Source organism: Mesorhizobium sp. 01N446, assembly GCF_056399285.1.
Genome location: NZ_JBFTRA010000007.1, coordinates 111,663 through 166,178, shown reverse-complemented (window position 1 = coordinate 166,178; position 54,516 = coordinate 111,663). Strand labels below are relative to the sequence as shown.

59 protein-coding genes (2 of these 59 running past the window's edge) are annotated in these 54,516 nt (G+C 63.5%); 38 read left to right on the top strand and 21 right to left on the bottom strand.

Translation table 11 applies throughout. The features are described 5' to 3' along the window. Positions 1–24, top strand: the final stretch of a protein-coding gene (locus tag AC1DPX_RS24540) for a hypothetical protein (RefSeq protein ID WP_477239936.1). The gene continues 498 nt to the left of window position 1, outside the view; the window shows 24 of its 522 coding nt (coding positions 499–522); its start codon lies beyond the left edge, outside the window; its stop codon occupies positions 22–24. A 5-nt stretch (positions 25–29) separates the two neighbouring features. Here the strand turns inward: AC1DPX_RS24540 and AC1DPX_RS24535 are convergent, their stop codons facing one another. The 3 genes from AC1DPX_RS24535 to AC1DPX_RS24525 form a co-directional block, all read right to left on the bottom strand. After that, on the bottom strand, positions 30–653 hold the full coding sequence (locus tag AC1DPX_RS24535; protein WP_477239935.1) for a hypothetical protein: 624 nt from the start codon (positions 651–653) through the stop codon (positions 30–32). A 74-nt stretch (positions 654–727) separates the two neighbouring features. Beyond that, entirely contained in the window at positions 728–2,350 is a 1,623-nt protein-coding gene (locus tag AC1DPX_RS24530) for an FAD-binding oxidoreductase (RefSeq protein WP_477239934.1), read from the bottom strand. A 198-nt stretch (positions 2,351–2,548) separates the two neighbouring features. Beyond that, a complete protein-coding gene (locus tag AC1DPX_RS24525) occupies positions 2,549–2,791 on the bottom strand; it encodes a DUF1344 domain-containing protein (RefSeq protein WP_027055085.1) in 243 nt (80 codons plus the stop codon). Positions 2,792–3,232: 441 nt separating this feature from the next. Between AC1DPX_RS24525 and AC1DPX_RS24520 the strand changes: the two genes are divergently transcribed. Then, the gene (locus tag AC1DPX_RS24520) at positions 3,233–3,727 is read left to right on the top strand and encodes a YegJ family protein (RefSeq protein WP_202358264.1); all 495 of its coding nucleotides are present in this window, start codon (positions 3,233–3,235) and stop codon (positions 3,725–3,727) included. Positions 3,728–3,740: 13 nt separating this feature from the next. Here the strand turns inward: AC1DPX_RS24520 and AC1DPX_RS24515 are convergent, their stop codons facing one another. Then, positions 3,741–4,709, bottom strand: a complete 969-nt coding sequence (locus AC1DPX_RS24515) for a hypothetical protein (RefSeq protein ID WP_244730750.1) — start codon at positions 4,707–4,709, stop codon at positions 3,741–3,743. 318 nt (positions 4,710–5,027) lie between these two features. Further along, on the bottom strand, positions 5,028–6,053 hold the full coding sequence (locus AC1DPX_RS24510; RefSeq protein ID WP_477239933.1) for a CapA family protein: 1,026 nt from the start codon (positions 6,051–6,053) through the stop codon (positions 5,028–5,030). Between the two features lie 162 nt (positions 6,054–6,215). On the opposite strand from AC1DPX_RS24510, the gene AC1DPX_RS24505 reads away from it, so the two are divergent. Next, entirely contained in the window at positions 6,216–7,472 is a 1,257-nt protein-coding gene (locus tag AC1DPX_RS24505; protein WP_477239932.1) for a hypothetical protein, read from the top strand. A gap of 178 nt (positions 7,473–7,650) precedes the next feature. On the opposite strand, the gene AC1DPX_RS24500 is transcribed toward AC1DPX_RS24505, so the two are convergent. After that, complete coding sequence (locus AC1DPX_RS24500; protein ID WP_202358261.1) at positions 7,651–8,856, bottom strand: clavaminate synthase family protein; 1,206 nt, start codon at positions 8,854–8,856, stop codon at positions 7,651–7,653. A 100-nt stretch (positions 8,857–8,956) separates the two neighbouring features. Here AC1DPX_RS24500 and AC1DPX_RS24495 point away from each other — a divergent pair, with 100 nt between their 5' ends. Continuing rightward, a complete protein-coding gene (locus AC1DPX_RS24495) occupies positions 8,957–9,886 on the top strand; it encodes a LysR substrate-binding domain-containing protein (protein WP_477239931.1) in 930 nt (309 codons plus the stop codon). Positions 9,887–9,898: 12 nt separating this feature from the next. Here the strand turns inward: AC1DPX_RS24495 and AC1DPX_RS24490 are convergent, their stop codons facing one another. The 3 genes from AC1DPX_RS24490 to AC1DPX_RS24480 are packed head-to-tail and all read right to left on the bottom strand — an operon-like array spanning position 9,899 to position 14,436. After that, positions 9,899–10,834: a hypothetical protein gene (locus tag AC1DPX_RS24490; protein ID WP_477239930.1), complete on the bottom strand. Its 936-nt coding sequence runs from the start codon at positions 10,832–10,834 to the stop codon at positions 9,899–9,901. Then, entirely contained in the window at positions 10,834–13,542 is a 2,709-nt protein-coding gene (locus AC1DPX_RS24485; protein ID WP_477239929.1) for a hypothetical protein, read from the bottom strand. The genes AC1DPX_RS24490 and AC1DPX_RS24485 overlap by 1 nt, the downstream gene beginning before the upstream one ends. A gap of 24 nt (positions 13,543–13,566) precedes the next feature. Continuing rightward, positions 13,567–14,436, bottom strand: a complete 870-nt coding sequence (locus tag AC1DPX_RS24480; RefSeq protein ID WP_477239928.1) for a protein-L-isoaspartate O-methyltransferase family protein — start codon at positions 14,434–14,436, stop codon at positions 13,567–13,569. 519 nt (positions 14,437–14,955) lie between these two features. On the opposite strand from AC1DPX_RS24480, the gene AC1DPX_RS24475 reads away from it, so the two are divergent. The 6 genes from AC1DPX_RS24475 (at position 14,956) to AC1DPX_RS24450 (ending at position 23,575) form a co-directional block, all read left to right on the top strand. Next, positions 14,956–16,581 carry a DUF2778 domain-containing protein gene (locus AC1DPX_RS24475; RefSeq protein ID WP_477239927.1) on the top strand — a complete coding sequence of 542 codons (1,626 nt, stop codon included), beginning with the start codon at positions 14,956–14,958 and terminating at the stop codon, positions 16,579–16,581. A 125-nt stretch (positions 16,582–16,706) separates the two neighbouring features. Next, positions 16,707–19,877: an excinuclease ABC subunit UvrB gene (gene uvrB / locus AC1DPX_RS24470; RefSeq protein WP_477239926.1), complete on the top strand. Its 3,171-nt coding sequence runs from the start codon at positions 16,707–16,709 to the stop codon at positions 19,875–19,877. 266 nt (positions 19,878–20,143) lie between these two features. Continuing rightward, a complete protein-coding gene (locus AC1DPX_RS24465; RefSeq protein ID WP_477239925.1) occupies positions 20,144–21,049 on the top strand; it encodes a DMT family transporter in 906 nt (301 codons plus the stop codon). Positions 21,050–21,296: 247 nt separating this feature from the next. After that, positions 21,297–22,823 carry an ABC-F family ATP-binding cassette domain-containing protein gene (locus AC1DPX_RS24460; RefSeq protein WP_477239924.1) on the top strand — a complete coding sequence of 509 codons (1,527 nt, stop codon included), beginning with the start codon at positions 21,297–21,299 and terminating at the stop codon, positions 22,821–22,823. Between the two features lie 148 nt (positions 22,824–22,971). Continuing rightward, positions 22,972–23,202, top strand: coding sequence for a HigA family addiction module antitoxin (locus AC1DPX_RS24455; protein ID WP_477239923.1), 231 nt, complete (start codon positions 22,972–22,974; stop codon positions 23,200–23,202). A 199-nt stretch (positions 23,203–23,401) separates the two neighbouring features. Continuing rightward, the gene (locus AC1DPX_RS24450) at positions 23,402–23,575 is read left to right on the top strand and encodes a hypothetical protein (RefSeq protein WP_202358251.1); all 174 of its coding nucleotides are present in this window, start codon (positions 23,402–23,404) and stop codon (positions 23,573–23,575) included. 49 nt (positions 23,576–23,624) lie between these two features. On the opposite strand, the gene AC1DPX_RS24445 is transcribed toward AC1DPX_RS24450, so the two are convergent. Then, positions 23,625–24,239 (bottom strand): glutathione S-transferase family protein, encoded by a 615-nt coding sequence (locus tag AC1DPX_RS24445; RefSeq protein ID WP_202358250.1) that lies wholly within the window; start codon positions 24,237–24,239, stop codon positions 23,625–23,627. A 236-nt stretch (positions 24,240–24,475) separates the two neighbouring features. Here AC1DPX_RS24445 and AC1DPX_RS24440 point away from each other — a divergent pair, with 236 nt between their 5' ends. The 3 genes from AC1DPX_RS24440 (at position 24,476) to AC1DPX_RS24430 (ending at position 26,006) form a co-directional block, all read left to right on the top strand. Continuing rightward, positions 24,476–24,898 carry a VOC family protein gene (locus tag AC1DPX_RS24440; protein WP_477239922.1) on the top strand — a complete coding sequence of 141 codons (423 nt, stop codon included), beginning with the start codon at positions 24,476–24,478 and terminating at the stop codon, positions 24,896–24,898. A gap of 94 nt (positions 24,899–24,992) precedes the next feature. Next, positions 24,993–25,346 (top strand): DUF1428 domain-containing protein, encoded by a 354-nt coding sequence (locus tag AC1DPX_RS24435; RefSeq protein ID WP_202358248.1) that lies wholly within the window; start codon positions 24,993–24,995, stop codon positions 25,344–25,346. A gap of 90 nt (positions 25,347–25,436) precedes the next feature. After that, complete coding sequence (locus tag AC1DPX_RS24430) at positions 25,437–26,006, top strand: dihydrofolate reductase family protein (protein WP_202358247.1); 570 nt, start codon at positions 25,437–25,439, stop codon at positions 26,004–26,006. A gap of 80 nt (positions 26,007–26,086) precedes the next feature. On the opposite strand, the gene AC1DPX_RS24425 is transcribed toward AC1DPX_RS24430, so the two are convergent. Both AC1DPX_RS24425 and AC1DPX_RS24420 read right to left on the bottom strand, forming a co-directional pair. Further along, positions 26,087–27,721, bottom strand: coding sequence for a tetratricopeptide repeat-containing sulfotransferase family protein (locus AC1DPX_RS24425; protein ID WP_477239921.1), 1,635 nt, complete (start codon positions 27,719–27,721; stop codon positions 26,087–26,089). Between the two features lie 185 nt (positions 27,722–27,906). Beyond that, positions 27,907–28,131, bottom strand: a complete 225-nt coding sequence (locus AC1DPX_RS24420) for a hypothetical protein (RefSeq protein ID WP_202358245.1) — start codon at positions 28,129–28,131, stop codon at positions 27,907–27,909. Between the two features lie 328 nt (positions 28,132–28,459). On the opposite strand from AC1DPX_RS24420, the gene AC1DPX_RS24415 reads away from it, so the two are divergent. The 5 genes from AC1DPX_RS24415 (at position 28,460) to AC1DPX_RS24395 (ending at position 29,856) form a co-directional block, all read left to right on the top strand. After that, a complete protein-coding gene (locus AC1DPX_RS24415; protein WP_202358244.1) occupies positions 28,460–28,666 on the top strand; it encodes a cold-shock protein in 207 nt (68 codons plus the stop codon). 168 nt (positions 28,667–28,834) lie between these two features. Next, positions 28,835–29,104, top strand: coding sequence for a hypothetical protein (locus AC1DPX_RS24410; RefSeq protein WP_477239920.1), 270 nt, complete (start codon positions 28,835–28,837; stop codon positions 29,102–29,104). Further along, positions 29,101–29,364 carry a hypothetical protein gene (locus AC1DPX_RS24405; protein WP_202358242.1) on the top strand — a complete coding sequence of 88 codons (264 nt, stop codon included), beginning with the start codon at positions 29,101–29,103 and terminating at the stop codon, positions 29,362–29,364. Before AC1DPX_RS24410 ends, AC1DPX_RS24405 begins: the two co-directional genes overlap by 4 nt. A gap of 43 nt (positions 29,365–29,407) precedes the next feature. Further along, entirely contained in the window at positions 29,408–29,545 is a 138-nt protein-coding gene (locus AC1DPX_RS24400; RefSeq protein ID WP_477239919.1) for a hypothetical protein, read from the top strand. A 92-nt stretch (positions 29,546–29,637) separates the two neighbouring features. Next, the gene (locus tag AC1DPX_RS24395; RefSeq protein WP_202358241.1) at positions 29,638–29,856 is read left to right on the top strand and encodes a hypothetical protein; all 219 of its coding nucleotides are present in this window, start codon (positions 29,638–29,640) and stop codon (positions 29,854–29,856) included. A 43-nt stretch (positions 29,857–29,899) separates the two neighbouring features. Here AC1DPX_RS24395 and AC1DPX_RS24390 read toward each other — a convergent pair whose 3' ends face one another. After that, complete coding sequence (locus AC1DPX_RS24390; protein ID WP_202358240.1) at positions 29,900–30,328, bottom strand: Kazal-type serine protease inhibitor family protein; 429 nt, start codon at positions 30,326–30,328, stop codon at positions 29,900–29,902. A gap of 502 nt (positions 30,329–30,830) precedes the next feature. On the opposite strand from AC1DPX_RS24390, the gene AC1DPX_RS24385 reads away from it, so the two are divergent. From AC1DPX_RS24385 to AC1DPX_RS24375, 3 genes are all read left to right on the top strand, one after another. After that, positions 30,831–31,043 carry a cold-shock protein gene (locus AC1DPX_RS24385; RefSeq protein WP_006202520.1) on the top strand — a complete coding sequence of 71 codons (213 nt, stop codon included), beginning with the start codon at positions 30,831–30,833 and terminating at the stop codon, positions 31,041–31,043. Positions 31,044–31,359: 316 nt separating this feature from the next. Continuing rightward, the gene (locus AC1DPX_RS24380) at positions 31,360–31,572 is read left to right on the top strand and encodes a cold-shock protein (RefSeq protein ID WP_008877668.1); all 213 of its coding nucleotides are present in this window, start codon (positions 31,360–31,362) and stop codon (positions 31,570–31,572) included. Between the two features lie 187 nt (positions 31,573–31,759). Next, positions 31,760–32,203: a BA14K family protein gene (locus AC1DPX_RS24375; RefSeq protein ID WP_202358239.1), complete on the top strand. Its 444-nt coding sequence runs from the start codon at positions 31,760–31,762 to the stop codon at positions 32,201–32,203. A 433-nt stretch (positions 32,204–32,636) separates the two neighbouring features. Here the strand turns inward: AC1DPX_RS24375 and AC1DPX_RS24370 are convergent, their stop codons facing one another. The 3 genes from AC1DPX_RS24370 to AC1DPX_RS24360 form a co-directional block, all read right to left on the bottom strand. Then, the gene (locus AC1DPX_RS24370; protein WP_202358238.1) at positions 32,637–33,275 is read right to left on the bottom strand and encodes an MBL fold metallo-hydrolase; all 639 of its coding nucleotides are present in this window, start codon (positions 33,273–33,275) and stop codon (positions 32,637–32,639) included. Positions 33,276–33,416: 141 nt separating this feature from the next. Continuing rightward, on the bottom strand, positions 33,417–33,734 hold the full coding sequence (locus AC1DPX_RS24365) for a hypothetical protein (protein WP_477240097.1): 318 nt from the start codon (positions 33,732–33,734) through the stop codon (positions 33,417–33,419). A 145-nt stretch (positions 33,735–33,879) separates the two neighbouring features. Next, positions 33,880–34,773, bottom strand: coding sequence for a branched-chain amino acid aminotransferase (locus AC1DPX_RS24360; RefSeq protein WP_477239918.1), 894 nt, complete (start codon positions 34,771–34,773; stop codon positions 33,880–33,882). 254 nt (positions 34,774–35,027) lie between these two features. Between AC1DPX_RS24360 and AC1DPX_RS24355 the strand changes: the two genes are divergently transcribed. The 4 genes from AC1DPX_RS24355 to AC1DPX_RS24340 all read left to right on the top strand — a co-directional run bounded on the left by AC1DPX_RS24355 (position 35,028) and on the right by AC1DPX_RS24340 (position 39,019). Next, the gene (locus AC1DPX_RS24355; protein WP_202358236.1) at positions 35,028–35,561 is read left to right on the top strand and encodes a MarR family winged helix-turn-helix transcriptional regulator; all 534 of its coding nucleotides are present in this window, start codon (positions 35,028–35,030) and stop codon (positions 35,559–35,561) included. Next, positions 35,548–36,267, top strand: coding sequence for a response regulator (locus AC1DPX_RS24350; RefSeq protein WP_115142172.1), 720 nt, complete (start codon positions 35,548–35,550; stop codon positions 36,265–36,267). Before AC1DPX_RS24355 ends, AC1DPX_RS24350 begins: the two co-directional genes overlap by 14 nt. A gap of 105 nt (positions 36,268–36,372) precedes the next feature. Then, on the top strand, positions 36,373–37,788 hold the full coding sequence (locus AC1DPX_RS24345; RefSeq protein ID WP_477239917.1) for an ATP-binding protein: 1,416 nt from the start codon (positions 36,373–36,375) through the stop codon (positions 37,786–37,788). Positions 37,789–37,996: 208 nt separating this feature from the next. Then, positions 37,997–39,019, top strand: coding sequence for a glycosyltransferase family 4 protein (locus tag AC1DPX_RS24340; RefSeq protein WP_477239916.1), 1,023 nt, complete (start codon positions 37,997–37,999; stop codon positions 39,017–39,019). On the opposite strand, the gene AC1DPX_RS24335 is transcribed toward AC1DPX_RS24340, so the two are convergent. From AC1DPX_RS24335 to AC1DPX_RS24325, 3 genes are all read right to left on the bottom strand, one after another. Next, positions 39,016–39,375, bottom strand: coding sequence for a tRNA-binding protein (locus AC1DPX_RS24335; RefSeq protein ID WP_202358233.1), 360 nt, complete (start codon positions 39,373–39,375; stop codon positions 39,016–39,018). The two genes, AC1DPX_RS24340 and AC1DPX_RS24335, sit on opposite strands and share 4 nt — an antisense overlap. A gap of 18 nt (positions 39,376–39,393) precedes the next feature. After that, positions 39,394–39,894, bottom strand: coding sequence for a type III secretion system chaperone family protein (locus AC1DPX_RS24330; protein WP_013893499.1), 501 nt, complete (start codon positions 39,892–39,894; stop codon positions 39,394–39,396). A gap of 339 nt (positions 39,895–40,233) precedes the next feature. Beyond that, positions 40,234–40,536, bottom strand: coding sequence for an accessory factor UbiK family protein (locus AC1DPX_RS24325; protein WP_027055368.1), 303 nt, complete (start codon positions 40,534–40,536; stop codon positions 40,234–40,236). A 215-nt stretch (positions 40,537–40,751) separates the two neighbouring features. Here AC1DPX_RS24325 and AC1DPX_RS24320 point away from each other — a divergent pair, with 215 nt between their 5' ends. The 8 genes from AC1DPX_RS24320 to AC1DPX_RS24285 all read left to right on the top strand — a co-directional run bounded on the left by AC1DPX_RS24320 (position 40,752) and on the right by AC1DPX_RS24285 (position 47,977). Next, positions 40,752–40,985 (top strand): BrnA antitoxin family protein, encoded by a 234-nt coding sequence (locus AC1DPX_RS24320; protein ID WP_477239915.1) that lies wholly within the window; start codon positions 40,752–40,754, stop codon positions 40,983–40,985. A 132-nt stretch (positions 40,986–41,117) separates the two neighbouring features. Further along, entirely contained in the window at positions 41,118–41,978 is an 861-nt protein-coding gene (lgt, locus tag AC1DPX_RS24315) for a prolipoprotein diacylglyceryl transferase (RefSeq protein WP_477239914.1), read from the top strand. Next, the gene (locus AC1DPX_RS24310; protein ID WP_477239913.1) at positions 41,975–43,063 is read left to right on the top strand and encodes a class I SAM-dependent methyltransferase; all 1,089 of its coding nucleotides are present in this window, start codon (positions 41,975–41,977) and stop codon (positions 43,061–43,063) included. Before lgt ends, AC1DPX_RS24310 begins: the two co-directional genes overlap by 4 nt. A 116-nt stretch (positions 43,064–43,179) precedes the next feature. Further along, entirely contained in the window at positions 43,180–43,974 is a 795-nt protein-coding gene (pgeF, locus tag AC1DPX_RS24305; RefSeq protein ID WP_477239912.1) for a peptidoglycan editing factor PgeF, read from the top strand. Then, entirely contained in the window at positions 43,974–45,125 is a 1,152-nt protein-coding gene (locus tag AC1DPX_RS24300) for a M24 family metallopeptidase (protein WP_477239911.1), read from the top strand. Before pgeF ends, AC1DPX_RS24300 begins: the two co-directional genes overlap by 1 nt. A gap of 43 nt (positions 45,126–45,168) precedes the next feature. Then, a complete protein-coding gene (locus AC1DPX_RS24295; RefSeq protein WP_477239910.1) occupies positions 45,169–45,786 on the top strand; it encodes a hypothetical protein in 618 nt (205 codons plus the stop codon). Positions 45,787–45,954: 168 nt separating this feature from the next. Beyond that, on the top strand, positions 45,955–46,890 hold the full coding sequence (locus AC1DPX_RS24290; protein WP_019860650.1) for a ribose-phosphate pyrophosphokinase: 936 nt from the start codon (positions 45,955–45,957) through the stop codon (positions 46,888–46,890). A 94-nt stretch (positions 46,891–46,984) separates the two neighbouring features. Continuing rightward, on the top strand, positions 46,985–47,977 hold the full coding sequence (locus AC1DPX_RS24285) for a Bug family tripartite tricarboxylate transporter substrate binding protein (protein ID WP_477239909.1): 993 nt from the start codon (positions 46,985–46,987) through the stop codon (positions 47,975–47,977). A gap of 28 nt (positions 47,978–48,005) precedes the next feature. Here the strand turns inward: AC1DPX_RS24285 and AC1DPX_RS24280 are convergent, their stop codons facing one another. Beyond that, on the bottom strand, positions 48,006–48,884 hold the full coding sequence (locus AC1DPX_RS24280) for an AraC family transcriptional regulator (protein WP_477239908.1): 879 nt from the start codon (positions 48,882–48,884) through the stop codon (positions 48,006–48,008). 151 nt (positions 48,885–49,035) lie between these two features. Here AC1DPX_RS24280 and AC1DPX_RS24275 point away from each other — a divergent pair, with 151 nt between their 5' ends. Continuing rightward, a complete protein-coding gene (locus AC1DPX_RS24275) occupies positions 49,036–50,277 on the top strand; it encodes an MFS transporter (protein WP_202358223.1) in 1,242 nt (413 codons plus the stop codon). Positions 50,278–50,349: 72 nt separating this feature from the next. Here the strand turns inward: AC1DPX_RS24275 and AC1DPX_RS24270 are convergent, their stop codons facing one another. After that, the gene (locus AC1DPX_RS24270; RefSeq protein ID WP_477239907.1) at positions 50,350–51,207 is read right to left on the bottom strand and encodes an alpha/beta fold hydrolase; all 858 of its coding nucleotides are present in this window, start codon (positions 51,205–51,207) and stop codon (positions 50,350–50,352) included. A gap of 148 nt (positions 51,208–51,355) precedes the next feature. Between AC1DPX_RS24270 and AC1DPX_RS24265 the strand changes: the two genes are divergently transcribed. The 4 genes from AC1DPX_RS24265 to pth form a co-directional block, all read left to right on the top strand. Beyond that, a complete protein-coding gene (locus AC1DPX_RS24265) occupies positions 51,356–51,784 on the top strand; it encodes a MarR family winged helix-turn-helix transcriptional regulator (protein ID WP_477239906.1) in 429 nt (142 codons plus the stop codon). Between the two features lie 177 nt (positions 51,785–51,961). After that, complete coding sequence (locus AC1DPX_RS24260) at positions 51,962–52,912, top strand: hypothetical protein (RefSeq protein ID WP_477239905.1); 951 nt, start codon at positions 51,962–51,964, stop codon at positions 52,910–52,912. Positions 52,913–53,172: 260 nt separating this feature from the next. Then, the gene (locus AC1DPX_RS24255) at positions 53,173–53,814 is read left to right on the top strand and encodes a 50S ribosomal protein L25/general stress protein Ctc (protein ID WP_477239904.1); all 642 of its coding nucleotides are present in this window, start codon (positions 53,173–53,175) and stop codon (positions 53,812–53,814) included. Between the two features lie 23 nt (positions 53,815–53,837). After that, positions 53,838–54,516 carry the 5' portion of an aminoacyl-tRNA hydrolase gene (pth, locus tag AC1DPX_RS24250; protein ID WP_202358220.1) on the top strand. It continues 44 nt past the right edge of the window, so the window shows 679 of its 723 coding nt (coding positions 1–679); it begins with the start codon at positions 53,838–53,840; the stop codon falls past the right edge of the window.

Here is a 54,516-nt window from a genome sequence, read left to right as displayed (position 1 = left end):
GGCCTGATGCCGACGGGGCTGTAGTCCCCTTACATCTTGAGCTTCAGGCTCTCCCAGAACTTGTCGATCAGCGGCTGCTCGGTGGCCACGTCCCCGCTGCCGACGCGCGTGACGAACAACAGCCCCTGATCGGCGAGGCCATAGCCGACGATCTCGAAATACGCGGTCTCGGTGCGCGTCTTCACCTCGGCGCGAATGCCGGTCAGTTCCTTGCCGTCGGCGAGCTTGCGCGTCGTCGGCTGCTGCGTCAGTTCCGCGCCGGCCTGCACCGATTCCCTGGTCATCTCCTGCAGCATCAGCTGGTTGAGCGACACCGGGTTCATCTTGCCATATTCCTGCACGACGACGATCGTGCCGAGCGCCGAAGCCATCAGATATTGCCTGATGCTCTCGCCGAGATCGGTCTTGGTCACCGAAATGCCGCTCGGATGGACGAAGGAGAAGCTGTCGCCGGAGAAGGTGGCGAAGTCGTTGCGCTCGAGCGTGACCTTGCTCTGCTTGCCGCCGGGCAGCGTAATGGTCGTGCTATCACCGGGATCGATATCGACCGCCACGCCGTCGATGGTCAATTTGAACGCCTTGAGGTCCTCGGCCGCAGCCGGTCCAGCGCACAGCGCAATGAGTGTGAGGGTCGCCGCCGATACCATCCGCATCGATTTGTTCTCCTGCTCTATTCCTGAGCAGTTCCGGACGGAAAACCGCTTCACACTTTTCCTGGAACTACTTCCTACGCAACCCCGCTCAGCGCCTTGATGGCACGGTAGAAGGTCGAGGAAAACAGTTCCGTCGGGTCATAGTGCCGTTTCGCCGCCAGGAAGGCCGGCAGCTCAGGATAGGAGGCCAGCAACTCCTTGGCCGTATAATGCAGCTGGTAGGGCAGGAAGAAACGCCCGCCATGCTTGATCGTCACGTCGATCAGCGCCCGTGTCAGCGCCCGCATCCTCGCATTGCCGTCGGCATCGATCGGCTGGTTGATGTAGAGCACGAGCGAATAGGCCGGCTCCGGCGCGTAGGTCAGCGCCACATCCTCCTTGTGGACGATGCGCACCGAGGCATTGAGCACCGGCAGCGACTGGTTGCGCAGGATCTCGCGAGCCTCCGTGATGAATGGATTATACGCACCGCGTGGAATAAAATATTCGTGCAGTATGTCGGTCTCGTCCATGAGGTCGTTGAACAGATACGGCACCGAATCGTGCATCGGGTTGTTGCGGGTGACGAGGCAGGCCTCGCCTTGCGCCATCGCCGTCGTGCGCGCCACCGTGCAGCTCTCGAATTTCGGCTCCAGCGTCTTTTCGGTGAACCACTTCAGCTCCTGGAACAGGCTGCCCCATTTCGCCAGGTTGATGATCACCCGCTTCAGCCCGACCGAGCCCGGCTCGCCGATATCAGGCTGGTCGGCCGGCGGCTGTTCGGCCACCTTGTCGTAGCGGTAGACGATCATGTCCTCGAGGAAATTGCCCGGCGCCGTCGACAGATGGCCGTAGAACAGGCCGATATCCTTGTTCGGCTCCAGCACCTCGGCGAAGAATTTTGGGAAATCGTCCGATTTGATGATCTCGCGCGAGGTGCGGTAAACGGCGTTGTCGACGATGTCGAGCGTTGCCTCCAGCACCACGCCGAACAGGCCGTAACCGCCGACGACGTGGCGGAACAGCGCGCTGTTCTCCGTGCCCGAGCAGGTCGTCACCGACCCGTCGGCCAGCATCACCCGCATCGAGCGGATCGAGCCGGCAACCGAACCCGCCTGGTGGTCCATGCCATGCGCGTTGACCGACAGCGAGCCGCCTACGGAGAAGATGTCGGTCGACTGCATCGCTTTCACCGCAAAGCGCGGATGCAACATGTTCTGGATGTCATGCCAGCGCGCGCCGGGCTGCAGCGTCATGGTCCTGGCCGTAGCGTCGACGCTGACCTTGTTGAATTTCCTGAGGTCGAGCACCAGCGCATTGTCGTCGAAGGCATGGCCGCCCATCGAATGGCGGATGGCGGCCAGCGACACTTTCAACCCGTTGGCGCGGGCGAAGGCCAACGCCCTGGCGATATGGTCCTCCTCGCTGACCTCGACCACGCCATAGACCGGCGTCCGCGACAAGCCGCTGGCATCGTTGATGTCGCCGCCTTTGGCCGACCAGGGCAGCGAAGGGTCAAAGGCCGGCGGAGTGGCAATCGGCTTCAGCGGCAGGGCAATGCCATCGATGTCGGCGATGCGTCCGGCATTCTTCGGCCCTGAAGGCCCGCGCGCCAGCCGCGCCATTGTGGTGCTGCCCCACAACACCGCGCCGCCGACCACGGCCGCGCCGAGCACCAGCCGGCGCGACAGGCGAAACCCCTTCCGTTCGTCAGCCATGCAGATCCCCCGTTGGCCAAGGGATAGCGCGGCTCTTTGGCAAAAACCATAGGGGCGCCGTCGGCGCTACGTTCCACCGCCTCAGGGTGACTGCTGAGCGGGAGCAGGAAAATGGCCGATCCCCGAGGGGACCGGCCAGGATTGGAACAGGGTCTTGAAAATCAGGTCAGCATATCTGCCGACGCATGATGCTCGTGTCTACGAAGCCTTCTTGATCGACGTCACCATGCCGGTCTTGTCATCGACGGTTACCGCCACCTTGGCGCCGACCTTCAGTTTGCCGATCTTCGCGTCCGGCGACAGCTGGTAGATCTTGCCGTCGTCGAGCGTAATCGACTTGGTCGTCGGATCGACCGCCTGGATGGTGCCCTGAACGGACGCGGCATAGGCAGTACCGAGGAAGGCGAGCAAAGCGGCGGTGGTTGCGAGGGTCTTCTTCATCGATAGCACTCCGTGCTGTTTCACTTTTCCGGGCCGCCGCGTTGAGCAGCGACAGCACCGAACGAGCCGACACTGGGCCTGAAGCCTGCTGGCCGCAAATCACGTTGAGTGACTTTTCGCAAAGGAAATCATAGGCTTAATTCTGACACATTGCTTGCGGCTGACGCGATTTCCAGTCATATCGTTTGTCTCGACGCGCGCCGTTCACCCACGAAAAGAATCGTTTAGCCGAATGCGGCGGGCGCTTCGCGGCCATCACGCAGCCGCCACAATCCACCCCGGATCGCATCACGCAACAGCCTGCCGATCTTCCGTTGATACAAGTTTTGTTTCATGGATCAGCTCAACCGCCATGACAAAAAGGCAAGAAAACTCGCGCTGTGGTTGCAAAATCGAAATGGATGCAGGATCATTCCAACCGCTGCGACGAGGGGGACCATCATGAAACTGGCAGTCCGAACCATCATATCCCTGATGCTGGCGCTTGCACCGGGATGGGCCGGCGCGCAAGGCGCTGATCCCAGCGATGACAAGACGGTTACCTTTGCTCCGGGCGATCCTGAAATGACGGCAGCGACCACGCAGGCGCTGACCGGCCTGGATGAATTCCTGGCCCTGGCCGAAGCGCCTCCCGCCGGCACCGAACGGTTCAAGCTGAAGGTCAAGGTGCGCGACGGCAACGTCACCGAGCACTTCTGGGTCATCCCGTTCCGCCGCACCGAGACCGGCTTTGTCGGCATATTGGCGAACCAGCCGGAGGAAGTTCGCAATGTCGTCCTCGGCCAGAATATCGAATTCACCAGGAACGATGTCTCCGATTGGGGCTACACCCGAGACGGGCGGCAGGTCGGCAGCTTCACCGTCTGCGTCATGTTCAAGAGAATGCCGAAGGAAGAAGCCGACTATATGCGCGGCAAATACGGTTTTGATTGCTGATCGTGGCGGTCGCCTAACCGGCTTCGTCCTTCGCGCCGATCTTGCGCACCAGTGCGGCTGTCGCCAGCATGGCGCCCATGTCTGATATCATCGGCGCGACATGCCTGGTGTAATCGAGCGGCACCGATATCTCCGGCAGCTCGAAGAAATTCTTCGCCTGCGGCAGCATCAGGAAACCGTCGCCGCCATTAAGCGCGACGCGAGCCGGATCGTCCGGCCAGGTTTCGCCCAGCCATTTCAGCGCCTGCGCCAGCCTGCCGGTCACCAGCGGCCGCGCCGCCTCGACATTGTCGGTGCGAAATTCATAGGCCGCATCGAGGAATGGCTCACCCGACGACAACTCCTGCAGCTTGGACCCGAACAGACTGCGGAAGAATCCGACGACCGCATTGGTCCGCCGCGTCGCCACCAGGATTCCCGGAAAAGGTTCGACGGCCTCGAAGGCGACGATGACGCCCTTGAAGGCCGTGGATGAGCCCTTGCCGGTGCCTTCGCGCAGTTCGGCTTCGTAGAGCTCGAACGGAAACCCTTCGTAGCTTCCGGAAACGACATCGTCGAAGGCTTGCCGGTTGAAGGGCCCGACCGCCTCGCGCGGCAGCCGGTCGAACGAGTTCGGCCTGCCGCCATGCTGGTAGCGCACATCCCTGATGAAGCCGAAGATGATCGGCAGCAGCGTGTCGCGGAACGATTGCTGCAGCCGCGTCGCCGGCTTCATGGCCTGGAAATAGAGCAGGACCGAAGCGGCAAAGCCGATGAAATAGAGGAACACATGCGGCGTCGAGAACCATTGCTCATGGGGATCGGCGACCTTGTTGAACAGCCAGGCGATCACCACCACGGCCACCAGCACCAGGCCGACGAACAGCGGTACCCGCCAGCGCACCTGCCGCACCGCCGAAGCCCGCGCGGCCTCATAGGCCTCGATGTTTTTCCGGATGCCGGCGATGACCGCCTCGCTGGGCATGAAATCCGCTGTTTCCATCGCCACCCCCCTGCCAATATTGTCGCATGATAGCTGCATTTCTTGGATGTATCGACTGCAAGACAGCGAGACCGTGCCTCTCAGAAGAACGCCGGCGCCGCCCCTCATCCGCCTGCCGGCACCTTCTCCCCGTATAGTGACGGGGAGAAGGGAGTATAGCCGTGCCGGCGGCGCTCCATTTGCAACGCTGGCAATTGGCGAAACCATCGATGACCGCGTCCTTCTCCCCGTCACTATACGGGGAGAAGTGCCCGGCAGGGCGATGAGGGGCAGCGCCATACCTGTCGGATAGTCGTGCACTTGCTTTCATGTGCGGCGCTACCGAAAGATCGCACCCAGCCGTCCCTCGACCTTCTCGCGTATTCGGCCCTCCAACCCCTCCACCGACACCAGCCGCTCATGATCCCTGCCCCGCAGCCGCACAAACGGATGCATCCGGTAAGCCGCAATCACACCATGCGTCCCCTCATCCACACTGACATCCACAACGAAAACCCCGCCGATGCGCCCCGGCCATGGCTGGCGGGCGAGCGCAGTGCCGAGGAAATCGCCGAGCCCATAGGCGACGACAGTCTCGCCGATCCGCTCCACCGGTTGCACGACATGGGCGTGATGGCCGGCGATCAGCCCGACGCCCTGCCCGGCCAGGCGCCTCGCCAATGCCCGTGTAATGGCGCGCGGAAAATGGCGAAACTCCCAATCCCAATGCGGTACCGCACAGAGAAGATCGAAGCCGCGGGGCCAGCGCTCTGCATCACTGCCCATCGACACACGCCCGGCAAACAGGCTCTCATCAGCATTGCGCCACAGCGTGAAGGCCGCAAACCCGACATCCAGCAGCCCGACCTTGACCGGCTGCACCGGGCCATCGGCGGCAAGGCCGATGCTGCGGATGCCGAGCCGCTTCAGCGCCGCCACCGTCTCGTCGAAACCGGCGACGCCCTGGTCGAGCACGTGATTGTTGGCCAGCGACAGCACGAGTTTTTCACGCTCGATACCGACCGCCGCCAGCGCCTCGGCCAGAAACCGCTCGCTCATCGCATGATGCGTGCCGAGCTTCGTGCCGAGCACCGCGCTCGGCCTGTCCACGACAGGGCTTTCGCAATTGCCGATCACCAGATCGGCAGAGCCAAGCATCGCCTTGATCGCCGGATCACAGTCCGGCGCACGGCGGTTGGCCACCGCCGAGATGTCACCGATGAAGGCAAGCCGCACCGTTCGCATCGGCGGCGTCGCCATCAGCATCCCCGCCATCGGCGCAAAACCGTTGCCGTCACCGCCAAGCGACGGCTTCAGGAAACGCGGCAGCCAGGACAGTTTGTAGGAAAGCGGATAGTTCGACACGCAATGCCCAATCGTTTGCCTTGTTTAGACTGTCTGGTGGGCTGGTTGAAGCCGTCGGCAATCAACGATGTGGACAGCGCGTCGCCGCTGACAGGCGCGATGCCTCAAATAGTCCCAAATCTGTGTATGATTGTCGGCGACAAATGCTTGGGAGGGGAAAAGATGACACGAATAGCAGGCCTGCTGGCATCCGCTTTCATTGTGCTTCTGCCCTGGTCTTCGGCCAGTGCAGCCATGCCAGAAGCGGCAACCGCGCTTTTCGAGGCCAAGACCGTGACCGCGCGCGACAGCGCGCTGTCGACGCTCGAGGCCGCCGCGCCGAAAAATCCGGCATCGGCCTATGCCGCCGGCGCCGGCGAGTTCTTCACCGCACTTGAGCTGCTGGCCAGCGGCCTGCATCGCCACGGTTTCGAAAGCCCGCAATCCTTCATGCTGCCGCTGATGCAGCTGCCGGTGCCGTCCAATCCCAACCCCGAGCCGCTGACCTACGAAGAGTTCCGCGCCATCTTGGTCGCCTTCCGCGACAGGTTGGCGAAATCCGCCGCGACGCTGGGCTCGGTGCCGGCCGATGCCGATATCGGCATGGTCATCGACCTCACCCATGTCGGCATAGACCTCAACGAGGACGGCGCCATCGCGCCGGACGAAAGCATGGCGGCCATCATGGCCGCGCTGTCGCGCGGCAGCATCTCACAGGGCGATACCGCACCCGCGCTCACCTTCCGCTTCGACCGCGCCGACGGCTACTGGCTGCAGGGCTATGCCGAATTCCTGATGGCGCAGGCCGATTTCTGGCTGGCGCATGATTTCAGAAGTACCTTCGACGGCTCGTTCCACATGCTGTTCCCGCGCGCGAAGCTGCCGCTGCAGGACATTCTCGTGCCGCCGCCCAGCGAGATGGGCTCGAGCATCTTCTCCTCGGAATGGCGCATCGCCGATTTCATCTCGATGGTGCACATGATCAACTGGCCGGTGGTCGAACCGGAGCGCCGCAAGGCGGCGCGCCAGGAATTGCTCGAAATGATCCGGCTGTCGCGCGAGGACTGGAAGGCGATCCGCGCCGAGACCGACAATGACCGCGAATGGCTGCCCGGCCCGCAGCAGAAGGGCGAGAACCCGCTGACCGGCCTCGAAGTCGGCGAGGAGCAGGTGCAGGCCTGGCTCGCCACCTTGAGCATGGCCGAGGATCTGCTCGAAGGCCGCGCGCTGCTGCCGCATTTCCGCATCACCGGCAAAGGCATCAACATGAAGCGCTTCTTCGACGAGCCGAAGACTTTCGACCTCGTGCTGTCGATCACCGGCCCTGGAATCGCGCCCTATCTCGAAAGCGGCAGGATCCTGACCAGCGAGGATTTCGACCAGATCCAGCGTGAGTTCGGCGGTGGCGGGTTTTTGACATTTGCGCTGTGGTTTAACTGAGAGAGAGGCATCTCAAGTCGAGGGGCGTGCGCTGCAAGGCGTGTTGAGATTCAGGTCAGGCCGAGCCGAAAACGGTGGCTTCCGAGAACCGGAGCGGAGCGTACTTTTGGGTACGTGAGCACCGGAAGCGCAGGAAGCCGCCGTTTGCAGGCCGGCATCACCTGAATATCAATACACCTTAGAAAATCGCACCCTGGTACAGCACCTGCTCCGCCTCATCAGGCGCAAACCGCCGCGCCAGCGTCCGAAACGCGCTGTGCACGCCGTCGCGGTCGATGTTGCAGCTTCTGAGATGGCGCACGGCGAGCGTCGGGTCGAAGGCGCTGCGGCCGTGCAGGACGCGCTGGTTGTCGAAGACCAGCACTTCGCCCGGCTGCAACTGGTGCTGGAACTGGTTTTGCGGGTCGCAGATCAGCCGCGTCAGTTCGGCCAGCGCCTCGATCAGGCCGTCGATCCGGTCCAGGGGCGCCCATTGCAGCGCCAGGCACCGGTCATTGTAGCGGATGCCGGTGACGGCGCACGCCGCGTCGAGGCTGATGACATGCGCCTCGGCGCTGAAGAACACCTCGCCTTCATGTTCGCGGTGGAAGGTGACGCCGTGCCGCGTCAGCAGCTCGAACAGCTCCGGCGTGCGCGCCCGCATCAGCTCGGCGACATGAAAGCCGTCGACCATCAGCGACGTGCCGCCAGTGCCAGCACCGGTGCGGATGGCGTGAAAGAAGATGAAGCCCGGCGGGGAATAGCGGAACGGCTCATCCGTATGCGGGATCTGCGCCCGCGCCGTCTCGCCCGCCACGCGCGCATCCGGCCGCGAGATCAGGTCGAACACCTTGCCGTAGCTGGTCTCGCGGATCGGCCCGTAGCGGCCGGCGACCCGCACTGTTGCTTCCATTTCGGCCGGCACGCCGGTCAGCATGGCGATGCCGTGATCCCGTAAAGCCCTGAGCGACTGGAACAGCGCTTCGTCATCCGCGACCACGGCATCGAAGGCGAAGCGGCCGAGCCGCCCGGCAAGATCGCTGTGCCATAGAAGCGGCTGGAACCGGACCGGACCTGAGCCGCCGGCATGACTGGTGAGGAAGGCCGCGTCATAGCGCGAGACATGCCCATCCTGCCAGATGGCGGTGACTTGCCCTGATGTGGAGAGGTCAAAACTCTCGGCATGGATGGCCTTGTCGACATCGGCCGGCGTCAGCCACCTTTTGCCCGAGGCGGTGTCGCCGCATTCACCGCATTCGCAGGCCAGCCGCAGCCAGCGCGTCGAAAGTTTTGCCGAGCGGCCGTCCACCAGCTCGACAGCGACGCGTGCGCCTTCCGCGCGCATGGCGCGGATGGGTGCGACGGCGTGTCTTTGCTGGCTTGCTTGCTTTGGCGTGTCGAGCATCTGGTGTCCCCTGCGGTTGAATTTCTTCGACCAGGCTAGAGAGCGAAAAGCCCATGTTCAAACGAGTTCCCTTCCCATAGTTTTGAGGTAGATTCAAAACATGACGATGCTGAGGGACTTGCCGCTTTCCGGATTGCGGGCACTGGTGGCCGCTGCCAGGGCCGGCAGCCTGACTCGCGCTGCCGAAGAGTTGGGCGTCACGCCCGGCGCCATCGGTCACCAGATCCGGCAGTTGGAAGAGCGGCTCGGCGTCAAACTGGTGCGCCGCGAGGGCAATGGCATCGTGCTCACCCGTGCCGCCGAGGCGGCATTGCCCGACATCGATCGCGGCTTCGATGCGCTCGCCTCCGGCATACGCCGGCTGCGCTTCGAACGGCAGGCCGAGACCTTCACCATCTCGGCCGATCCGTCCTTCGCCTCGTTGTGGCTGGCGCCGCGCCTCGCCCTGGTGCGGCCGGCTCTCGGGCGGCTCGAGGTCCGCATCGTCGCTTCCGTCGGGCTCGATGCCATGGCGGAGGAAGGTGTCGACCTCGCCATCAGCTACCGCAAGGGATCGGCATCGGACATCGCAGCGCTCGACCTCTTCACCGAACGGGTCATTCCCGCCTGCGCGCCGGCGCTGGTCGAACGCCATGCCGGCCCGGACAGGGCCGAAATGCTGGACAGGTTGCCGCTGCTGCATATCGACCCGATGATGGGCGACGATGTCTACCCCACATGGCGGGACTGGTTCACCGTAGCGGGACGGCAAAGGCCGCACATCGACCAGGGACCGCGCTTCGGATTGACCATCGTCGCGGCGCAAGCGGCGATCGCCGGCATGGGCGCGCTGCTGGCCAGCGAACTGGTGTTGCGCCGCCATCTCGACGCGGGCCATCTCGTCGAGATCGCGCGCGACGTGCCGGCACTGACCATCAAGCGCCGCATCGTCTGGCCCGAACATGGCCCGAAGGCACGCCGCGCCGCCGCGGTGGCGGCGGCACTCGAGGCCGCGGCCGGCACCGGCATCGACGGTGCCCTGCCGGCTTGAATTGCGCAGGTCTTATCGCGAAAAACCGTGCAGCCTGCCAAGCAGCCACTGCAGCGGATTGCCCACGAAGGCCCGCGTGACGAACGTGTCATGCGCGGCATCGGACGCAAGCAAGGCGATGGTGCCGGCTTCGAGGCGACGGGGCGGATCGGAACTGGCGTCGATGCCCTGGCCCGCCAGCAACTGCCTGATCTCGGCATTGCCGGAGGCCGAGGATTTGCCATAGGCGCTGACGAAGAAACGCGTCCTGTGCTGTGCGATCCAGCCCGCGAAAATGTCGGCCTCATCGAACACGGCGTCGAGCAGGATGACGCCGAGCAGGCGGGCGTCGATATCGCCATTCCTGAGCACGAAAGCGGTTGGATTGTAGCCGCCGCTATAGGCGACCAGCACCACGGGCATGGCGTCGAACTCTGCCGCCTTGGCGCCAGTCAGCCTGGCCAGGCCTTGCGCCGCCTCGGCCATGAATTCGGCAAAATAGCCCGGTGTCCAGAAATTGCCGGCGCTGGAATCCTGCGCATTGCTGGCAAATTGCGGCGCCACCAGCACGGCGTTGAGGCCCGACGCCTCGACCTGCGCAACGACCCGCTGGCGGCCGACGACATCGCGCTGCAAGGTCGCGCCATTGCCATGAAAGAACACCACGACGACCGCCGGCTTGGCCGGATCGAACCCTTTCGGCACCGCCAGCAGCGTCGAGCGGTCGGAATAGGTCTCGTCTTCCCAGTAGATGCCGCCACGCGGCGAGGTGTGGCCGCGCCTTCCGTCCGCCGCCGTCACGTCGAGAAACGGCGCCGAGCCGTCGGGCAGCTTGCCGCGATAGGGAAAGGGCGATGCCTTGAACGGCACGATGGTCGAGATGGCCTTGCGCAAGCGCGCCCCCAAACTCGCCGCCGGAAACATCGCCGTGGCCAGCAATCCGGCAACGATGGCGCGGCGGTCCGGCATCAGGCAGCCACCAGCCGCATATCAGTCGCCTTTGACGGCAACAGCACGGCAAAGAAGGCCGGGATGGCGATGAGATAGGCGATCGCCGCCCATTGCAGCACGGCGCTCAAGCCAAAGCTGGTGGCGACGATCGGCACGGCGGCCGAACCGATCACCGAGAAACAGCCATTGATGCCCCAGGCCCACACGAACAGATGCTCCTTGCCGAGCCGCGCCAGCCAGGTCATGGCGGTGGCCATCGGCATGCCCATCAGGAAAGCCGGCGGCGACACCAAGAGGAAGCAGAGCAGCAGCCGCGCCACATAGGGATAGGCGCCGATCCGGTCCAACACTGGCGTCAGAGTGAAGCCATAGGCGAGCAGCAGCCCGCAGACCGCCAGCAGGACAACCGGCAGCAGCGTTCTGGCGCGGTCGAAGATGCGCTCGGCAAACAGGCTGCCGAGCCCGGAAAACACCAGCATCGATGAGATCAGCACCGAGGCCGACACGGTCGGGTTGGCCAGCGCCACGGTGAAGCGGCTGATCAGCCCGACCTCGACCATGATGTAGCCGAGGCCGAGACAGGCGAAATAGAGGATGGTGCCGAGCTTGCCGCGCGAGCGCGAGAACACGATGCGCCAGCCGAAGATCACGGGCAGCAGCACCAGCGACGCCGCCGTGACGCAGGCGATGCCGAGCGTCGCCCAGATCAACAGATAGCCCCAATCGTCCTGGAACAGGTCGAGCCTGTCCAGCGTGCGCGGCAGGTCGGCGACCTTCACATAGGCGGCGAAATAGGGCTGGTCGTTGCTCAGCGCCCGCGCATCGAAGACATAGTCGCCGGCAAGTTTCTCCCAACCGCCGGTCAACAGCGCGTGCCAGGCCATGCGCTGCAGTTCCGTTGCCGGCAACACTTGCGGGCCGGCATCGCCGACGGTGCCTGCGCAGGCGTCGAGCGTCGGATCGGCGGGCGCCGTCGGATCGCAATCCGGGTTGACCGGAGCGGTCGGGTCGGCGGGCGCGGTCGCATCGGCGGCCGGCTGCTGCGCCAGTGTCGCGTCCTGTCCGCTGCCGAAGATCGAGGCGCGGTAATCGTCGAGTACCTTTTGCGCGCTCGAGCCGTCATAAATCATTCCTGGATAGTAGACCTCTTCCCAGGACATCGACCTGGTGTAGTCGCGCAGCGTCTTGATTTCGGCCTCGGTGAAGCCGCCGCTCTTGAACAGCACGGTCGTGGTCGAGAGGTAACTCGACACGGCGAAGATGTCGTTGGCCGCACCCTGGCTGTCGAAGGTCTTCGCCGCCTCGGCGACGGTCGAATAGAGCTTCAGCACCGATTTCGGCGGCTCTTCCTTGTTCCACAAGGTGATCGACAGCACGCCGCCATCGGCCAGCGCGTGCATGTAGCTCAGCATCGCTTCGCGCGTGTAGGCGTATTTCTCCGAGATGGCGAAGCCGCCGGGATTGGACAGGCCTACACTGTCGGCGAGGCTGAGGTCGATGACGTCGTAGCGCTCGCTCGTGTTGGCGAGGAACAGCCGCCCGTCATAGTCGATGACCTTGAGCCGCGGCTCGGCCAGGATATCGCCGGTGACATCTTTCAGCACCGGGTCGCGGAATGCCCGCAAGGTCATCGGGTTGCTCTCGGCGACGGTCACCGAGGTCGAACCGGCATTGAGCGCGGCCTGCGTGGAGATGCCGCCGCCGAACTGCACCACGAAGGTTTTGGGCTTGTCCTTGATGACATAGGGATAGTGCATCGGCAGATAGCGGAAATAGACCTGCTCGGCCGGCGCCAGATTGCGCATGATGCCTTCCGGCCCGTCGCCGTCGCGGTACATGCCGACATAGGTGTTGGCCGGCACTTCGGGCATGCCGAAGGCGGCGTTGTCGCTCAGGCCCGGCGCGAAATGCATGTAGGAGCTGGCATAGACCTGCAGGTCGCCGAAAGGCGAGACGCTGCGGTAGATGCGCTTGCCATCCGGAAAATTGCGGGCATAGGCGACGCCCTTGTACTGCGACACGGCGATGTCCGGGATGCCGAGCAGGCCGGGCAGCATGAGGTAACCGGCGACCGACAGCGCCGCCACGACCACGCCGGCGACAACGCTCTTCCAGGCGCCGAACGCGAAAAACCATAGGATCGAACCGGCCGCCCAGAGCAGCAGCGGCACGACGATGATGGTTTTCGGCGCGAACAGGTAGAGCGACACCAGCACCACGAGGCCGGCGAGCCCCGAGCCGGTGAGGTCGGCGAAATAGACGCGGCCGAAGGCGGTGCGGCTTTTCAGGAAGACGATGCCGAGGAAGAACGCGCCGGCCAGGAACGGCAAGAGATAGAGCAGGAAATTGGCGAGCAGCCGCCATTTCTGCGCCGGGTCGGATACCAGGAAGATGGCATTGAACGGCACCGTCTGGGCGACGAGATTGGAGCCGACGGCGAGCGGACCGATCAGCAGCAGGGCCGCGGTGGCGGCCCCTTGCCAGTGGCGGTCGAACCAGCCCTTGCCGGCGAAGATGACGACGCTGGACAGCGAGAAGCCGAGCATGGCGAGACTGACCACCAGCGAACCGAAATGCGACCAGCTGCCAACGGCGAACACCCGCATGACCGCGATCTGCAGCGCGATGATGGCGCCGGCGATCAGCCCGACCGCCAGGTAATGCGCCAGCCGAGGCGCCTCGAGGGACGGGATGGTCGGGCGGGAATTCGATGCGACGGCAGCCATTCAGGTCCCTTGATGCCGCAATGCTCAGCTGTTGTGCGTGCCGACGATCTGGTCGCCTTCCAGCTTGGTGAACGGCACGAACGGTACGACCTTGCCATTGTATATGTCCGAGCGGACGATGTTGAACGTGCCGTCGGCAAGCTGCTGCTTGGTCACCTTGAGCACGTGCTGCGCGCCAGGCGGGCCGACCGGAATGACCATGACGCCATTGGGCTTCAGCTGCTGCAGCAGCGACGGCGGAATGTGGTCGATGCCGCAGGTGACGATGATCTTGTCGAACGGGCCGACGCTTTCCCAGCCATAATAGCCGTCGGCATTGCGGCTGGTGACCGAACCGAACTCGCTGTAGCCGCGCTCGACCAGCCCGTCATAGGTGCGCCGCGTGCGCTGCGCCAGCGGATTGATGATCTCGATCGTGTGCACCTTGTCGGTGAGGTTGGCGAGATAGGCCGACTGGTAGCCGGAGCCGGTGCCTACCTCGAGCACGGCCTCGCCGAATTGCACGTCGATGGCCGTCGTCATCCGCCCGACGAGGTGCGGACCGGAAATCGTCACGCCATAGCCGATGTCGAGAAAGGCATGGTCATAGGCGCGCCCCAGATTCTGCGGCAGCACGAATTCCTCACGCGGCGTCAAAAGGAAGGCGCGCTTGTTGCGGTCGTCCAGCACGTCCTTGTTGTAGACCATGATCTGGAAGCGATCGAAGCGCTCGGCCAAAAACTTCGGATCCTCGCCGCGATTGGCCACCATCCAGTCGATGAACGATTTTTTGTCGTTGAATGGCACTTCGGCGTTGCGGTCGTAGGGCAGGGGAACGTTGGCCCTGACCGTGGCTGGAAGAATGGAGAACGCCGCCGCACCCGCCGACAGCGTCAAGAAATCTCGACGCTTCATGGAAAAAGCCTCCAAAAGTGGCCTTTGCCACCCCAAAACCAAGCACTTCAACCCGATTGCACCGGCTCCCAAAACGAGTCAATGGGCGTAGAAGGGCGGCCGTGCAGGCCGGAAAAATGTGGCGCGCGGGCAACAGTTTTGCCGATGCCATCGGCCTTTTTCAGGACCGTGGAATGGCGCGCCGCATTGCCGCAGGGCTCGCTGGAGAGCCTTTTCCTTATATTAGCAAGGGCTGTTGTGCTTGACTCGGCCGTCAAAAACAGGCAGCAAACCTGCTTCGGAAGGGCTGTAATACCGCGTGCATGATCGTGGACGAGCCTTTTTTGGCACAAAGTCCACGTCTCAAAGTTGGATTTGAGAGGGATTGGTTAACCAACTTTGTCCATATTTTGAAGCAATCGGCAATCAACGACAGGCGCGGCAAACGCGTCGGGGACCACCCTGGGATCACTCGCAGAATGGTCGTCGCGGCTGACAAGGCCACGTACGGGGAAAACCGATTGGAGCGAGATTGGTTGCATGGCGTTGTCGAGTAAACACAAAATAGTCTGGGACCAGCGCGAGGGCGGCGAGTTCGTCGATGCGCAGCGCATCCCTCCCTTAAACCCGAAACGGATCGTCCGCTGGGTCGCGGTGCCCGGTGCCAGTGCTGCTGTCGGCCTCTGGCTGATCGGCACCATGGCCGGCCTCAGTTCCGTCGGCGCCTCGCTGTCGGCGACGTCGGGCGGCGGGCTGCCGCAAACGCTGGCCATGCCGGGCTCGCTGGCGATGGCCGATCCGCTCAAACAGCATTTCCTCAGATCCTCGGCGCCGTTCGTGCTGGCCAATGCCCATGGCGGCGCGCAGGCCCTGCACGACCATGCCGTGCAATGCGGCGCCACGTGCTTCAAGCTGGCCAGTGTGAGCCCACTGGGTGAGAAGTCCGCGCGCCTCGCGGCCCATGCAAGACCGGAACAGCCAATCCTGAAGTCGAAAGCGCAGGAGCGCTTCGAACGCATGGAAGCGTCGCTCTCGCCGAGCAAGCTGGCCGCTGCCTTTGCTGCCGGCAAGCCTGTCGCCACTGCCGATGCCCGCCCGGTGATTTCCAAGGCCGCGCCGCAGATCACCGAGGCATCGCTTGTGCCATCGGTCCAGGTGATGGCCAGCCTGTCGGATAACATGCCGGCTCCGGCGGCTGAACGCTTCGCCCGTGCCGATACCGTCGTCCAGACCGCGCCGGCGCCGGCGGGCTTTGCCCAGTCGCAGACGCCTGACAATGCACAGCTGGCGCTGGCCCTTGTCGAGTCGCTGCCGGTCGAGGACGAGGCCTTCGCCTCGCCGCTGCCGATGACCGGCTCCTCGGCCGATATCACGGTTGAGCCTGCCGAAACCCAGCCGCAACAGCCCGGCGACGCCGCCTCGCTGCCGGATGCGCTGACCGACGACGTGCCGCTGCCGACCCACCGCCCGCAATATGACACGCCGCGGCAGCCGAAGGCCGTGGTGGAACAGGATGAACCTGCGCCGCAGCCCAGGATTGCTCAGCCCAGGATCGCGCAGCAGAAGCCGGCGCCGCAGACAAAGCCGGTCCAGCAAGCCCAGCCGGCAAGGCCGGCCCGGGCCGGCCGGCCGGGCGATGGCGGCGATGTGCTGGCCTATGCCAAGCCGGACACGCCTTCGGGCGGCCTTGGCCAGGCATTCAGGAACCTGTTCAACGGACCGGGCGGCGGCAGCGGAGCCGGCCACGGCGTCGCCGTCTATGACATCAGCGCCAAGACCGTCTACATGCCGGACGGCCAGCGGCTCGAGGCGCATTCCGGCCTCGGCGCCATGGTCGACCAGCCGCGCTATGTCCACGTCAAGGATCGCGGCCCGACGCCGCCCAACACCTACAATCTGTCGCTGCGTGAATCCCGCTTCCATGGCGTCCAGGCCATACGCCTGACGCCGACGAGCGGCGGCAACAAATACAACCGCGACGGCCTGCTCGCCCACACCTACATGCTGCGCGGCGGCCGCGCCGAGTCCAATGGCTGCGTGGTCTTCAGGGACTATGCCCGCTTCCTCGCCGCCTTCAAGAAGGGCAAGGTCACACGCCTCGTCGTGGTGCCGCGCCTGAACGGATCGCCGACTCAAGTGGCGACGGACAACGCCCGGGGCGCCTGAACGCAGGCAGGTGGTCCCCGGCAACTGCCTCCTCCTGACAGCCTACTGTCAGGAGCCGCATCCGGGCATGCGCCGCGCCGCATCGCGCTCTTTCCATTTTCGCCAAGACCTCCCATATTCGGGACATGGCCAAATCCCCTGATAAAAAAACGCCGCCGACGGCGAATGACGACCGCGCCGCGCCGAAGCGGCGCAGCCCGCTGACCGATTTCCTCGACGCTTCGGAACCGCTGCACAAAGGCGGCTTCGCCGAGATGCCGCAGCCCGAACTGTCGGGCACGCCGCTGACCGGTTCGATCGCCGACTGGGCCGAACAGATCGAGCAGGAAGCCGAACGCGAAGGGCGCCAGGCCGGCAAGGGCGACGGCGGCAAAGCGCCAAAGCCGTCGAAGAAGATTCCCGAGCGCTCCGCCGCGCCCGGACGCACGGCGCGCGGCACCTCGATGGGCGGCGCGGCCACGGCGCGTGAACGCACGGCGGCCGGCCTCAATCCGGTTGCCGGCCTCGACATCTCGCTGGAAGAGGCCGAGACGATGACGTCGAGCGGCGTCACCGCGACGGTCGCCGCCCTCTCGGCACTGATCGAATCCGGCAATCCGCTGCACAAGGACGGCGTGCTGTGGACGCCGCACCGCCCTGCCCGGCCGGAAAAGTCCGAAGGCGGCATCGCCATCAAGATGGTGTCGGATTTCGAGCCGGCCGGCGACCAGCCAACCGCCATCAAGGATCTTGTCGAAGGCGTCGACAACAACGACCGCACCCAGGTGCTGCTCGGCGTCACCGGCTCGGGAAAAACCTTCACCATGGCCAAGGTGATCGAGGAGACGCAGCGCCCTGCCCTGATCCTGGCGCCGAACAAGACGCTGGCCGCGCAGCTCTATTCCGAGTTCAAGAAATTCTTCCCCGACAATGCGGTGGAGTATTTCGTCTCCTATTACGATTATTACCAGCCGGAAGCCTACGTCCCGCGCACCGACACCTTCATCGAGAAGGAATCCTCGATCAACGAGCAGATCGACCGTATGCGGCACTCGGCGACGCGCTCGCTGCTCGAGCGTGACGACGTCATCATCGTCGCCTCTGTCTCCTGCATCTACGGTATCGGTTCGGTCGAGACCTATACGGCCATGACCTTCCAGATGCAGATCGGCGACCGGCTCGACCAGCGCGCCCTGCTCGCCGACCTCGTTGCCCAGCAGTACAAGCGCCAGGACATCAATTTCGTGCGCGGCTCATTCCGCGTGCGCGGCGACACGATCGAAATCTTCCCGGCCCACCTTGAGGACCGCGCCTGGCGCATCTCGATGTTCGGCGACGAGATCGAGCAGATCACCGAATTCGACCCGCTGACCGGCCAGAAGACCGGCGAGCTGAAAAGCGTCAAGGTTTACGCCAATTCGCACTATGTGACGCCGCGCCCGACGCTCAACCAGGCGATCAAGTCGATCAAGGAAGAGCTCAAGCAGCGTCTGGTCGAGCTCGAGCGTGCCGGCCGCCTGCTGGAGGCGCAGCGGCTGGAACAGCGCACCCGCTTCGACCTCGAAATGCTCGAAGCCACCGGCTCCTGCGCCGGCATCGAGAACTATTCGCGCTATCTCACCGGCCGCCAGCCGGGCGATCCGCCGCCGACCTTGTTCGAATACATTCCCGACAATGCGCTGGTCTTCATCGACGAAAGCCATGTCACCGTGCCGCAGATCGGCGGCATGTATCGCGGCGACTTCCGGCGCAAGGCGACGCTGGCCGAATATGGCTTCCGCCTGCCCTCCTGCATGGACAACCGGCCGCTGCGTTTCGAGGAATGGGATGCCATGCGTCCGCTGTCCGTCGCCGTTTCGGCGACGCCGGGCGGCTGGGAAATGGAACAGTCCGGCGGCGTCTTCGCCGAGCAGGTCATTCGCCCGACCGGCCTGATCGACCCGCCGGTCGAGGTGCGCCCGGCGAAGAGCCAGGTCGACGATGTCGTCGGCGAGATTCGCGAGACCACGGCCGCCGGCTACCGCACGCTGGTCACGGTGCTGACCAAGCGCATGGCCGAGGACCTCACCGAATACCTGCATGAGCAAGGCGTGCGCGTACGCTACATGCACTCCGACATCGACACGCTGGAGCGCATCGAGATCCTGCGCGATTTGCGCCTCGGCGCTTTCGACGTTCTGGTGGGCATCAACCTGCTGCGCGAAGGCCTCGACATTCCCGAATGCGGCTTCGTCGCCATTCTCGATGCCGACAAGGAAGGTTTCCTGCGCTCCGAGACGTCGCTGATCCAGACCATCGGCCGCGCCGCSCGCAATGTCGACGGCAAGGTCATCCTTTATGCCGACCAGGTCACCGGCTCGATGGAACGCGCGATGGCCGAGACCAGCCGCCGCCGCGAAAAGCAGATGGAATGGAACGCCGCAAACGGCATCACGCCGGAATCGGTCAAGTCGCGCATCTCCGACATTCTGGACTCGGTCTACGAGAAGGACCACGTCCGCGCCGACATCTCGCAGTTCACCGACAGCGCCGGCGCCATGATGGGCAACAATCTCAAGGCCCATCTCGACGCGATGGAGAAACAGATGCGCGACGCCGCCGCCAATCTCGACTTCGAGAAGGCAGCGCGCATACGCGACGAGATCAAGCGGCTGCGCGAGATGGAACTGTCCATCTCCGAGGACCCGCTGGCCAAATACGCCGACATGGAAAGCCCGGTCTCGGGCCGCGAAAAGGGCAAGCACAACAAGGGCGTGGCCAAGCATCGCACGGCCGAGGAACAGGAGCGTTTCCGCAAGCTCGACGAAGCGCGCGCCGCCGAAGAGGCGGCCAAGGCCGCCCGGCCCAACCTCTTCCGCAAGCCTGATCTCGACGAGATGGGCGCCGACGGCGCCGTGCCGGTGAAGAAGCCGCTGTTCGCCAAACCCTCGATCGACGACATGGGGCCAGGCACCGACATGCCGACACCGGCGGGTGCGGTGTCGCGCTCGCTGTTCAAGAAACAGTCGGCATCCGAAGCGCACGGCTCCGATTTCGGTATTCCCGGCGAGCCGGTCAAGCCGCTGTTTAAGAAGAATTCGCTCGACGAGATGACGGTGCGGCGCACGGAAAAGCCAGTCGAGGGAAAAGTGCCGGCGAAGCCCCAGCCGATCTCCCCCCTCGTGGGGGAGATGTCCGGCAGGACAGAGGGGGGCGCGGCGGATCGCGACGGCAAACCAATCGTTCGCCAGCGCGCCGGCATCGGCTCTTACGAGGACCCAGGCGACGCCCGTCGGGAAAAGCGGCGGCCAGGCAAGACCGGCAGGCCGGGGAAGTGAGCGCCTCTTCCTTCTCCCCCTGTGGGAGAAGGTGGATCGGTGCGCCAGCGCCGAGACGGTTGAGGGGTGTTCCAGCGGAGTGAGACGCTGGCGTTCCCTGGAACACCCCCTCATCCGACCTCGCTTCGCGAGGCCACCTTCTCCCACAGGGGGAGAAAGGAAAGCGCTCCATCGTCGCAGCTCGCGCTTGCCGCCAGCCGGCGGAAGCGATACGCACGGCTGCAATCCTGCCTCTGCCAGCAACGCGCCCCACCCGCCCCGCCTCCATGAAACCCAGGGACATCGCAGCCTACGCCTTCCTGGCCGTCACCTGGGGTCTGTCGTTCCTGGTGCTGCTCAAGGTCGTACACGCCTTCGGCTGGGTTGGCGCCGTCACCTTGCGTTCGCTGATCGCCGGCATCACGCTCTTCCTGTTGGCGGCGGCGACGCGGCGGCGGCTCGATTTCAGCGCCGGCTGGCGGCACTTCGCCATGGTCGGTGCGACGACCGTCGCGGCGCAGCTGATCGGCCTGTCCTACGCCACGCCGCGCATCGGCACGGCGATGGCGGCCATCCTCGTTGCCGCGATCCCGCTGTTTTCGATGATCCTCGGCCAGTTATGGGGACTCGAGCGCATCACCATTCGCGGGCTGGCCGGCTTGCTGCTCGGCGCCGCGGGTATCGTAATCCTGGTCGGCTTCCCTTCGGTACCGATCACCTCGTCCTTCGCCTTCGGCTGCGCCGCCTCGCTGTTCAGTTCCTTCTCGGCCGCCTTCGGCAGCAACTACGCCAATCGCCATCTGCGCTCGGCCGGCTCGTTCGAACTCACCGGCGCCGCCTTCCTGTTCGGCGGGCTGATGACGCTGCCGCTGCTCTTGGCCGTGCCGGTTCCGGCCATGCCGCGTCCCGTCGATTTCCTCTACCTCGTCCTTCTAGCCTGCGTGATGAGTGCGCTGACCTATGTCGTCTACTTCCGGCTGGTGGCCAGCATCGGCGCGACCAAAACGATCAGCGTCGAATTCGCCGTGACCACGATCGCGGTGCTGGTTGGCACCGTCATGCTCGGCGAGTCGCTGACCATCATCCAGGCCTTCGGCGCGGTGGCGATCATCGGCGGCTGCATACTGGTGCTGGATCCGTTCCCGCGCCGTGTGAAAGCGGCGGCCTTGCCATCCGCCCCGCCCTTGGTGTAATCGCTTCGCACACTCGAACGTCTTGAAAGGAGGGCTCACGTGTTTACGTTTCATCGTCACCATCGTCAGCGTGGCCCGATTTCTGCCCTGCAAGCCAGCTTGCAGGGCTGACCAGGGACGGTCCGGGTTTTTCCCGCTTCGATTTTTTGGTCTGCCCTTCGTGGTGCCGCAACGCCGAGCCTGATGGCCAGCAAGCGCACCGTCCAAGTGCATGAGCCGCATGTCGGCCAAGACCAGAGAAATCCAAATGGCCCTGATCAGCCTCAAATCCCTCGGCGTCACCATGAGTGCGCCACTCTTCGCAAACCTCGACCTCACCATCGGCGCCGGCGACCGGCTCGGCATCGTTGCCGCCAACGGCCGCGGCAAGTCGACCTTGCTCAAATGCCTGACCGGCGAGATGGAGCCAACCTCGGGCGACATCACCCGCACGCGCGGCCTGCGGGTCGGCCATGTCGAGCAGTCGGTTACCCCTGCCTTTCTCAGCCGCAGCTTCCAACAGGTGGTGGCCGATGCCATGCCGGCGGAGCAGGCCGAGAGCGAGATGTGGCGCGTCGACGTCGTTCTCGACTCGCTCGACGTGCCCGAAGCGATGCGCGAGCGGGAAATGCGGGCGCTGAGCGGCGGCTGGCAAAGGCTGGCGCTGATCGCCCGCGTCTGGGTCACCGATCCCGACGTGCTGCTGCTCGACGAGCCGACCAATCATCTCGACCTTGCCCGCATCAGCCAGCTGGAAAGCTGGCTGAACACGCTGCCGCGCGAAGTGCCCGTGGTCATTGCCAGCCACGATCGCGCCTTCCTCGACGCCGCCACCAACCGGACGCTGTTCCTGCGCCCGGAACAATCGCCGGTGTTTGCGCTGCCCTATTCGCCGGCGAGGCAGGCCCTGGACGAGGTCGACGCCTCGACGGCGCGCAAGTTCGAGCGCGACATGAAGGTCGCCCAGCAGCTGCGAAAGCAGGCCGCCAAGCTCAACAACATCGGCATCAATTCCGGCAGCGACCTTTTGACGGTGAAGACCAAGCAGCTCAGGGAACGGGCGGAGAAGCTCGAAGAGGCGGCGGTATCGGCGCATCGCGAAAAATCGGCCGGAGCGATCCGGCTCGCCAATCGCGGCACCCACGCCAAGGTGCTGATCACGCTCGACGACGCCACGGTGGAAACGCCCGACGGCACGCTGCTGTTTCGAACCGGCAAGCGCCATATCTGCCAGGGCGACCGCATCGTTCTGCTCGGCCGCAACGGCGTCGGCAAGTCGCGCTTCGTCAGCCTGATCCGCAACGCCATCGTCGAGCCCGACACGGTCGCGAATGTGAAGGTGACGCCGTCGACGGTGCTCGGCTACAGCGACCAGGCGCTGTCGGGCATCAGCGGCGACGACACGCCGCTGGCGATGGTGTCGCGCCGCTACGATGTCGGCGAGCAGCGCGCCCGCTCGCTGCTCGCCGGCGCCGGCGTGCTTATCGAGATGCAGGAGAAAAGGATCGGCGTGCTGTCCGGCGGCCAGAAGGCGCGGCTGATGATGCTGGCGCTCAGGCTCGCCAACCCCAACTTCTACTTGCTCGACGAGCCGACCAACCATCTCGACATCGATGGCCAGGAAGCGCTGGAGGAGGAATTGCTGAAGCACCAGGCAAGCTGCGTGCTCGCCTCGCACGACCGCTCCTTCATCCGCGCCATCGGCAACCGCTTCTGGCTGATCGAGAGGCGGAAGCTGACCGAGGTCGAGGACCCCGAGGACTTTTTCCGCGAGGTGGCTGAAGCGGGTGGTTGAGGGTTTGGCGGCAGGACGCAATGCCATGGGGTTCTGGCCTGTCTCAGACCGGCTGGAGCCTCGTATCATCACATGAGACGTTTCCTTGGATTCTGAGACGTAGCATGCGAAAGTATGTTCAGCGGATATGGTCGTCGCAGCTTTCAAAATGCTGAACATCAACCCTCCCGTTCATCCCGGAGAAATCCTTCGAGAGGAATACCTCGTCCCGCTTGGCCTGAAGCCTTACACGCTGGCCAAAAAGCTGCATGTGCCGCGCACACGCATCGAGCGCCTGGCAAGCGAGGCGACGCCGGTAACGCCCGATACCGCGCTACGCCTTGCCAGGTTTTTCGGGACCACGCCGCAGTTCTGGATGAAACATGCAGGCGAGCTATGACCTTGACGTAGAGGGAGAGGCCAAGAAAGCCGATCTTGACGCGATCGAACGCTTGGACACAGCTGCCTGACTACCGCGCTGGAACAGCCGGTCTCAACTTGCTCGAAAAAAGATCTAGCGCTCTGTCGGATCGCCTGAACCTGCGGCGTCCTTGGGATGCCGACACGATGATGCCGGCTTCATCCGAGGAGAAAGCATCATGTCCATTCTGTCATCCCTGGGTCGCGTTGCCTCCCGTTACGCACAGAACCGCGCCCGCCACCGCAGCGAGCGCGAATTGTTGTCCCTGCCGATCGAACTGCGCAAGGACATCGGCTGGCCGGAAATCGTCATCGACGCGCAAAGCGGCCCACGGATCCGCAGGACGCTTTGACAATGCGGTCGGAAAATATCGATGCGGGCCGCCACGCGGCGACCAATGCTCAATCATGCGTGTCGCCCGAAAGCGGCGTCGCCTGCATCGACGCACGCTTTTCGAAAACGTCGAACCAGCGCGTCAGCCGTGCCCGCGCGCGAAACGACGGAAGCTGGCGAAACGCCATCCAGGACAGCGTGGTGGCGAGCGCTATATGTCCGATATGGAGCGGCGCTTCGTCGTCCAGCGTGCTTTCGATCCAGTCGTAGCTCGCCTCGATCTTGTCCCGATATCCCTGCGCAAGAGCATCATAGCGCAGCGGCTCGGGTCTCCTTTCCGTCTCCCAGCGCAGGGCGATGCCTGTCTGTGCCAGCCCCTGGGCGACCGACTGCAGCCGCAACGCCTGCCAGCGCGCCTCGCCGTCTTGCGGCAAAAGCTTGCGGCCGTCATGCAGCGTGTCGAGATAGGCGCAGATGACATCGGAATCGAAGATCGCCGATGCGCCGGACCGCAGCAGCACCGGCACTTTGCCGAGCGGATTTTCGGCGTAGACACGAGCGTTGCGCAAGGTCGGACTGGTCTCGTGATGAATGACCTCGAGCCGATCGGCGATGCCGGCCTCATGCGCGAAGACCAGCGCCTTGCGCGCGAAAGGTGAGTGGGTCTGGTAATAGAGGATCATGGTCGTCTCAGGGATTGAGAAGCGGCGCGTAATCCGTTCTAGCCCGCGAGCTGCGATAATTGCGCTCTGTTTGGGGGCCGCTGGCGCAAGTTCGTTTCACGCCTTCGGCTCAAACCGCCGTTTGCGCGGCCTGCCCGAAGCCGGCCCAAAAAAATTTGTGCCGCGCTGTAGGATTGCGGTCACCTCGTGCGTCCTGTGGTTCGCAAGGCTAAGCCGAACGCAAAGAGGAGCAAGACATGACTGACCAGACCCCCATTCAGCCCAGGGCAGAAGTGCTCGGCGGATTGACCCCCTACCTGCAGGTGGACGGCGCCTTCAAGGCCGCCGATTTCTACGAGAAGGCCTTTGGCGCCAAGCAGGTCTTTGCCTACCCGGCCGACGAGCAGGGCCGCACCATGCACATCCATCTCCACGTCAACGGCTCGACGCTGATGCTTTGCGACGCCTATCCCGAGCACGGCCATCCGCACAAGGCGGCGCAAGGCTACACGCTGCAGCTCCATCTCGGCGATGGCGACATCGACAACTGGTGGCAGCGCGCGGTCGACGCCGGCTGCGAAGTGGTCACGCCGCTGCAGGTGATGTTCTGGGGCGACCGCTGGGGCCAGCTGAATGATCCGTTCGGCGTCGCCTGGGCGATGAACGCACCGGTTAAGTAGCGAGCAGGCGTCGCCCGTCAGGGCTGACGCGCTCACCGCGCCGGGTCGTATCCCCGCCGACCCGGCGCTCATCTTTTCAGCCAAGGAGAACCCTATGTCCTATGTCGATGGTTTCGTGCTTGCCGTGCCAAAGGCCAAACTCGATGACTACAAGAAGCTGGCCAACCTCGCAGGCCCCATTTGGATGGAACACGGCGCTCTGGCCTATGTCGAATGCATCGGCGACGACGTGCCCTATGGCGAGCTGACCTCGTTTCCGCGTGCCGTTCAGGCAAAGGACGACGAGATCGTCGTCTTCGCCTGGGCGGTCTATGAATCCAGGCAACGCCGCGACGCGGTGATGGCCAAGGTGATGGCCGACCCGCGTTTGACACCCGATTTGGGTCCCATGCCGTTCGATATGAAACGCATGATCTTCGGCGGCTTCCAGCCTTTCATCGAGCTGTAGACCGATCATCCAGACCGACCGACCGCTGCCGCGTGACGACGCCACGGCGGGACCCGAAGCAGTCTTCATTTCTCGAGGCAGGACCGACTTATGCGCAAGCTGATCGTATTCAACAGCATCTCTCTCGACGGCTATTTTACCGACAGGCACGGCGCCATGGACTGGGCGCACAGCCAGGATCCGGAATGGAACGCTTTCGTCGCCGACAATGCCAAGGGCGGTGGCATGCTGGTGCTGGGCCGCGTTACCTACGAGCTGATGATCCAGTTCTGGCCGACGCCGATGGCGGCCCAAATCGCACCGGTGGTGGCCGAACGCATGAACGCCATGCCGAAGGTCGTGTTCTCCCGCACGCTCGACACGGCGAGTTGGAACAACACCGAGTTGGTCAAAAGCGGCCCGGCCGCGAAGCTTCGGGAACTGAAGCAGCAACCGGGCAACCACCTGACAATCCTGGGAAGCGGCAATCTCGTCGCTCAATTGGCCGAGGAGAATTTGATCGACGAATACCAGTTCGTCATCGTGCCGATCATGCTTGGCGCCGGCAGGACGATGTTCGAAGGCATCGGCAATCGGCTCAACGTGAAGCTGGCCCGGTCACAAGCCTTCGGCAACGGCAACGTCTTCCTGCGCTACGAGCAGAAGTCGCAGGCCGGCTAATGCATGTTGTCCAAAGAGATCAGGACAACGATTTCAACCAGACATCGTCCTGATTAATAGCGGCACATCTGCCGGGCTCTTCAGTCCAGTTTGTCGAGCAGCGGCTTCAGCCGGTCGCCATAGCGCTTCCACAGGTCGACCGAGCCCTGATACATCGGCTGGCGCACCTGCGCGGCGGAAGCCGTGCGCACCGGCCGGTCGGTCTCGTGGAACGACAGCACGGCATCGTCCCAAGGCAGGCCGAGATAGTCGATCAGCGCCCGGCTCTGCCCTTCCTGATCTGCGACGAAATCCTCGTAGCGCACATCATGCACGACGCCGGGCAGCACCTTGTGCCAGTGCGCCATGATATCGGTGTAGAGATTGTGGAAGTCGGCGAGCTCGCCGAGGTCGTAGCCATAGCGGTGGGTATCGCCGCGGAAATGCACCTTGTAGATCGACAGGCAGGTTGCTGCCGCATCGCGGGCGCAGTGGATGATCCTGGCCTTCGGCATCATCATGTGGATGAAGCCGACAAGCAGGAAGTTGCCCGGCATCTTGTCGGTGACGTGGCGCATATGCGGATAGCGGGCATGCAGCATGTCGAGATAGGCCTGGCCTGCCTCGGTGAAATCCGCATCGTCCGTATCCGATACGCCCCAGGGGAAGCCGCCCGGCATGGTCGCCGGGAACTGCCTGCCGACCGCGTTCTTCAGGATGCTGAGCTCGCCCGCGCCATAGACCTTGGGATGGCTGGCGATGATCTGCTCGACCAGCGTCGTGCCCGAACGCGGCATGCCGACCACGAAGATCGGCGCGTCGTCGGTGATCGGGCTCGGCCTGTGCCTTTCGAAGAAGGCGGCATCGAACACCGTCTTCATCGCCGCGAATTCCTCGCGCGTCCTGACGGGATCATAGTTGATCCCCTTGCGGCGAATGGCATTGCCTTCGGCGAAATAGTCGAAGGCCTTCCCATAATCCTTCAGATCGTCATTGGCCTTGCCGAGGCCGAAGGACAGCTGCATGCGCGCCAGGCTGTTCTGCGGCGCCTTGGCATGCTGGGCTTCCATGCCTGCCAGTTCGGCGTCGCGCGCCTTCTGGCGCTTGACCTGCGTCAGCATCAGCCAGGCGGTCGCCATGCCTGGGTTGATCGCCAGCGCCTGCCGGAACAGGTCGGCCGCCTCGTCGAGCTTGCCCTTTTCCATCAGCCCAACGCCCAGCCCGTGCAGCAGGTCGGCATCCTTCGGGCGGATGGTCAGCGCCTCGCGGAAGATAGCCAGCGCCTCGTCCAGCCGCCCGGCCTCCTGCAGGGTTTCGGCAAGCCCGATGCGGGCGCGCACATGAAAGGGATTGCGCGTGACGGTGCCGCGATAGATCTCTTCGGCCTCCTCGAAGCGGCCGAGCTGCTTCAGCGACGAGCCGAGATTGTCGCGCGCGGCGAGCTGCTCCGGCCGCAGATCCACCGCGCCGCGGAAGAAGTCGACTGCCGCGGCGACGCGGCCGAGGTCGCGCATCACCGTACCGAAATTGTTGAGGAAGTCGGCATTCGTCGGCTGCAGGCTCACCGAGCGTTCGATGAGGTCCAGTCCTTCTTCGCTGCGCCCGGTCTGGTGCAGCAGCAGTCCCAGGAAATGCGCCGCCGCCGCGTGTTTGGGCTGGCGGGTCAGCACTTGCCGGTAGATGGACTCAGCCTCTTGCCGGCGCCCGGCCTGGTGCAGCTGCAGGGCCTGCTGCACATACTGGTCGAGGCCCAGTGGCGGCTGTCCGCCCGCGCCAGACCTGACTCCCGCACCCGCCGCTCGTCTCTGATCTCTGTTAATGGGAAACCTGCCGTGTTTGTCCGCCTGCCGCGATCTAGGCCATTGGCGCGGCAGGTTCAAGTCTCGGCGTGGTTCCGCGCCCTTTCCATCGACGCCAAGGATCAGATCAAGCGGTTGGTCTCCGCGACCTGCCTCGCCCGCCTCACCGTGCCATCGGTATCGGAGATCGTTCGCCTTGCCGCCTCGTCGCTTCTGATGGTCAGCCGCGCCGACTTGACGATCATCGGCTGGCCGTTGGGGCCAACGGCAATGGCGTGAATGGCGATTGGCTTGATGACCGGATTGACCGCGACGGTCTTACCTCTTGAGCCTCTTGTGGACACCATGCTTTTTCCTCCTTCTAGGATAAATAAAAATATGGGCGCGGAGGAAATACCCCAGCGCGTTCTCAAGATTTTTTTGGAAATATGCGCAACCCATAGCAGAAATATCTAAACGTATATAGCGATCTATTTTTCAGTCAGAGCGGGATTGATTTTTTAAACACCTTGAACATGGAGCTCAATCGATCTATATAAAGAAAATCGTTTTGGCCAGAATTGGCATCTCGCGGCGTCAGAGGTTCTCGACCCGCCAATATCATTCCAAATCGTCGATACCAGACGCACGGCACATTGGCCCTGCGACGATTTTTTCAATCCGCGAAAGACAGATATGAACACCGGAATCGTGAAATTCTACAATGGCCAGAAGGGTTTTGGCTTCATTCAGCCGGCCGATGGCGGCAAGGACGTATTCGTCCATGTCAGCGCGCTGGAGCGCGCCGGCTTTCCCGGCCTCGCCGAAGGCCAGAAGCTGCAGTTCGACCTGGAGCGTGACGGCAAGGGACGCGAGTCCGCCGCCAATCTGCAACTGATCTGATCCGGCCGAATTCGATGAACGCTGACCACGGATGTACTGGCAGCTCTCGAAAGCGGCTTATTTCCAGCGATTGCCGGAAATAGAAAAGCGGGGCTCGTCCCCGCTTTTTTGCGTTCAGGCCGCTGTCTTACGTGACGCCCAAGGCGTGAACCAACCAAGGCGAGGACAATGCCGGACCGCACCACCCATTCCATCGTCCATTTCGCGGCATCCTTCATGCTCGGAGGCCTGGAAGGACCGTTGCCGCCCGGCGACTACGACATTGACCATGATGAAGAGTTGATCGAGGGCATGTCACGCGTCGCCTGGCGCCGCGTCGCTACCTTCATCCACCTTCCCGCAAGAGCGGTGAAGAACCCCGCGATCAGCCAGCTTGTCGCCATAGACCACCTCGAACTCGAAACCGCGCTGAAGCGCGACCGGGAGAATGCAGCATGATCCGTTTCCAGCAGAATGCGCGTCCGCGCACCGACACACCCTCGCACCTTTTCGCCATCGGCCAGACGGTGCGCATGAAGAGCCGCACCGGCCTCGTCCAGAAGACGGCGGAACTGTTCCAGATCAAGAGCAGGCTGCCGGTCAAGGACGGCTCGCCGCAATACCGTATCCGCAGCGAGCAGGAGACCCACGAGCGGGTCACCACGGAAGACAATCTGGAGCCGGCCGACAATCCGGTTGTCGCCAACAATCCGGCCTGACACCCCAGCAACGCCAGACAGAACCATACGAGGAGCAAACAAGATGTCCAAGGGTCAACAGCGAAGCAATCGCGAAGCGCGCAAGCCGAAGAAGGACAAGGTGGTAGTCAAGCCCGCCTCGCCGTTCGGTTCGTCGGTCAAGCAGGCCGAGAGCGGCCTGAAGCCGAAGTCCAAGGGCTGACGGCTCTGGGGGCGCCTCGCGCGCCCCTCCCTGCTTTGGGCAGGCGATGAACTGACAACAGCCCCATGCCAAGTCCTGCCACGGAGGCGTGCTTGAACTTCGTCATCGAGTTCTACCGGTCACGCGACGCCGAGGAGGCAACGCTCGACAAGGTGTCGCTGGAAGCACCGACCCTACGCGCCGCCCTTCAGGGAGCCGCCGCGCTCTTCCACACGCTCGCAATGCCGCAGATCCCCGACCGTGTGCGCATCTCGGACGAAGACGGCAGCGAGCTCTATGCCGGGCCGGCCGATGGAGCCTATCCGGCCTAGGCAACCCCCGCGCAAGCGCCTCACGAGGGGAGAAGAAAATACCTCAGCACGGGCCATCGCCGACGATGCGATAGTCCGCGGCGCGGGCTTCGCAGGCATTGGGAAAGCTGCGCATCTCGCCATGCCGGCGGGCGCAGACGGGCGCGTATTCGCGGGTGCAGAACGTCTGCTCTTCATCGCCACCGCCACCGCCACCGCCACCGCCACCGCCGTCACCGCGGCAGGGGCCGTCGCGCACGATGCGGTAGCCGGCACGGTCGGCAAGGCAGGCATTGGCGAAGGTCTGGCGGTCGCCGCCGCGCCGGGCGCAGACGGGCTCGTATTGCCTGGTGCAGAATTCCGGTTCGGGGCGCGGCGGGCGCGGGCGCGGACCCGGCCCGTCATCGACGACCACGGTGCAGGCGGCCAGAAGCGCCGACAGGAACAGGACGGCAAACCCTTGCCGCGAAAAAACCGACGCCAGGAATTTCATGCTGATTTCTCCCTCGATCCCATCCCCGATCGCGATCCTCGCCATTCCCGTGTCAAATGCAACCCGCTGTCGGATGCACTGCCTTCGCCCGGAAGCCACGGTTGCAGCCATGGCCGGGCGTCCGCTGGCAACACTGGCCTATGCGCGCCCACATCCGTGGGTCAATGACCGGCCCGGCAACGAAGCCTATCTGCGGCCCGTCGACGCTCAGATCGGTCGATTCTTGCGTCGGGATGCGCCCAGTGTGGCGGCCCGCGGCGCTATCTTGCAACCTTCACGTTTCCGTGCGATAAATTCCGTGTTCGGGCATTTGCGACCCGGAGAGCGGAACGTTTTGGACGACCTTTCCCCGATACTGTGAATCTCTGACGGCCCCGTTTTTCGGCGGGGGGTTTGACCATGCGCCAATGCATGACTGCCGAAAGCAACCACCGGGAACTGCCCTCGACGCCAGGTGGCGGGCAGGACCACCAAAGACTGAACGGGTGAAGGAGTTTCCCCAATGGCCCAGACCGGCACCGTTAAATTCTTCAACGCGACCAAAGGCTTCGGTTTCATCACGCCCGACGGCGGCGCCAAGGACGTGTTCGTCCACATTTCCGCGATCGAGGCATCGGGCCTGCGCACGCTCGTCGACGGCCAGAAGGTCACCTTCGACGTCGAGCCGGACCGCATGGGCAAAGGCCCGAAGGCGGTCAACCTCCGCGCCGCCTGAGCCATCGGCGCCGCGCGTCCCTGACGGCGGGCGAACGAGGGTTCCAAGCTCGCCCAGCCTGTGGGCACGCAGACAGATTTTGAAAAGGCGCGGCGATTTTCGTCGCGCCTTTTTCATGCCCGCGGCGCAGCATGAATGCATGCCGCCCGGAAGTGGATACGGCTCCGGATCAATGACATGCATCATAACAAGGGTTTAAGGCGCTTTAAGTGCCCGCAAAACTTTCTCTTGCCGATGACGCTAAAATAAAGGACAAATTTCCTCTCGGGCATTTGCCGGCCCGAGACTGGAGTTTATGGGATCAAAGGAGCTTCCCATGCCGCAGACCGGCACCGTCAAATTCTTCAACCATGCCAAAGGCTTCGGCTTCATCACGCCGGACGATGGCGCGAAGGATGTCTTCGTCCATATTTCGGCCGTGCAGGCGTCGGGTCTTCCCGGTCTCGAAGATGGGCAGAAAGTAACATTCGACACCGAGCCGGACAAGCGCGGCAAGGGGCCCAAGGCCGTCAACCTGTCCGTCGGCTGAGCCGGCTTCAGACTGTCGGCTCCGGCGGGGCAGCCCAGCTCGATCAGAGCCAGGTTCTTGGCGCCCCTCTTAGCCAACAGGTCGAAATCCGTTCAGCCTCCGTTCAGCCACGGTCGCATATTAGTCTTGGGTAAAGCCGGACCGCATCCCCTGCAAAACTGCACGGCCCGGTACGAAGGAGACCCAGATGAACAGAATTTTCAAGACAGCCGTGCTGTCCGCCGCCATGGCGGCCACCATGCTCGTGGCCCTGCCCACCGCTAATGCCGATGAATGGCGTCATCACCGCCACCACGGCAATGGCGACGCCATTGCCGCCGGCGTGCTCGGCCTCGCCGCCGGCGCCCTGATCGGTGGCGCGCTGGCCAATGACCGGCCACCGCCTGACGCCAACCGCTACTACGATGACGGTTACTACAATGACGGCTACTACGATCGCGACGTGCGGGTCCGCCCGGCGCCGGTCCGCCGCTACTATGTGGAGCCGCGTGTGGTCTATGCCGATCGTTATGCAGAACCGTGGACGCGTGACTGGTACGAATACTGCTCGGACCGCTACCGCTCCTTCAACTCCCGCACCGGCACCTTCACCGGCAATGACGGCGAGCAGCATTTCTGCACGGCGAACTGAGTGCATGTCGCCCAAAAGTGCGCAGCGGTTTTGGGATAACGACTTGCACCAAACAGAATGCCGAAGCGCGAAAGCGCTAAGGGCTTCCCTGCCCCAGAACAAAGAGCGCTGACCGCAAAGCCAGCGCTTTTTGAGTTCTACGATTTTGAATTCAGGGCGCTCTGACGTGGGATCTGCCAGGTCTGCAAAGTCCGTGCCGCCCCTCATCCGCCTGCCGGCACCTTCTCCCCGTATAGTGACGGGGAGAATGGAACCGACCGCGATGCTCGCGCCCTTCTGCAACGCTGGAGCTTGGTGAAATCCTCAGTGAAGGCGTCTTTCTCCCCGTCCTAGACGGGGAGAAATGTCCGGCAGGACAATGAGGGGCAGCGCCGGCTTTCGAAATCAAACCAGATCAAGTTGGTTTGCGTCTGAATTCCTAAACTCTGGATTTCTAAACAAGAAACGGGTTGGTCCGCCGTTCCTCGCCAAAACGGCCGCCGGGGCCGTGGCCGCAGATGAAGCCGATATCGTCGCCGAGCGGCAAGAGCTTGTCCTTGATCGAGGCGATGAGCGTCGCATGGTCGCCGCCCGGCAGGTCGGTGCGGCCGACCGAGCCACGGAACAGCACGTCCCCGACATGGGCAAACTTGGCCGCGCGGTTGTAATAGACGACGTGGCCGGGCGCGTGGCCGGGGCAATGCAGCACCTCGAACACATGGCCGCCGAACGACACGGTCTCACCTTCGGTCAGGAACCGGTCGGGCACGCAGTTGCGTGCGCCTTCGATGCCGTACCGCCTGCCCTGGTTTTCCAGATTGTCGAGCAAAGGCTTGTCGGCCGCATGCGGGCCGATGATGTCGATCCCCAGCGCCTCCTTCAGTTCCATGGCGCCGCCAGCATGGTCGATATGGCCGTGCGTGATCCAGATCGCCTCGGCCGTGATCGCATTGTCCTTCAGCACCGCCAGCACCTTGTCGATGTCGCCGCCCGGATCGACGACGACGCCATGCTTGTCGTCCATGTCGAACAGGATGGTGCAGTTCTGCTGAAACGGTGTGACCGGCACGATGCCGGCATTGAGCTGACCCATGATCGTCCTTTCGATGTTCAGGGGTGATGTAGAGGCGCCAGTGAAAGGCGTCCACCCCTCGAAAGACGAACAGACAGTCGCCCCAGAAACGGAAATGGGCGGCCGAAGCCGCCCATTTGAACGAACCTGAGACCGTCAGGCTTACTTCTTCATGGCGCCCATGACCGCGCCGATAATGCCGGTCAGGATCGCGCCGCCGCCGGCGCCGCCGACGATGTTGTTGAGGTTGAGCGCACTGCCGAGACCGCTCGTCGCTGCAGCGGCCGCCGCCGGATCGACCGCGCCGCCGCCAAGCAGGCTGCCGAGGATCGCCGCGCCGCCGACGCCGCCAATGGCGCCACCCAGGATTTTGGGAAGCTGGCCCATCGCCGCGTTCTTGAGCGCAACACCGACCGCCTGACCACCGATGATACCCGTAATCACCTGTATAATGATCGGAAGAAGCGTGTTCATGTCCATATGATTAGTCCCTCCATAGCTGCCAGCCTCCCGGGCCGACACCATCATGAGACGCCGAATTGGATGAAAGTCAAATGCAGAAACGCTGAAATAAAAGGGGCGGCTCGAAAACCGCCCCTGCTTGCGCGAAAAGCTGTGACTATCGTTATTCTGCGGCGATCGCATGCTTCGGCTGAACGGCCACAGAATAGTCATTCATAAGGTTCTTGGCGATTTCGCCGACTTCGAATCGGTAAGGGCCGATCTCCGACACCGGCGTTACTTCCGCCGCCGTTCCGGTCAGGAAGCATTGCTCGAAGCCTTCGAGTTCTTCCGGCAGGATGGCGCGTTCGATCACGTCCAGGCCACGATCCCTGGCCAGCCCGATGACCGTGCGGCGGGTGATGCCGTCGAGGAAGCAATCGGGCTTGGGCGTATGGATCTTGCCGTCCTTGACGAAGAAGATGTTGGCGCCGGTCGCTTCGGCGACCTGGCCGCGCCAGTCGAGCATCATGGCGTCGGCATAGCCTTTTGCTTCGGCGGCATGCTTGGACATGGTGCAGATCATGTAGAGGCCGGCGGCCTTCGACTTTGACGGCGCCGTGCGCGGGTCGGGCCGGCGCCATTCCGCGACATCGAGGCGGATGCCCTTCAGCTTCTGCGCCGGATCGAAATAGCTCGGCCACTGCCAGATGGCGATGGCGACGTTGATGCGGTTGTTCTGCGCCGAAACGCCCATCTGCTCGCTGCCGCGCCAGGCGATCGGCCGCACATACGCATCCTGGAAACCCTGCTTCTTCAGCAGCGTGGTCGAGGCATCGTTCAATTCGGCGACCGAATACGGAATCTTGAAGCCGAGCAGGCGCGCCGATTCATGCAGGCGCTCGGTGTGCTCGTTGAGCTTGAAGATCTCGCCGCCATAGGCGCGCTCGCCCTCGAAGACCGCGCTGGCGTAGTGCAGACCGTGCGTCAGAACATGGATCTTGGCCTCGCCCCACGGAATGAATTCGCCATTCATCCAGATGAAGCCGTCCAGTTGATCGAAGGGAACGGATGCCATGGTAACCTCCCGCGGGCCAAGGCCCGCATATCCTTGGTGTCGTTGCGTGTTCTTTTTGGCCGTGATTGGACGCGCCGGCCGATGTTGCGAAGCGTAAGCGGATAATCGCGCTCTGGCAAACTCAGGAAGTTCCGGAAAAACCGGCCTCCCTTGCCTTTTCGTTCGCAATCCGCCCAAAAGCTTGTCAAAAATTACCATTGCAGGGAAATTACGTCAATAGTACTGACATAATCTCCCGTTCCCATGGAGAAATGATGACGGATCGAAGCCCAGCCGCCGGAAAACCGATCAGGACCGCGATGTCAGTCGAGGACGGCATAGACTTCGCCATCATCGAGCTGTTCTTCTTTGCCTATCGCGACTTCACCTCCGATCCCGATCAGATCCTGGCCGATTATGGCTTCGGCCGCGCCCACCACAGGGTGCTGCATTTCGTCAACCGCCGGCCGGGCCTGACGGTCGCCGAACTGCTCGACGTGCTGAAGATCACCAAGCAGAGCCTGGCGCGCGTGCTCAAGCAGCTGATCGACACCGACCATGTCGTCCAATTGCAAGGTCCGCGCGACCGCCGCCAGCGCGAACTCTATCCCACTGCCAAGGGCCGGGCGCTGGCGCTCGCCCTGGCGCGGCCACAGTCACGCCGCATCCGTGCTGCATTGGAAGATTCCGGCGCCACCGAACGGACCTTGGTGGAACGCTTCCTCGAAGCGATGGTCAATCCGGAACTGAGAGCTCAGATCGACGTTGGGTCCGCAAAAATGTCAGGAAAAAGCCATGGAGAGCACTGAGAGGGTCGATCAGGCGGCCGCACCGGACGACGACGCGCCGCATCTGCTTGTGGTCGACGACGACACCCGCATCCGCAATCTTCTCAAGCAGTATCTGACCGAAAACGGCTTTCGCGTCACCGTCGCCGGCAATGCCGGCGAGGCGAGGCGCAAGCTCGCCGGCCTCGACTTCGACCTGCTGGTGCTCGATGTCATGATGCCCGGCGAAAGCGGCGTCGATCTCACCAAATCGCTGCGCGCCGAAAAGAACGTGCCGATCCTGATGCTGACCGCACTGTCGGAAACCGACAGCCGCATCTCAGGACTCGAGGCCGGCGCCGACGACTACCTGCCAAAACCCTTCGACCCGCGCGAGCTGATCCTGCGCATCAACAACATCCTGCGCCGCGGCGGCCCGGCGACGACGCCAAAGGTCGAGCAGCTGGTCTTCGGCCCCTACACGTTCCAGATTGCCAGGCGCGAACTGAAGCGCGGCGGCGAGGCGCTGAAGCTGACCGACCGCGAGCAGGAGATCCTGGCGATCTTTGCCGCGCGGGCCGGCGAGACCATCCCGCGCCACGAACTGGTCGGCGACGATTCGGAGGTCGGCGAGCGCACCATCGACGTGCAGATCAACCGCCTGCGCCGCAAGATCGAGCGCGATCCGTCCAACCCGGTCTGGCTGCAGACCGTGCGCGGTATTGGGTATCGGCTCAGCGTGGAATAGAATACCGGCCGCGGCCCTAGAGCATGACCCCGAAAAGCGGCACCCGGTTTTCGGAGAAGGTCATGTTTCAAAGAGTCTAGGGCAGCCGACGGATGAAAAGAGCCAATGGCGACGACGGAACTGGAAGGGCCGGGACCTGACGGCTTGAGCGCACGCGCCACGCGAATGCTCAAGGCGGTGCCGCGCATCTGGAACCGGTTCTGGCGTCTCGTTTCACTTTACATGCCCAAGCGCCTTTATGCGCGCTCGCTGATCATCGTCATCGCGCCGATGATCCTGCTGCAATCGGTGGTCGCCTTCGTCTTCATGGAGCGCCATTGGGCAACGGTGACGCAACGCCTGTCGCAGGCCACCGTGCGCGACATCGCCGCCATCATCGACCTGATCGAGACCTACCCGCACGACGCCGACTACGCCAACATCATCCGCATCGCCCAGGACCGCATGCAGCTGAAGGTCGACCTCTTGCCGCCGGATCCTTTGCCGCCACCCGGTCCAAAACCGTTCTTCTCGATCCTCGACGATGTTCTCTCGTCCGAGATCACCCGCCAGATCAACCGGCCGTTCTGGATCGACACGGTCGGCAATTCCAACATCGTCGAGGTGCGCATCCAGCTCGAGAACAAGGTGCTGCGAGTCTTCGTGAGGCGCAGCCAGGCCTATGCCTCCAACACCCACATCTTCCTGATCTGGATGGTCGGCACGTCGCTGGTGCTGCTGATGATCGCCATCCCCTTCCTGCGCAACCAGATCCGGCCGATCCTGACGCTTGCCGAGGCCGCAGAAAGCTTCGGCAAGGGCCGGCCGATGCCGCGCGATTTTCGCCCGCGCGGCGCCGAGGAGGTTCGCCGCGCCGGCTTTGCCTTCATCCAGATGCGCGAGCGCATCGAGCGCCAGATCGACCAGCGGACCGCCATGCTGACCGGCGTCAGCCATGATCTCCGAACCATCCTCACCCGCTTCAAGCTGCAGCTGGCGCTGGCCGGCGGCAAGACCGAGACCAAGGCGGCGCTCAACCAGGACATCGACGACATGCAGTCGATGCTGGAAGGCTATCTCGCCTTTGCCCGCGGCGAAGCCTCGGAGGACCCGGGACGTTTCGATCTCGAAGCCTATTTCCAGAAGCTCGGCGACGAAGCGGCCTTGCGCAAATGCAAGCTGTCGACGACGCTTGCCGGCGATCCCACCGTGCATGTCAGGCCGAACGCCTTCGCCCGGCTGCTGTCCAACGTCATCGGCAACGCCTTCCGCTATGCCAAAACGGTGGAGGTCAGCGCCAATCACGGCCGTGGCTCGCTCGTGGTCATCGTCGACGACAACGGTCCGGGCATTCCGGCCGACAGGCGCGAGGACGTGTTCAAGCCCTTCGTGCGGCTCGACGAAGCGCGCAACCTCGACGCCAGCGGCACCGGGCTCGGCCTGTCGATCGCCCGCGACATCGCCCGCAGCCATGGCGGCGACATCACCCTCGACGACAGCCCGCTCGGCGGCCTGCGCGCGGTGATCAAGGTTCCGGCCTAGGCAGACCAAATACCAGGCTTCATCCGCGCGTCATGAAATCATGATCAAGAGCGCGCATGAAACGCGCGACATCAGTTGATTCGGCCTTGCCGCCCCACTTCGATCCCGTGCCCGCCCGGGTGCGCTGGAGCGAAGCGCGGGCAGCCGGCTGGTCGCCGTTCCGGCATCGTTTCAAGGCAACCGTCAACCTTTCCAGCAAAGGGCCGCCATGCGCATATTGATGGTCACCGACGCCTGGCGCCCGCAAGTCAATGGCGTCGTCCACACGCTGGAGCGGCTCACCGAAACGCTGAAATCCTTCGACGTCGCGGTGGATTTCCTGACACCCAACATCTTTCGCACGCTGCCCCTGCCAACCTACCCCGATATCAGGCTGGCGCTGACCACGCCAGGCCATGTCGCGAGGCTGATCGATGGCTACAAGGCAGATCACGTGCACATCGTCACCGAAGGGCCGCTGGGCATCATGGCGCGGCGTTATTGCCGCAATGCCGGCCGGCCGTTCACCACCAGCTATCACACGCGCTTCCCCGAATATCTCAGCGCCCGCCTGCCGGTGCCGGAAAGCTGGGCCTATCGCTGGCTGCGCGATTTCCACAATTCCGGCCAGGGCACGCTGGTCGCCACCCAGTCGCTCGCCGACGACCTTTCGGCGCGCGGCTTCAACAAGCTGAGGCCTTGGACGCGCGGCGTCGACACCGATCATTTCCGCCCGGACAAGAGGAAGGACCTTGGCTTCCCCGGCCCGGTCTTCCTTTGCGTCGGCCGCGTCGCCATCGAGAAGAACCTTTCCGCCTTCCTCGACCTCGATTTGCCCGGCAGCAAGGTGATCGTCGGCGAAGGCCCTGAGCTTGCCAAGCTCAGGGCAAAATATCCCAAGGCGCATTTCCTCGGTCACCGCCCCAATGACGAACTGGCCGAGATCTACGCCTCGGCCGATGTCTTCGTCTTCCCCAGCTGCACCGACACCTTCGGCAACGTCATCATCGAGGCGCTGGCCAGCGGCACGCCGGTCGCCGCCTATCCGGTGACCGGGCCGATCGACATTGTCGGCGATGGTTTTGGCGGTGCGGTTTCGAATGATTTGCGCGAGGCCGCGCTCGCCGCCCTCGAGGTCGACCGCGCGCAGGCACGAGAACGCGCTATGCGCTACAGCTGGAAAGCCTGCGCGGAAATGTTCCTCGACACGGTCGAGGAAGCGCTCGGCAGGACGCGCAAGCTGGCGGCCTAAAACAGTCTGCCGCCGTCCGGCACCTTGCGCTCGATGGCGCCGAGCACGACGGCGCCCTCCTCGTCGGGAAAACCGAGCGTCAGCACTTCCGACATGAAAGGGCCGATCTGGCGTGGCGGAAAATTGACCACGGCGAACACCTGCCGGCCGACCAGCGTCTGCGGCGTATAATATTTGGTGATCTGCGCCGACGACTTCTTGATGCCGATGTCGGGTCCGAAATCGATCTTCAGCTTGAAGGCAGGCTTGCGTGCCTGTGGAAACGGTTCGACCTCGACGATCGTGCCGGCGCGGATGTCGACACGATCGAAATCGGCAAAACTGATCTCGGGCTTGCGCTCGCTGCTCGAACTCATTTCGACATTACCAAGGCTCTAGGCGTTGCCGTAGGTCTCGAACAGCACGCCGGCCAGCGCGTCCTTGGCCGAGGTTCCCGACCAGACGACGAACTGGAAAGCCTGGAAATAGCACTCGCAGGCCTCAAGCGCCGAGGACAAAAGCACCTCGACCTGCTGGCTCGACGGCTCGACCCCGCCGGCCAGTAGCAGCGACTGGCGGAACATGATCGCGCCTTCCTGCTCCCAGAGGTCGAAATGCCCGAACAGCATCTGCTCGTTGATCAGCGACAACAGCCGCATCACTTCCAGCGCGCGGGTCTCCGGCACCTTGATATCGAAGGCGCAGGCCAGATGCAGAGCCTCGAAATCCTCCATCCAGGAGAAGGAGACGTGATAGTCGGTCCAGCTGCCGGCGACCGAGATCGAGATTTCATCGTCGCCGGCCCGTTCGAAGGACCAGTCATTGTTGTGGGCCACCTGCTCGATAACATCCACCGGATGGATTTCGCGGGAGAATTCGAGTTCGAGAAGTTCCATGGAATGCTTCCTGTGTTCAGGGGGAGCGCCTCACGCTCCGCGGGGCACACACGACGAACAATCTGATCTAGAACTCGGACGGCCAGGACTTTACTTCGCGCCAAAGACTACATCTCGACGCAAAGACCCCAGACCGGACCCCACCGCCCGGCCGCATGACCCTGCTTCGAATCATGCAACAAATTCAGTCTATTGATCGGGAGTCGCGTGAACAGCCCAATTTTTCGCACTGCGTCATTCGCATGTGGAAAGGCGCTGTCACAAAGATTCATGCAATGCCGTTAAGCGATTCACGGCAAAGCGATTTTCAGGCTCGGACTATGTGGAAAAGTTTAACGATTATTTTTTTGCGCGGGGCTTCGCCGCCGCCGCTGGTGCGGCATCACCGGCGAGTTCTGCGAGCTTGGCCTCGAGCGCTTCGATGCGGGCGGCAAGCCTGGCATTCTCGTCCCTGGCCTTGGCGGCCATCTCGCGCGCGGCCTCGAATTCCTCGCGCTGCACCACGTCCATCGAATTGAGGATACGCTCCGCCTGGCCCTTGAAGGCCGTCTCGACCTCGCGGCGCACGCCCTGCGCGGCGCCGGCGGCGTCGGTCATCAGCTTGGCGAATTCATCGAGAATGCGGTTCGGTCCGGTCGACATGGCAAATCCTCGCTTTGCTCGAAATGACGTAGTGGCGCGGGGCGAGGAATGCAAGAACGTTGAGGGCCGGTGCGGCCTCTGCGTTGCTATGGCGCATGGCGATGCCATGCCAATGCGAAGCTTTCAGATGGTCCCAAGCTGTACTTGAGGACGCCAAATCGCCTACTGTGTGGCCATCACGCAGTGCTGCGGCACGCTCCAATCAGGGTCACCCAATGGCAACGCCCCCGCGCCGACCGACAAACCCATTCGCAGCCGCCGAAGCGGCCTTCAAGCCGGTCAAGAAGCCGGCAGCGCCCGTTCGCGAAGCCTCGACCGCACCGAATGTGCGCGAGCTTGTCTCGATCCGGATCGACCGCGCCGTGCTCGACCATTTCCAGGAAGACGGCCCAGGCTGGCAGGACAGGATCAACGACGCATTGCGGCAGTGGGTGGCCGCCAAGGGCTGATCTCACCATTCACGGCGCGATGGCTCGCAGTGGATTCGTCGCGGCACTTGACGGCGACCACCTTGCCTTGACCCTGCCAAAACCCTGCCGCATGGTCCGCGCCCGAACGCGACCGCAACCGAGAGCTCCCCGTTGAACGAATATTTCCTGCTGCCGCTGGCCTCGTTGCCCTTCCCCAACATCAACCCGATCCTCATCCAGATCGGGCCGCTGGCGGTGCACTGGTACGGCGTCGGCTATATCGTCGGCATCCTGTTTGCCTGGTGGTATGCCAAGCGTCTCGCCGCCAATCCGAAGCTGTGGCCTGACGGCATCCTGCCGATGAAGCCGGAGGACCTCGACGACTTCATCGTCTGGGCGGCGATCGGCGTGGTCCTTGGCGGGCGCACCGGCTACGTGCTGTTCTACGACCTGGCGCGCTACATCGAGCACCCGCTCGACATCTTCGCCGTCTGGCAAGGCGGCATGTCGTTCCATGGCGGCCTGCTCGGCGTGATCCTCGCCATGACGCTGTTTTCCATCAAGCGCGGCATCCGCACCTGGTCGCTGTTCGATGTCGTGGCCGCCGGCGTGCCGGTTGGGCTCGGCCTGGTGCGCGTCGCCAACTTCATCAATTCCGAGCTTTGGGGCCGGCCGACCGACGTGCCCTGGGCGATCGAATTCCCCAATGGCGGGCCGTTCACCCGCCATCCCAGCCAGCTCTACGAAGCCCTGCTCGAAGGCCTTGTGCTGTTCCTGGTCCTGCGCATCCTCACCCATTCGCGCCTCAAGCTGAAGACGCCGCGCTTCGTCGGCGGCGCCTTCATCTGCGGCTATGGCCTGTCGCGCATCTTCGTCGAGTTCTTCCGCGAGCCCGACCAGCAGCTCGGCTATCTCCTCGGCACCAACTGGCTGACCATGGGCATGATCCTGTCCACGCCGATGGTTCTGGCCGGCATCTGGGCGATGGCGACGGCAAAGCCGGTGACGCAAGCGCAGCCGCAGGCGACATGACGCGGCTGAAGACCCGCATCGTCGACCTGATCGAGGCGCTCGGCCCTCTTCCGATCAACGAATACATGGCAATGTGCCTGTTCGACCCGACGGACGGCTACTACACGACACGCGAACCCTTCGGCGCCGCCGGCGACTTCGTCACCGCGCCGGAGATCAGCCAGATGTTCGGCGAACTCGTCGCCGTCTGGCTCTACCAGGCTTGGGCAGCGATTGGCCGGCCGATGCCGGTCACCATCGCCGAGATCGGCCCCGGTCGCGGCACGCTGATGAAGGACATGCTGCGCACCCTGTCGCGGCTCGATCCTGACCTGGCCAATGGCGCTGCATTCGCCATGATCGAGACCAGCCCGCGCCTGGCCGAGACCCAGAAACAGACGCTCGGCGCGACGCCCTTCGCGGTTCGCTGGCACGAGACCATCGAGACCTTGCCCGATCAGCCGTTGCTCATCGTCGGCAACGAATTGTTCGACGCCGTGCCGATTCGTCAGTTCGTCCGCGCCGGCGCCAGCTGGCGCGAGCGCATGGTCGGCCTCGACGACCAGAATGTCCTTTGTTTCTTCGCCGGCGCCGGCTCGGTCGACCCGACGCTGCTGCCCGTCGATGCGGCTGAAGCGCCGCAAGGCGCGATCGTCGAGGTGGCGCCGGCCCGCACCGCCCTGATGGCGGCCATTGCCGAGCGCATAGCTCGAAACGGCGGCGCCGGGCTGTTTCTCGACTATGGTCATCTCCGGCCGGGTGTCGGCGACACGCTGCAGGCCTTGCGCAAGCACAATCACGAAGATGTGCTGGCCAATCCCGGCGAGGCTGATCTCACCTCGCATGTCGATTTCGCCGCCCTTGCCGCGACCGTGCGCGCGCATGGCCTCGACGTCCATCTGTCGACACAAGGCAGTTTCCTGCTCGGCATGGGCATTCTCGAGCGTGCCGGCCGGCTTGGCGCCGATGCCGGCCAGGCGGCCCGCGACAAGATATCAGGCGATGTCGAACGACTTGCCGGGCCGCAAGCCATGGGCGAGCTGTTCAAGGTGCTTGCCTTGCTGCCGCGCGGTGTGCCGATCCGGCCCTTCACCACGGCGGATTGACTTTTCACTGCTGCCCCTCCCAATCTCCCGTCCGGCAAAAGAGCGGCCGAACCGCCAGCCGCCTTGCTTCCGGACTTTTTCTTGACGAAACCGACCACACGGACAACAACGCCCGCATGCTGAATCAGACCAAACCGGATCCCATTCGGTCGCCGCTGCTGGACAAGGCGCTGGCACAAGGCATCCGCCACGGCTATTTCACCCGCACCGGCGGCGTCTCGACGGGCATCTACCAKGGCCTCAACATCGGCACCGGGTCGGATGACGACAAGGCGCTGGTGGCCGAGAACCGCGCCCGTGTCGCCGCCTGGATGGGCGTTCCGGCGAACCATCTTTTGACCGCCTGGCAGGTCCATTCGCCCGACGTCGTCGTCGTGAACGAGCCTTTTGCCGGCGAACGGCCCAAGGCCGATGCCATCGTCACCGACCGTCCGGGGATCGCCATCGGCGCCTCGACAGCCGACTGCGGCCCGGTGCTGTTCGCCGACGCCGGGGCGCGCGTCATCGGCGCAGCGCATGCCGGCTGGAAAGGCGCTTTTACGGGCGTGCTGGAAAACACAATTGCCGCCATGGAAAGCCTGGGCGCCCGGCGCGAAAACATCGTCGCCGTGCTCGGCCCCTCGATCGGCCCCGACAATTACGAGGTCGGGCCGGAATTCGTCGCCCGTTTCGTCGAGGCCGACGCGGAAAACATCGGCTACTTCGCGCCCTCGGCCACATCAGGCCACGCCATGTTCGACCTCAACCGGTACACGGTCGACCGGCTCGTCAGGGCCGGCGTGACCGCTGAAGGCCTCGGCCGCTGCACCTATGCCGAGGAAGGTTTGTTTTACTCCTACCGGCGCACCACGCACCGTGGGGAACCCGATTACGGCCGGCAGGTTTCGGCCATCGTTTTGGAGAGTGAATAATGGCGCTGCATTTTGAACGATCGGAATTTGACGCGCGACGCGACCGGCTGATGATCGAGATGGCCGAGAAGAAACTCGACGCCATCCTGCTGTTCGCACAGGAAAGCATGTACTGGCTGACCGGCTACGACACGTTCGGCTTCTGTTTCTTCCAGTGCCTGGTGGTCAAGGCCGACGGCTCGATGGTGCTTCTGACCCGCTCGGCCGACCTGCGCCAGGCGCGCCACACCTCGATCATCGACAACATCGTGCTGTGGACCGACCGCAACGGCGCCAACCCGGCGGTCGACCTGCGCAATCTGCTCAACGACCTCGATCTGCTCGGCGCGCGCATCGGCGTCGAATACGACACCCATGGCCTGACCGCCTTTAATGGCCGCCGGCTGGACGAGCAGCTGCAGACCTTCGGCCAGATCGCCGATGCCTCCGGCATCGTCGGCCGGCTGCGCCTGTTCAAGAGCCCGGCCGAGATCGCGAAGGCCGAGAAGGCCGCCAACCTTTCCGACGACGCGCTGGACGCGGCGCTGCCGCTGATCAAGCAGGGCGGCGACGAGGCCCTGATCCTTGCCGCCATGCAAGGCGCGGTCTTTGCCGGCGGCGGCGACTATCCGGCCAACGAGTTCATCATCGGTTCGGGCGTCGACGCGCTGCTGTGCCGCTACAAGGCCGGCCGCCGCAAGCTCACCAAGAACGACCAACTGACGCTCGAATGGGCCGGCGTCTTCCATCACTACCACGCGCCGATGATGCGCACCGTGCTGACCGGCAAGGTGTCGAAGCGCCATCAGGAACTGTTCGACGCCGCGCGCGCCGCCCTTCTCGCGGTGGAAAAGGCGATGACGCCGGGCAACACGTTCGGCGACGTCTTCGACGCGCATGCCCGCACCATGGAGGCGCACGGCCTGACCAAGCACCGGCTGAATGCCTGCGGCTACTCCGTCGGCGCCCGCTTCACGCCGTCCTGGATGGACATGCCGATGTTCTACCAGGGCAATCCCGAGCCGATCGCGCCGCATATGACGCTGTTTGCCCACATGATCATCATGGATTCCGAGACCGAGACGGCAATGACGCTTGGCCGCACCTACCTGACCACCGAATCCCAGCCGAAGCCGCTTTCCCGCCATGATCTCGACTTGATCGTACAGTGAATCCATAATGGGAGGCGTTCTTCGCCAAGGAGTTAGAAGGCAAATGAGACGATCGCATGTGACGACCGTGTCATTGCTTGTGGCATTGGCTGTTGCCTCCTGCACCAACGCAAAGGACGTTCTCGAACCTTCCGCCATCACCCCGCCGGCGACTTCGGGGCCGGTAGCGCCGGGCAGTACGGCGGCCACGGCTCCCGCGCCTGCGACCACCACGGCGGGGGCGCCCGCAACCACCACGTCGCCGCTCACCTCGGCCCAAAGTGCCGCCGTCCTCGCCAAGACACGGCTGCAGATCGCGCCGATCGTAGGCGCTTCGGTGGAGGCCGCGACCCCGCTGACGGCGGAACTGCAGACGCGCGCCAGGCAGCGCGGCATCACGCTTGCCGGCAGCGCCGACCAGACCGCGACCCATGTGCTGAAGGGCTATTTCTCGGCGATTTCGGAGGGCAAGGACACCACCGTCATCTATGTCTGGGACGTCTACGACCCCTCAGGCAACCGCCTGCACCGCATCAACGGCCAGATGAAGGCGCCTTCGGTCAATTCCGGCGCGGGCGCCGGCGCCGACAGCTGGAAGGGCGTCTCGCCGGCCACCATGCAGGCGATCGCCGACCAGACCATCGACCAGTTCGCGGCATTTCTGGGCGGCAAGGCTGGCTAGCAAGGCATGCTCAAGTGTTGCCTCTCGGCGATGGCACGAAGCTTTCTTCAGCTTAGCCGGCGGATTCCCGATCTCGGCGCTTGCAATACCAGCGCGGGCCGCTAAAAGCCCGATTAAAAGGTGCGGGAGAGTCTGTCAGGCCTTCCCATCCCCCACCAGGAACGGTGCATGAAACTCTTCGCGGGCAATTCCAACAGGGTGCTGGCCGAAGCGGTCGCCCGCTATCTCAACATCCCGCTGGGCAAGGCCAGCGTCAGGCGCTTCGCCGACCAGGAAATCTTCGTCGAAATCCAGGAAAACGTGCGCGGCGAGGATGTCTTCATCCTGCAGTCGACCTCGTTCCCGACCAACGATCATTTGATGGAACTGCTCATCATGATCGACGCTTTCATGCGCTCCTCGGCCAAGCGCATCACAGCGGTGATTCCCTATTTCGGCTATGCCAGGCAGGACCGCCGCGCCTCCGGCCGCACGCCGATCTCGGCCAAGCTGGTCGCCAACATGATCACCCGCGCCGGTGTCGACCGCGTCCTGACACTCGACCTGCATGCCGGCCAGATCCAGGGTTTCTTCGACATCCCGACCGACAATTTGTTCTCGGTGCCGGTGATGGCCCGCGACGTGAAGGCGAAATACAAGCAGCTCGGCAATGTCGTGGTGGTGTCGCCCGATATTGGCGGCGTGGTGCGGGCGCGTGCGCTGGCCAAGCGCTTCGACGCGCAGCTCGCCATCGTCGACAAGCGCCGCGAGCGTCCGGGCGAATCGGAAGTGATGAACATCATCGGCGCGGTCGCCGGCAAGGATTGCCTGCTGATCGACGACATCGTCGATTCGGGCGGCACGCTGTGCAATGCCGCCGATGCGCTGCTGGCCAATGGCGCCACCAGCGTCACCGCCTATATCACCCATGGCGTGCTGTCGGGCGGTGCCGTGGCCCGCATCAGCGGCTCGAAGCTGCAGGAACTGGTGATCACCGATTCCATCCAGCCGACGCAAGGTGTGCTCGACGCGCCGAACATCCGCGTCATCTCGATCGCCGACCTGATGGGCGAAGCCATCTCGCGCACGGCAACCGAGGAATCGGTGTCGAGCCTGTTCGACTAAAGCGGACTCCCCCTTTTATCCGCCCATCGCCTGCATCGCACCGCGAGCAGAGGTTTCCTTACGCGCTCACCATGGCATACTGCCCGTCCAGACAATGGAGGAGGTGCATATGCCAATCCGGCGAAGGACTTTGCTTGGGCTTGCCGTTTCCGTCGCGGCTCTCTTTTCGGCGCCGATAGCCTCTGCCGCCGATTTTCCGGACCGGACCATCACGATGGTTGTTCCCTTTTCCGCCGGCGGCTCCACGGACCTGGTCGCGCGCCTCGTCGCCAACAAGATGTCCGAAAACCTCGGCCAGCAGATCGTCGTTGAAAATGTCGGCGGCGCCGGCGGCAGCATCGGCGCGGCCCAGGTCGCCCGTGCCGACCCGGACGGCTACACAATTTTGATGGGCACGGTCGCGACACACGCGCTCAACCCGCTCATCCTGAAGACCAAGCCCTACGATGCGGAGAAGGATTTTGCTCCCATATCGCTGCTTGTGCTGGTCCCGAACGTCCTGGTCGTGAACCCGCAATTTCCCGCCAAGGACGTCAAGGAACTGATCGACCTGCTGAAGAAGGACCCGGAAAAATACGCTTACGCCTCGTCAGGCAACGGCACCCCGCTGCATCTCTCCGGCGAGCTTTTCAAGACGATGGCCGGCGTCAGCATGCAGCACATACCCTACAAGGGCGCCGGGCCGGCCCTGAACGACGTCATCGCCAATCAGGTGCCGATGATGTTCGACAACCTGCCGTCTTCATCGGGGCATATCAAGGGCGGGACGCTGAGGGCCCTGGGCGTCACCACCAAGGAGCGCGTGCCCTCCTTCCCCGACGTCCCGGCAATTGCCGAGACCATTCCCGGCTATGAAACCTACAGCTGGAACGCCCTGTTCGCGCCCGCGGGCACCCCGCCGGACGTGATCGAGGTTCTGCACAAGGCGGCAGCCAAGGCGCTGCAGGATCCCGATGTGATTGCGCGCATGGGCCAATTCAGCGCCTCGATCGTGGCCTCCACTCCGGAAGAACTGGCAACGCATGTGAAGGCTGAGCTCGCCAAGTGGGAGCCGATCGTCAAGGCCAGCGGCGTTCAGATGGATTAGGCGTCGATGCACGCTCCGGCGCTGCTCACTACGGCGCCGGGGCCTCGAGGCGTGGCGGGGTCCGCCTTATGCCTTCGCTATTGTCTCGCGCGCCGCGCATATAGCCGCGCGGCGACGAGCCCAGCATGCGCTTGAACATGGTGATGAAGGCCGGCACGCTGTCATAGCCCAGGTCGAGCGCCACCCGGGTGATCGGTTCGCCATCGGCGAGCCGCGGCAGCGCCGCGAACAGGCAGGCCTGCTGGCGCCATGTCGACAGCGACAGGCCGCTCTGGCGCTGGAAGGCGCGGGTGAAGGACCGCCGGCTCATGCCCGCGGCGTCAGCCCATTCGTCGATCGTCGCATGCGGCGAAGGGGCAGCGACAAAGCGGCGGCACAGCGCCGCCAGCTTCGGATCGGACGGGAACGGCAGGCCGAGCGGCCGCTCCGGCAAGGTCGGGATCTCATGCAGCAACAGCTTCATGATCAGCCCGCCGCGCCCTTCCAGCTCGCCGCCTTGCGGCAGTTTCTCCGATTCCACGATCAGGCTGTGCATCAGCTCGGTGACACCGACGACGCGCAAGCCTTCCGGCAGGCCGGGAATCGCGCCCGGCATGACATAGACCGAGCGCATCGAGACGTCACCCAGCATCTCGACCGAATGCTCGATGCCGGCCGGAATCCACATTGCGTGGTCTGGCGGCACCATCCAGCGCCCGTGCCGTGTCGTCACCAGCACAACACCAACCAGCGCGTGCAGCAATTGGCTGCGCCTGTGGCGATGTTGCGGCACGTGGTAGCCGTCGGGATATTCGGTCGGCAACGCCACCGCCGGGCCGGCGACCTCCTCCAGCCATTGCCAGCGGCTCCGGTGCAATTGGCCGAGATCGGCATTGCCGGCGCGGAAGATTTCCCTGCCATGCGGCATCTTGTATGGCCCACTTGCGAAACTATTGGACCAAACCACGAAAGAAGTCGCGCGGCAAGCAGCTTATAAGGCAACCGTCCCTAGGGCGGCCGCAGGAGCGTCCGCCAGATTGCCCGCGGGCGTGCCCGCCAAAAAGACCACGGAGCCTGCCTTGACCGATACGACAGCCGCCAGCGTCGCGTCACCAGCGACCGCCAGTCACACTTCCGCCCAGGCGACGGCCTTCACCGTCATCCTGGCGGTGAGCTTCTGCCATTGCATCAACGACATCATGCAGTCGCTGCTATCGGCCATTTATCCGCTTCTGAAACAGAATTACGGCCTCGATTTCTGGCAGATCGGCCTGCTGACCTTCACCTTCCAGGTGACGGCGTCCTTGCTGCAGCCGGTGATCGGCATGATCACCGACAAGCGGCCGATGCCCTATTCCCTGCCCTACGGCATGGCCTCGTCGCTGATCGGCCTGGTCGTGCTGGCCTATGCCGGGCACTACTATCTGCTCTTGATCGGCGCCTCGCTGATCGGCATCGGCTCGGCGATCTTCCATCCCGAATCCTCGCGCATCGCGCGCTTTGCTTCCGGCGGCCGTTTCGGCCTGGCGCAGTCGCTGTTCCAGGTCGGCGGCAATTTCGGCCAGTCGATGGGGCCGTTGCTGGCCGCCTTCATCGTCGTGCCGTTCGGCCAGACCAGCATCGCCTGGTTCGCCGTCGGCTCGCTGATCGGCATCGTCGTTCTGTGGCAGGTCGGCGGCTGGTACAGCCGGCTGCGCGCCGCGCAAGGCACCCGCAAGGCGGCAAGCTTCGTCTCGCCCTTCCCTCGCCGCAAGGTGATGTGGGCATTGATCGTGCTGACCCTGCTGGTGCTGAGCAAGAACGCCTACATCGCCAGCCTCGCCAGCTACTACACCTTCTACTCCATCCATAAATTCGGGGTGTCGGTGCAGATGAGCCAGGTGATGCTGTTCCTGTTCCTCGGCGCATCGGCGCTGGGCATCCTGCTCGGCGGTCCGTTCGGCGACCGCTATGGACAGAAGGCGATGATCTGGTTCTCGATCGTCGGCGTGCTGCCCTTCACGCTGGCGCTGCCCTACGCCAATCTGGAATGGACGATGGTGCTGACCGTGCTGATCGGGCTGATCCTGTCGTCGGCCTTCTCCAACATCGTCGTCTTCGCGCAGGAACTGGTGCCGGGCCGCGTCGGCATGATCGCCGGCATCTTCTTCGGCTTCGCCTTCGGCATGGGCGGTATCGCGGCCGCCGTGCTCGGCGTCGTCGCCGACATGAAAGGCATCGATTTCGTCTTCCAGATCTGCTCGTATCTGCCGTTCCTGGGCCTGCTGACCGTGTTCCTGCCGAACATGAAGGAAGCCCGGAAGGCGCAGGCAGCAGCCTAGCTTCGCCTGCCCCTGAATTGATACGGAAAGGCACCCGCCAAATGGCGGGTGCCTTTTGCGTTCTCAGAGACCCTACGCCTTGAAGAAGGCCAGAAGGTCGGCGTTGATGACATCGGCGTGGGTCGTCGCCATGCCGTGCGGGAAGCCCTTGTAGATCTTGAGCTCGCCCTTCGTGAGCAGCTTGATCGACAAGAGCGCCGAGTCGGCGATCGGCACGATCTGGTCGTCGTCACCATGCATGACCAGCACCGGCACGTCGATCGCCTTCAGATCCTCGGTGAAGTCGGTTTCCGAGAAGGCCTTGATGCAATCATAATGCGCCTTTGTGCCGCCCATCATGCCTTGGCGCCACCAATTGTCGACGACGCCCTGCGAAACCTCGGCGCCGGGGCGGTTGAAGCCATAGAAGGGGCCGGCCGGAACGTCGCGGAAGAACTGGGCGCGGTTGGCCGCCTGGGCAGCGCGAAAGCCGTCGAAGACCTCGATCGGCAGGCCGCCGGGGTTGGCAGCCGTCTTGAGCATGATCGGCGGCACCGCGCCGATCAGCACCGCCTTGGCGACGCGGCCGCCCGAGCCGTATTGCGCGACATAGCGCGCCACCTCGCCGCCGCCTGTCGAATGGCCGACATGGATGGCATTCTTGAGGTCGAGATGCGCCGCCAGTTCAGCGACATCGGCGGCGTAGGTGTCCATCTCGTTGCCGATATCGGTCTGCGTCGAGCGGCCATGGCCGCGCCGGTCATGGGCGATGACGCGGTAGCCCTGTGCCAGGAAGAACAGCATCTGGGCGTCCCAGTCGTCGCTGCTCAACGGCCAGCCATGATGGAAGACGATAGGCTGGCCGGTTCCCCAATCCTTGTAGAAAATCTGCGTGCCGTCCTTGGTGGTGATCGTGCCGCTGCCGGAACCGGATTTCGTCTGCGAAGCCATCTCAATCTCCTTTGATTGTTTTCGCGATAAACAATATCGCGATATCTATATGGCTAGCGCAGCCTTGAAGCCTTGTCTACAAAAATGTATATCGCGATATCATTTTTCGTGGTACATATTTCGTGATTAATCGGCAAAGGAATGTGTCGTGCCTCTCCCGTTGGACAATCAGCTCTGCTTCACGCTCTACGCCACCTCGATGGCGATCAACCGCACCTACAAGCCTATGCTGGACGAGATGGGGATCACCTATCCGCAATATCTCGTGCTCAACGCGCTGGGTGAGGCCGACGGCATGTCGGTCGGCAGGGTCGCCCATCGGCTCGCCCTGGAATCGAGCACCGTCACCCCGCTGGTGAAGCGCATGGAACAGGCCGGGCTGGTCACCCGCCAGCGCAGCCAGGCCGACGAGCGCCAGGTGCAGGTTGACTTGACACCAGCCGGGCGCGCGCTGCTCGTCCAGTGCAATTGCCTCAACGAGACCTTGATCGAGCGCTCGGGCATGACGCTGGCTGAGCTTGATGCCCTGAACCGGCAAATCCAGGCGCTGCGCGTTGCGCTGAACGGCGATCGGTAGCCACCGGTGGAGCTTGAGTGCCTCGACGCGGCACGAAGATCGATCGCGCCGCTTTTCGTGGGGAGCATGCAGGCTGGCACGAGACGAATTCGAGCATGAGGGTTTGCGGGGAATTGACCTGCAGGCCCTTGCTTCTGCTATAGGGTACGGCGCGAGCAATGCTGTGGCGAAGATGAGATGAAGAAGACGTTGGCGCCGGAAAATGGCGCGTCCGTCATGCACGCCCAACCCCTTCGTGTCTTGACCCTTCTGGTGCGTCACGGCACCGAGAAGTATCCGACCGCATGGCAGGACTTGCGAGCCATGTTCGCCCGCCAGATGCCGGACGTTGCGCATAGCATGCTGGTGATCGACAATTCGCTGCCGGTCGGTCACGGCGCTGATTTGGACAGCGGGGTCGAACTGATCGGCGCGTCGAACGAGGATTGGGAATTCTCCGCCTGGGACTGCGGCATCAAGCATACCGCCGCCAAGCTTCATCACTATGATCTGGTTCACCTGGCCACTTCGGCTTTCGCGGCATCCGAATCTGACCATCTCAAATTGATCGATGATGGCTCGTTGCGGTCGTTGCTCGGCTTGCAGGGAGCGTTAGGTTGCATTGATGCTCGCCGCGAGGCCTTCTCGGTTTTCGGAGTCCGTTCGCAGGCCTGGCTCCGCAGTTCGTTCATCCTGATGAATCCGCGGCAACTCAGCAGCCTGGGATCCCTGGTGAGCGTTGGCAGGGACGCGCCGATTTTCAGCGGCAACCCTCGACAGCCCTTCCGTGATGACGCACCAATCTCGCAAGCATATCAGCAGTTTTTGCGGCATTGGCTCACCGGCGACAGAGCTGGCAAGGAGGTGATCTGGCATTCAAGGTTCGATCTTACGCCTGAAACGCTGCCGTTTTTCGAAAAGAAGGCCAGGGCTATTCTCAATGAGCTGATGCTCTCCAACCGGTTGCTGGCCAATGGATGCGCGCTTGTCGACATGACATGGCTGGCGCAGAGGGTTCGGGCGGCGAGCACGGAATCCGAGAATGATATTCCGGACTGGCGCGTGCAAGTCAGCTCTCGGGCGCGACCCAAACGCACATGGACCCAAAAGCTCCACCGCTGGTTCTCCAAACATATGTCGCGGCAATGAAGACTGCCTCCCCTGGATGCCTTTCACCCTTCCAGCCCAACCGCTTGCGCCTCTCGCTGCCTTCCGCTATAGAGCCGCCACCCGCGTAGACACCCTTGGAGGCAACGCGGCGGAAGGCTGCCTTCCCTTGTGATCCCGAACAAAGCTCCGTCTCGAAGCGGCGCCCTCATTCGGACATCGAGGTCCGGCGGCTTTCGACGTTTACGGCTTGGGCAATTTGCCTTCCCGCAAACGCTCCATAACACGCGAAAGGAAAAGCCATGAGCCACGATACTTACGAGCTCAAGGCCGAAGCGCGCGAACAGGTCGGTAAGGGGTCCGCCCGTGCAGTTCGCCGCAACGGTAAAGTGCCTGCAGTAATCTATGGTGACAAGCAGCCTCCCCTGGCTATCGCTCTCACCTACAAGGACATCTACTACAAGATCCATGGCGGTGGTTTCTTGACCACGATCGCCACGATCGATGTCGACGGCAAGAAGATCCAGGTCCTGCCCAAGGACTTCCAGCTCGACCCGGTCAAGGATTTCCCTGTCCATGTCGACTTCCTGCGCATCGGCAAGGACACCGAAGTCAATGTCGACGTGCCTGTCCACTTCATCAATGAGGACAAGTCGCCAGGCATCAAGCGCGGCGGCGTGCTCAACATCGTGCGTCACGAAGTCGAGTTCCACTGCCCGGCCAATGCGATCCCGGAATTCATCACCGTCGATCTCACCGGTACCAATATCGGCGACTCGATCCACATCTCGGCGGTCAAGCTGCCGGCCGGCGTCAAGCCGGTCATCTCCGATCGCGACTTCACCATCGCGACCATTGCCGGTTCGTCGGCGATGAAGCCGGAGGCGGAAGAGACGGCTGAAGCGGCTGCACCTGAAGCGGCTCCTGCCGCCGAAGAGAAGTAACTCTTTCCCGCCCGGAGCAGACGATGCTTGTCTTTGCAGGCCTCGGCAATCCGGGCGCGAAATACGCTCATAACCGGCACAATGTCGGCTTCATGGCGGCGGACGCTATCGCCCGCCGCCATTCCTTTTCGCCCTGGTCGAAGAAATTCCAGGGCCTGATCGCCGAGGGGACGATTGCCGGCGAAAAGATCATCCTGATCAAGCCGCAGACCTTCATGAACCTGTCCGGCCAGTCGGTCGGCGAAGCCCTGCGCTTCTACAAGCTCGAGCTTTCCGCGCTCACCGTCTTCTATGACGAGATCGACCTCGCCGAAGGCAAGCTGCGCATCAAGACAGGCGGCGGCGCCGGCGGCCATAACGGCATCCGCTCGATCGACGGCCATGTCGGCAACGCCTATCGCCGCGTGCGCATCGGCGTCGGCCATCCCGGCGTCAAGGAAATGGTCCAGCACCATGTGCTCGGCGATTTCGCCAAGGCCGATCGCGAATGGCTCGATCCCTTGCTCGACGCGATCGCCGACAACGCCGCCATGATCGTCAAGGGCGACGAATCCGGCTTCATGAACAAGGCCGCCCTTGCCGTCCAGGGCAAGGCGATAGCCGAGCTGGAAAAGCCGGCGCAGAAGCAGCAGCCCAAACAACAGAGCCACATCCGCCAGGCGCGGTCGCAACAGGCGCCCGCCAAGCTGCCGGAAACCGGCC

Bases quoted from the DNA above. Each gene is read 5' to 3' on its own strand.
- AC1DPX_RS24535 (WP_477239935.1), bottom strand. From the start codon at position 653: ATGCGGATGGTATCGGCGGCGACCCTCACACTCATTGCGCTGTGCGCT.
- AC1DPX_RS24530 (WP_477239934.1), bottom strand. From the start codon at position 2,350: ATGGCTGACGAACGGAAGGGGTTTCGCCTGTCGCGCCGGCTGGTGCTC.
- AC1DPX_RS24525 (WP_027055085.1), bottom strand. From the start codon at position 2,791: ATGAAGAAGACCCTCGCAACCACCGCCGCTTTGCTCGCCTTCCTCGGT.
- AC1DPX_RS24520 (WP_202358264.1), top strand. From the start codon at position 3,233: ATGAAACTGGCAGTCCGAACCATCATATCCCTGATGCTGGCGCTTGCA.
- AC1DPX_RS24515 (WP_244730750.1), bottom strand. From the start codon at position 4,709: ATGGAAACAGCGGATTTCATGCCCAGCGAGGCGGTCATCGCCGGCATC.
- AC1DPX_RS24505 (WP_477239932.1), top strand. From the start codon at position 6,216: ATGACACGAATAGCAGGCCTGCTGGCATCCGCTTTCATTGTGCTTCTG.
- AC1DPX_RS24500 (WP_202358261.1), bottom strand. From the start codon at position 8,856: ATGCTCGACACGCCAAAGCAAGCAAGCCAGCAAAGACACGCCGTCGCA.
- AC1DPX_RS24495 (WP_477239931.1), top strand. From the start codon at position 8,957: ATGACGATGCTGAGGGACTTGCCGCTTTCCGGATTGCGGGCACTGGTG.
- AC1DPX_RS24490 (WP_477239930.1), bottom strand. From the start codon at position 10,834: ATGCCGGACCGCCGCGCCATCGTTGCCGGATTGCTGGCCACGGCGATG.
- AC1DPX_RS24485 (WP_477239929.1), bottom strand. From the start codon at position 13,542: ATGGCTGCCGTCGCATCGAATTCCCGCCCGACCATCCCGTCCCTCGAG.
- AC1DPX_RS24480 (WP_477239928.1), bottom strand. From the start codon at position 14,436: ATGAAGCGTCGAGATTTCTTGACGCTGTCGGCGGGTGCGGCGGCGTTC.
- AC1DPX_RS24475 (WP_477239927.1), top strand. From the start codon at position 14,956: ATGGCGTTGTCGAGTAAACACAAAATAGTCTGGGACCAGCGCGAGGGC.
- AC1DPX_RS24465 (WP_477239925.1), top strand. From the start codon at position 20,144: ATGAAACCCAGGGACATCGCAGCCTACGCCTTCCTGGCCGTCACCTGG.
- AC1DPX_RS24460 (WP_477239924.1), top strand. From the start codon at position 21,297: ATGGCCCTGATCAGCCTCAAATCCCTCGGCGTCACCATGAGTGCGCCA.
- AC1DPX_RS24455 (WP_477239923.1), top strand. From the start codon at position 22,972: ATGCTGAACATCAACCCTCCCGTTCATCCCGGAGAAATCCTTCGAGAG.
- AC1DPX_RS24450 (WP_202358251.1), top strand. From the start codon at position 23,402: ATGTCCATTCTGTCATCCCTGGGTCGCGTTGCCTCCCGTTACGCACAG.
- AC1DPX_RS24445 (WP_202358250.1), bottom strand. From the start codon at position 24,239: ATGATCCTCTATTACCAGACCCACTCACCTTTCGCGCGCAAGGCGCTG.
- AC1DPX_RS24440 (WP_477239922.1), top strand. From the start codon at position 24,476: ATGACTGACCAGACCCCCATTCAGCCCAGGGCAGAAGTGCTCGGCGGA.
- AC1DPX_RS24435 (WP_202358248.1), top strand. From the start codon at position 24,993: ATGTCCTATGTCGATGGTTTCGTGCTTGCCGTGCCAAAGGCCAAACTC.
- AC1DPX_RS24430 (WP_202358247.1), top strand. From the start codon at position 25,437: ATGCGCAAGCTGATCGTATTCAACAGCATCTCTCTCGACGGCTATTTT.
- AC1DPX_RS24420 (WP_202358245.1), bottom strand. From the start codon at position 28,131: ATGGTGTCCACAAGAGGCTCAAGAGGTAAGACCGTCGCGGTCAATCCG.
- AC1DPX_RS24415 (WP_202358244.1), top strand. From the start codon at position 28,460: ATGAACACCGGAATCGTGAAATTCTACAATGGCCAGAAGGGTTTTGGC.
- AC1DPX_RS24410 (WP_477239920.1), top strand. From the start codon at position 28,835: ATGCCGGACCGCACCACCCATTCCATCGTCCATTTCGCGGCATCCTTC.
- AC1DPX_RS24405 (WP_202358242.1), top strand. From the start codon at position 29,101: ATGATCCGTTTCCAGCAGAATGCGCGTCCGCGCACCGACACACCCTCG.
- AC1DPX_RS24400 (WP_477239919.1), top strand. From the start codon at position 29,408: ATGTCCAAGGGTCAACAGCGAAGCAATCGCGAAGCGCGCAAGCCGAAG.
- AC1DPX_RS24390 (WP_202358240.1), bottom strand. From the start codon at position 30,328: ATGAAATTCCTGGCGTCGGTTTTTTCGCGGCAAGGGTTTGCCGTCCTG.
- AC1DPX_RS24385 (WP_006202520.1), top strand. From the start codon at position 30,831: ATGGCCCAGACCGGCACCGTTAAATTCTTCAACGCGACCAAAGGCTTC.
- AC1DPX_RS24380 (WP_008877668.1), top strand. From the start codon at position 31,360: ATGCCGCAGACCGGCACCGTCAAATTCTTCAACCATGCCAAAGGCTTC.
- AC1DPX_RS24375 (WP_202358239.1), top strand. From the start codon at position 31,760: ATGAACAGAATTTTCAAGACAGCCGTGCTGTCCGCCGCCATGGCGGCC.
- AC1DPX_RS24370 (WP_202358238.1), bottom strand. From the start codon at position 33,275: ATGGGTCAGCTCAATGCCGGCATCGTGCCGGTCACACCGTTTCAGCAG.
- AC1DPX_RS24365 (WP_477240097.1), bottom strand. From the start codon at position 33,734: ATGGACATGAACACGCTTCTTCCGATCATTATACAGGTGATTACGGGT.
- AC1DPX_RS24360 (WP_477239918.1), bottom strand. From the start codon at position 34,773: ATGGCATCCGTTCCCTTCGATCAACTGGACGGCTTCATCTGGATGAAT.
- AC1DPX_RS24355 (WP_202358236.1), top strand. From the start codon at position 35,028: ATGACGGATCGAAGCCCAGCCGCCGGAAAACCGATCAGGACCGCGATG.
- AC1DPX_RS24350 (WP_115142172.1), top strand. From the start codon at position 35,548: ATGGAGAGCACTGAGAGGGTCGATCAGGCGGCCGCACCGGACGACGAC.
- AC1DPX_RS24345 (WP_477239917.1), top strand. From the start codon at position 36,373: ATGGCGACGACGGAACTGGAAGGGCCGGGACCTGACGGCTTGAGCGCA.
- AC1DPX_RS24340 (WP_477239916.1), top strand. From the start codon at position 37,997: ATGCGCATATTGATGGTCACCGACGCCTGGCGCCCGCAAGTCAATGGC.
- AC1DPX_RS24335 (WP_202358233.1), bottom strand. From the start codon at position 39,375: ATGAGTTCGAGCAGCGAGCGCAAGCCCGAGATCAGTTTTGCCGATTTC.
- AC1DPX_RS24330 (WP_013893499.1), bottom strand. From the start codon at position 39,894: ATGGAACTTCTCGAACTCGAATTCTCCCGCGAAATCCATCCGGTGGAT.
- AC1DPX_RS24325 (WP_027055368.1), bottom strand. From the start codon at position 40,536: ATGTCGACCGGACCGAACCGCATTCTCGATGAATTCGCCAAGCTGATG.
- AC1DPX_RS24320 (WP_477239915.1), top strand. From the start codon at position 40,752: ATGGCAACGCCCCCGCGCCGACCGACAAACCCATTCGCAGCCGCCGAA.
- AC1DPX_RS24310 (WP_477239913.1), top strand. From the start codon at position 41,975: ATGACGCGGCTGAAGACCCGCATCGTCGACCTGATCGAGGCGCTCGGC.
- AC1DPX_RS24300 (WP_477239911.1), top strand. From the start codon at position 43,974: ATGGCGCTGCATTTTGAACGATCGGAATTTGACGCGCGACGCGACCGG.
- AC1DPX_RS24295 (WP_477239910.1), top strand. From the start codon at position 45,169: ATGAGACGATCGCATGTGACGACCGTGTCATTGCTTGTGGCATTGGCT.
- AC1DPX_RS24290 (WP_019860650.1), top strand. From the start codon at position 45,955: ATGAAACTCTTCGCGGGCAATTCCAACAGGGTGCTGGCCGAAGCGGTC.
- AC1DPX_RS24285 (WP_477239909.1), top strand. From the start codon at position 46,985: ATGGAGGAGGTGCATATGCCAATCCGGCGAAGGACTTTGCTTGGGCTT.
- AC1DPX_RS24280 (WP_477239908.1), bottom strand. From the start codon at position 48,884: ATGCCGCATGGCAGGGAAATCTTCCGCGCCGGCAATGCCGATCTCGGC.
- AC1DPX_RS24270 (WP_477239907.1), bottom strand. From the start codon at position 51,207: ATGGCTTCGCAGACGAAATCCGGTTCCGGCAGCGGCACGATCACCACC.
- AC1DPX_RS24260 (WP_477239905.1), top strand. From the start codon at position 51,962: ATGAAGAAGACGTTGGCGCCGGAAAATGGCGCGTCCGTCATGCACGCC.
- AC1DPX_RS24255 (WP_477239904.1), top strand. From the start codon at position 53,173: ATGAGCCACGATACTTACGAGCTCAAGGCCGAAGCGCGCGAACAGGTC.